Source organism: Gloeocapsopsis crepidinum LEGE 06123 (assembly GCF_015207655.1).
Lineage (GTDB): Bacteria > Cyanobacteriota > Cyanobacteriia > Cyanobacteriales > Chroococcidiopsidaceae > Gloeocapsopsis > Gloeocapsopsis crepidinum.
On the sequence record NZ_JADEWN010000001.1, the window covers coordinates 173,014 to 223,302 of the forward strand.

The 50,289-nt window shown below is 42.7% G+C and carries 39 protein-coding genes, 1 other RNA gene and 2 pseudogenes (1 of these 42 only partly in view); 32 read left to right on the forward strand and 10 right to left on the reverse strand.

Annotated elements, in window-relative coordinates; all coding sequences use genetic code 11:
* Positions 1–678, forward strand: the 3' portion of a protein-coding gene (locus IQ230_RS00720; protein ID WP_193929863.1) for a DUF5995 family protein. 153 nt of this gene lie to the left of the window's left edge; the window shows 678 of its 831 coding nt (coding positions 154–831); the start codon falls outside the window, past its left edge; the stop codon is at positions 676–678.
* Positions 679–681: 3 nt separating this feature from the next.
* Here the strand turns inward: IQ230_RS00720 and IQ230_RS00725 are convergent, their stop codons facing one another.
* Positions 682–1,419 (reverse strand): ABC transporter ATP-binding protein, encoded by a 738-nt coding sequence (locus IQ230_RS00725; protein WP_193929865.1) that lies wholly within the window; start codon positions 1,417–1,419, stop codon positions 682–684.
* A 448-nt stretch (positions 1,420–1,867) separates the two neighbouring features.
* On the opposite strand from IQ230_RS00725, the gene IQ230_RS00730 reads away from it, so the two are divergent.
* The gene (locus tag IQ230_RS00730) at positions 1,868–4,336 is read left to right on the forward strand and encodes an ATP-dependent Clp protease ATP-binding subunit (RefSeq protein WP_193929867.1); all 2,469 of its coding nucleotides are present in this window, start codon (positions 1,868–1,870) and stop codon (positions 4,334–4,336) included.
* 285 nt (positions 4,337–4,621) lie between these two features.
* Positions 4,622–4,804 (forward strand): hypothetical protein, encoded by a 183-nt coding sequence (locus IQ230_RS00735; protein WP_015190843.1) that lies wholly within the window; start codon positions 4,622–4,624, stop codon positions 4,802–4,804.
* A 105-nt stretch (positions 4,805–4,909) separates the two neighbouring features.
* Here the strand turns inward: IQ230_RS00735 and psbA are convergent, their stop codons facing one another.
* The gene (psbA, locus tag IQ230_RS00740; RefSeq protein WP_193929869.1) at positions 4,910–5,986 is read right to left on the reverse strand and encodes a photosystem II q(b) protein; all 1,077 of its coding nucleotides are present in this window, start codon (positions 5,984–5,986) and stop codon (positions 4,910–4,912) included.
* Positions 5,987–6,191: 205 nt separating this feature from the next.
* On the opposite strand from psbA, the gene IQ230_RS00745 reads away from it, so the two are divergent.
* The 3 genes from IQ230_RS00745 (at position 6,192) to IQ230_RS00755 (ending at position 9,007) form a co-directional block, all read left to right on the forward strand.
* Entirely contained in the window at positions 6,192–6,851 is a 660-nt protein-coding gene (locus IQ230_RS00745; protein ID WP_193929871.1) for a TetR/AcrR family transcriptional regulator, read from the forward strand.
* Between the two features lie 341 nt (positions 6,852–7,192).
* Entirely contained in the window at positions 7,193–7,720 is a 528-nt protein-coding gene (locus IQ230_RS00750) for an Hsp20/alpha crystallin family protein (RefSeq protein WP_193929873.1), read from the forward strand.
* 405 nt (positions 7,721–8,125) lie between these two features.
* Positions 8,126–9,007, forward strand: a complete 882-nt coding sequence (locus tag IQ230_RS00755; RefSeq protein ID WP_228054460.1) for a LysR family transcriptional regulator — start codon at positions 8,126–8,128, stop codon at positions 9,005–9,007.
* A 10-nt stretch (positions 9,008–9,017) separates the two neighbouring features.
* Here IQ230_RS00755 and IQ230_RS26315 read toward each other — a convergent pair.
* A pseudogene (locus IQ230_RS26315) lies at positions 9,018–9,173 on the reverse strand (amino acid ABC transporter ATP-binding protein); the annotation flags it as partial.
* A gap of 203 nt (positions 9,174–9,376) precedes the next feature.
* Here IQ230_RS26315 and IQ230_RS00760 point away from each other — a divergent pair.
* The 8 genes from IQ230_RS00760 (at position 9,377) to IQ230_RS00795 (ending at position 17,824) form a co-directional block, all read left to right on the forward strand.
* Complete coding sequence (locus IQ230_RS00760) at positions 9,377–10,483, forward strand: glycosyltransferase family 9 protein (protein ID WP_193929877.1); 1,107 nt, start codon at positions 9,377–9,379, stop codon at positions 10,481–10,483.
* Complete coding sequence (locus IQ230_RS00765) at positions 10,476–10,919, forward strand: glycosyltransferase family 9 protein (protein ID WP_193929879.1); 444 nt, start codon at positions 10,476–10,478, stop codon at positions 10,917–10,919. Before IQ230_RS00760 ends, IQ230_RS00765 begins: the two co-directional genes overlap by 8 nt.
* A gap of 30 nt (positions 10,920–10,949) precedes the next feature.
* Positions 10,950–11,918 (forward strand): glycosyltransferase, encoded by a 969-nt coding sequence (locus IQ230_RS00770; RefSeq protein ID WP_193929881.1) that lies wholly within the window; start codon positions 10,950–10,952, stop codon positions 11,916–11,918.
* 5 nt (positions 11,919–11,923) lie between these two features.
* On the forward strand, positions 11,924–13,792 hold the full coding sequence (locus IQ230_RS00775) for a glycosyltransferase (protein WP_193929884.1): 1,869 nt from the start codon (positions 11,924–11,926) through the stop codon (positions 13,790–13,792).
* Positions 13,793–13,809: 17 nt separating this feature from the next.
* Complete coding sequence (locus tag IQ230_RS00780) at positions 13,810–14,382, forward strand: D-glycero-alpha-D-manno-heptose-1,7-bisphosphate 7-phosphatase (protein WP_193929886.1); 573 nt, start codon at positions 13,810–13,812, stop codon at positions 14,380–14,382.
* Positions 14,372–15,850, forward strand: coding sequence for a D-glycero-beta-D-manno-heptose 1-phosphate adenylyltransferase (rfaE2, locus tag IQ230_RS00785; RefSeq protein ID WP_193929888.1), 1,479 nt, complete (start codon positions 14,372–14,374; stop codon positions 15,848–15,850). Before IQ230_RS00780 ends, rfaE2 begins: the two co-directional genes overlap by 11 nt.
* Entirely contained in the window at positions 15,847–16,938 is a 1,092-nt protein-coding gene (gene waaF, locus IQ230_RS00790) for a lipopolysaccharide heptosyltransferase II (RefSeq protein WP_228054461.1), read from the forward strand. Before rfaE2 ends, waaF begins: the two co-directional genes overlap by 4 nt.
* A 64-nt stretch (positions 16,939–17,002) precedes the next feature.
* A complete protein-coding gene (locus IQ230_RS00795; protein WP_193929890.1) occupies positions 17,003–17,824 on the forward strand; it encodes a glycosyltransferase family 2 protein in 822 nt (273 codons plus the stop codon).
* Positions 17,825–17,897: 73 nt separating this feature from the next.
* On the opposite strand, the gene IQ230_RS00800 is transcribed toward IQ230_RS00795, so the two are convergent.
* Positions 17,898–18,170 carry a WGxxGxxG family protein gene (locus tag IQ230_RS00800; RefSeq protein WP_193929892.1) on the reverse strand — a complete coding sequence of 91 codons (273 nt, stop codon included), beginning with the start codon at positions 18,168–18,170 and terminating at the stop codon, positions 17,898–17,900.
* A 205-nt stretch (positions 18,171–18,375) separates the two neighbouring features.
* On the opposite strand from IQ230_RS00800, the gene IQ230_RS00805 reads away from it, so the two are divergent.
* The gene (locus IQ230_RS00805; protein ID WP_193929894.1) at positions 18,376–19,389 is read left to right on the forward strand and encodes a glycosyltransferase family 9 protein; all 1,014 of its coding nucleotides are present in this window, start codon (positions 18,376–18,378) and stop codon (positions 19,387–19,389) included.
* Entirely contained in the window at positions 19,325–20,470 is a 1,146-nt protein-coding gene (locus IQ230_RS00810; protein WP_228054462.1) for a glycosyltransferase family 9 protein, read from the forward strand. The genes IQ230_RS00805 and IQ230_RS00810 overlap by 65 nt, the downstream gene beginning before the upstream one ends.
* 157 nt (positions 20,471–20,627) lie before the next feature.
* Here the strand turns inward: IQ230_RS00810 and topA are convergent, their stop codons facing one another.
* On the reverse strand, positions 20,628–23,333 hold the full coding sequence (gene topA, locus IQ230_RS00815) for a type I DNA topoisomerase (protein ID WP_193929896.1): 2,706 nt from the start codon (positions 23,331–23,333) through the stop codon (positions 20,628–20,630).
* 555 nt (positions 23,334–23,888) lie between these two features.
* Between topA and IQ230_RS00820 the strand changes: the two genes are divergently transcribed.
* From IQ230_RS00820 to IQ230_RS00835, 4 genes are all read left to right on the forward strand, one after another.
* A complete protein-coding gene (locus IQ230_RS00820; RefSeq protein WP_193929898.1) occupies positions 23,889–24,659 on the forward strand; it encodes a Uma2 family endonuclease in 771 nt (256 codons plus the stop codon).
* A 134-nt stretch (positions 24,660–24,793) separates the two neighbouring features.
* The gene (locus tag IQ230_RS00825; protein WP_193929900.1) at positions 24,794–25,816 is read left to right on the forward strand and encodes a helix-turn-helix domain-containing protein; all 1,023 of its coding nucleotides are present in this window, start codon (positions 24,794–24,796) and stop codon (positions 25,814–25,816) included.
* A 119-nt stretch (positions 25,817–25,935) separates the two neighbouring features.
* Positions 25,936–28,437: a TonB-dependent siderophore receptor gene (locus tag IQ230_RS00830; protein ID WP_228054463.1), complete on the forward strand. Its 2,502-nt coding sequence runs from the start codon at positions 25,936–25,938 to the stop codon at positions 28,435–28,437.
* Between the two features lie 22 nt (positions 28,438–28,459).
* Positions 28,460–29,503 (forward strand): iron-siderophore ABC transporter substrate-binding protein, encoded by a 1,044-nt coding sequence (locus IQ230_RS00835; protein ID WP_193929904.1) that lies wholly within the window; start codon positions 28,460–28,462, stop codon positions 29,501–29,503.
* Positions 29,504–29,562: 59 nt separating this feature from the next.
* Here the strand turns inward: IQ230_RS00835 and IQ230_RS00840 are convergent, their stop codons facing one another.
* On the reverse strand, positions 29,563–30,120 hold the full coding sequence (locus tag IQ230_RS00840; RefSeq protein WP_193929905.1) for a Uma2 family endonuclease: 558 nt from the start codon (positions 30,118–30,120) through the stop codon (positions 29,563–29,565).
* A 259-nt stretch (positions 30,121–30,379) separates the two neighbouring features.
* On the opposite strand from IQ230_RS00840, the gene IQ230_RS00845 reads away from it, so the two are divergent.
* The 4 genes from IQ230_RS00845 (at position 30,380) to IQ230_RS00860 (ending at position 34,793) form a co-directional block, all read left to right on the forward strand.
* Positions 30,380–31,951 (forward strand): NAD(P)H-quinone oxidoreductase subunit N, encoded by a 1,572-nt coding sequence (locus IQ230_RS00845; protein ID WP_193929907.1) that lies wholly within the window; start codon positions 30,380–30,382, stop codon positions 31,949–31,951.
* Positions 31,952–32,021: 70 nt separating this feature from the next.
* Positions 32,022–33,848: a precorrin-3B C(17)-methyltransferase gene (gene cobJ / locus IQ230_RS00850; RefSeq protein WP_193929909.1), complete on the forward strand. Its 1,827-nt coding sequence runs from the start codon at positions 32,022–32,024 to the stop codon at positions 33,846–33,848.
* A 445-nt stretch (positions 33,849–34,293) separates the two neighbouring features.
* Entirely contained in the window at positions 34,294–34,509 is a 216-nt protein-coding gene (locus IQ230_RS00855; RefSeq protein WP_193929911.1) for a hypothetical protein, read from the forward strand.
* Between the two features lie 131 nt (positions 34,510–34,640).
* Positions 34,641–34,793: a hypothetical protein gene (locus tag IQ230_RS00860; RefSeq protein ID WP_193929913.1), complete on the forward strand. Its 153-nt coding sequence runs from the start codon at positions 34,641–34,643 to the stop codon at positions 34,791–34,793.
* Between the two features lie 208 nt (positions 34,794–35,001).
* Here IQ230_RS00860 and IQ230_RS00865 read toward each other — a convergent pair whose 3' ends face one another.
* Positions 35,002–35,352: a phage holin family protein gene (locus IQ230_RS00865; protein WP_193929915.1), complete on the reverse strand. Its 351-nt coding sequence runs from the start codon at positions 35,350–35,352 to the stop codon at positions 35,002–35,004.
* Between the two features lie 120 nt (positions 35,353–35,472).
* On the opposite strand from IQ230_RS00865, the gene IQ230_RS00870 reads away from it, so the two are divergent.
* The 5 genes from IQ230_RS00870 (at position 35,473) to IQ230_RS00890 (ending at position 40,495) form a co-directional block, all read left to right on the forward strand.
* On the forward strand, positions 35,473–35,964 hold the full coding sequence (locus IQ230_RS00870) for a pentapeptide repeat-containing protein (RefSeq protein WP_193929962.1): 492 nt from the start codon (positions 35,473–35,475) through the stop codon (positions 35,962–35,964).
* Positions 35,955–37,073 carry a 5-(carboxyamino)imidazole ribonucleotide synthase gene (locus tag IQ230_RS00875; RefSeq protein ID WP_228054464.1) on the forward strand — a complete coding sequence of 373 codons (1,119 nt, stop codon included), beginning with the start codon at positions 35,955–35,957 and terminating at the stop codon, positions 37,071–37,073. The genes IQ230_RS00870 and IQ230_RS00875 overlap by 10 nt, the downstream gene beginning before the upstream one ends.
* Before the next feature lie 133 nt (positions 37,074–37,206).
* A non-coding RNA gene (gene ssrS / locus IQ230_RS00880) (6S RNA) lies at positions 37,207–37,393 on the forward strand.
* A 308-nt stretch (positions 37,394–37,701) separates the two neighbouring features.
* Positions 37,702–38,961 (forward strand): M16 family metallopeptidase, encoded by a 1,260-nt coding sequence (locus tag IQ230_RS00885; RefSeq protein ID WP_193929964.1) that lies wholly within the window; start codon positions 37,702–37,704, stop codon positions 38,959–38,961.
* Between the two features lie 271 nt (positions 38,962–39,232).
* Positions 39,233–40,495 (forward strand): M16 family metallopeptidase, encoded by a 1,263-nt coding sequence (locus IQ230_RS00890; protein ID WP_322742243.1) that lies wholly within the window; start codon positions 39,233–39,235, stop codon positions 40,493–40,495.
* A gap of 161 nt (positions 40,496–40,656) precedes the next feature.
* Here the strand turns inward: IQ230_RS00890 and IQ230_RS00895 are convergent, their stop codons facing one another.
* A complete protein-coding gene (locus IQ230_RS00895) occupies positions 40,657–41,709 on the reverse strand; it encodes an oxidoreductase (protein ID WP_193929918.1) in 1,053 nt (350 codons plus the stop codon).
* A 74-nt stretch (positions 41,710–41,783) separates the two neighbouring features.
* On the reverse strand, positions 41,784–43,388 hold the full coding sequence (locus IQ230_RS00900) for a sodium:solute symporter (protein ID WP_193929920.1): 1,605 nt from the start codon (positions 43,386–43,388) through the stop codon (positions 41,784–41,786).
* Positions 43,389–43,982: 594 nt separating this feature from the next.
* Here IQ230_RS00900 and IQ230_RS00905 point away from each other — a divergent pair.
* The 3 genes from IQ230_RS00905 (at position 43,983) to IQ230_RS00915 (ending at position 49,677) form a co-directional block, all read left to right on the forward strand.
* Positions 43,983–45,794 (forward strand): iron uptake porin, encoded by a 1,812-nt coding sequence (locus tag IQ230_RS00905; RefSeq protein ID WP_193929921.1) that lies wholly within the window; start codon positions 43,983–43,985, stop codon positions 45,792–45,794.
* Positions 45,795–45,903: 109 nt separating this feature from the next.
* Entirely contained in the window at positions 45,904–46,050 is a 147-nt protein-coding gene (locus IQ230_RS00910) for a ribbon-helix-helix protein, CopG family (RefSeq protein WP_099700631.1), read from the forward strand.
* A gap of 438 nt (positions 46,051–46,488) precedes the next feature.
* Positions 46,489–49,677 (forward strand): FG-GAP repeat protein, encoded by a 3,189-nt coding sequence (locus IQ230_RS00915; RefSeq protein WP_193929922.1) that lies wholly within the window; start codon positions 46,489–46,491, stop codon positions 49,675–49,677.
* Positions 49,678–50,131: 454 nt separating this feature from the next.
* Here the strand turns inward: IQ230_RS00915 and IQ230_RS00920 are convergent.
* Positions 50,132–50,289, reverse strand: a pseudogene (locus tag IQ230_RS00920) (photosystem II protein D2); the annotation flags it as partial.

Genomic DNA, 50,289 nt, shown 5'->3' on the forward strand with positions numbered 1-50,289 from the left:
CCACTTGCAAAGCAATGCGATCGTGATGGTTTATTTGCACTAGCCTACTTGCGAACGACACAAACTTTTCTCAAAACAATTGATGAGATTAACTACAACAATCCTGCATCTGTTATTCGAGAAGATGCCTTATTTGCCGATTATTATTTTCGAGCTTATGACGCTTACCATACAGGTAAAGGTTATGTTCCCCCAGTTTGGCAAATCGCGTTTGATGCAGCACAGCATCGCTCAGTGTCAGGATCGGGCAATCTCATTTTAGGCTTTAATGCACACATTCAGCGCGATTTGCCGTTTGTACTTTATGAGCTTTATTTAAAAGGTCATCCAGTAACCTATGAAGACCACACTCGTGTCAATGAATTTCTTCAACAGGTAAATATATTATCGGAAATAGCGCACAAGTTTGATCCGACAGTTGATGATGAAGATATACCAGGTAATGCAGATGATTTGCAACGGTTTCAACTCATTGCTCAGTGGCGTGAGGGTGCATACCGTAATTTTGAGCGCCTCCGCGATGCAAATACAAATACTCAACGCATCCAAATAGCAGCAGAAATTGAAGCACAGACTGCAGCTACTGCTTTTCTACTACAACAAAATTTTAGCTATCCGCCTGGGATAGATAGTTCTGAACGGGATACTTATTGCCAAGCGCAGCGGAAACAAAGATAAAGTCTACTCTTGCCGCAACATTCCATCTTCCATGTACGCTACACGGTCAGCTACATCAATAATACGTGAGTCATGAGTTACCATTAACACTGTACAGCCTTCTTCTTTGGCTAATAACCGTAGTAACTCAATAACATTGTGTCCGCTACGCGAGTCTAAAGCAGCAGTAGGTTCGTCTGCCATGATTAACCGAGGATTACCTGCTAACGCCCGTGCGATCGCAACCCGTTGTTTCTGTCCGCCAGATAAATCTCCTGGTTTATAGTTCGTATGACTTGCTAAACCTACTTGTTCGAGTAGATATTTCGCTTGGTTTCTTGCTAATCGTCCTTTAATGCCTTTAATATTCAGCACTAGTTCTACATTTTCGGCTGCTGTCAGCGCTGGAAATAAGTTAAACCCTTGAAAAATAAACCCAATATTTTGCAGACGAAAGTTTGCTAACTTATCGCGAGACATTTTTGTAATCTCTTCGCCGAGTAAGTATACGCTTCCTGCAGTTGGCGTCAGCAAGCCTGCCAAAATTGACAGTAAAGTTGTCTTTCCTGATCCGGATGGTCCCATTAATAGTTGAATATCGCCAGGAGAGACTTCTAAATCAATTCCTTTAAGGACTTGAAAGCAATCGCGTCCCGATTTGAAAGCCATCTCAACACCTTTTGTCAAGATTGCTTTTGTATTACGTTGGTTAGTTCGTTTTATTGATGTGGGATCAATCAGGGTACGGCTTGTTATAGACACAATAGGCTTACTTCAAGAATTGTTCAGAACTGAGACTACTTCAATGTATTCAGTTTTAAGGATCTTAATAGTATTAGACGCTGCTCGCCACAAAAAAGATTCTACTAATAGGAACAAATTTAGGAGCGAGGGTGAGGAGTGAGTGTTGAGTGTTGAGTTTTGTTCGCGAAGAAAAGTGCCGGAGGCATTTATTAAAAGAATTTTGAATTTTGAATTGAAGAATTTTCGTAACTCAGCACTCAAAATTCAAAACCAATCACTCACCCCTCACCCCTCACCCCTCTCAACACTAACGTTTACGTCAAAGATAGACGGGTAATACTCCTTCATGATTACGGCTGTTCCCACTGTGGGAGTTGTTTGTCCAAAGTTACATTAAACATAACTACATAAAAGTTTATGTAAGGGTAAATGACCCTACTTAAACAGCTCGGTAAAGGAAACCACGATGTTTGAATACTTTACAGATAAAGCCATCAAGGTAATCATGCTATCCCAGGAAGAGACACGTCGCCTGGGACACAACTTGGTAGGAACCGAGCAGATTCTTTTAGGCTTGATTGGAGAAGGTACGGGAGTAGCAGCAAAAGTGCTGACCGAGCTGGGAGTATCCCTCCAAGATGCACGCACAGAAGTAGAAAAAATTATCGGTAGGGGAGATCGATTTGTCCCCACTGAGCTTCCTTTCACTCCCAAAGTTAAGCGTGTTTTTGAGCAAGCTCTAGCTGAAGCTCGGCAACTCGGAAACAACTATATTGATACAGAGCACATTTTATTAGGATTACTCCGCGAAGGCGACGGAGTAGCAGCGAAAGTCCTCAGTAATTTGGGTATTCACCCAGAGCAAATTCGCACCGCAGTTATCAAAAAACATGGAGAGGTAGCGGCAGTTTCTGTAGGTAGTACTGAACGCCGCAGTGGTCGCACTGCAAGTAAAACAGCAACTTTAGACGAATTTAGTACAAATTTAACGAAGTTAGCTGCTGAAGGTAAACTTGATCCTGTTGTTGGACGCGAGAAAGAAATCGAACGCGCCATTCAGATTTTAGGACGTCGAACAAAGAATAACCCTGTATTAATCGGTGAACCTGGTGTTGGTAAAACCGCGATCGCCGAAGGACTCGCCCAACGGATTGTTGCCCAAAACGTTCCTGACATCCTTGAAGATCGCCAAGTCGTCAGCCTAGACATGGGTTTACTGATTGCTGGAACGCGCTTTAGAGGTGACTTTGAAGAACGCATCAAAGCAATCATGGCGGAAATTCGCGCTGCGGGTAATATCATCTTAGTCATTGACGAAATTCACACTTTGATCGGTACTGGTGGTGTTGAAGGTGGTATGGATGCAGCAAATATCCTCAAGCCAGCACTAGCCCGTGGTGAATTGCAGTGTCTTGGTGCAACAACCCTAGATGAATACCGCAAGCACATCGAACGCGATGCAGCACTTGAGCGTCGTTTCCAGCCAATCATGGTTGGCGAACCTTCAGTTGATGAAACGATTGAAATTCTGCACGGTTTACGTGCGACTTACGAACAGCATCACCGCGTTAAGATTACTGATGTTGCACTAGAAGCCGCTGCAAAACTATCAGATCGTTATATTAGCGATCGCTTCTTACCTGATAAAGCCATCGACTTGATTGATGAAGCTGGTTCGCGTGTCCGTTTAAGAAACTCGCAAGCATCTGCGACAAGCCAAGTCAAGCGGGAATTAGTCCAAGTATCGCGCGATAAAGAAGCCGCCGTTAGAGCACAAGACTTTGACAAAGCAGGACAGCTACGCGATCGCGAGTTAGAACTTGAAGCACAAATTAAAGCGATTTCTGAAAATCACAACAACGATGTCAACACTCCTATTGTTGATGAAGAAGACATTGCACAGATCGTTGCTTCGTGGACTGGTGTTCCCGTTAATAAGCTGACTGAAACCGAATCTGAATTACTGTTGCACTTAGAAGATACCTTGCATCAGCGGATTATCGGTCAACAAGAAGCTGTGACAGCAGTTTCTAGAGCAATTCGCCGCGCCAGAGTCGGCTTAAAGAACCCCGATCGCCCAATTGCTAGCTTTATCTTCTCAGGTCCTACCGGAGTTGGTAAAACTGAACTAACAAAGGCGCTTGCTTCCTATTTCTTCGGTTCAGAAGAAGCGATGATTCGCCTCGATATGTCCGAGTTTATGGAACGCCACACGGTTTCCAAACTGATTGGATCGCCTCCTGGATACGTTGGCTACGACGAAGGCGGACAACTCACAGAAGCAATACGTCGCAGACCTTACACCGTAGTGCTATTCGACGAAATCGAAAAAGCACACCCTGATGTCTTCAACATGATGTTGCAGATCATGGATGATGGTCGCTTGACTGATGCCAAAGGTCGTACAGTAGACTTCAAGAATACGCTCCTGATTATGACTTCCAATATTGGTTCGCGAGTGATCGAAAAAGGTGGCGGTGGTATCGGTTTCGAGATTGCTAACAGTCAAAGTGAGTCTAGCTACAATCGCATTCGCAATCTTGTGAATGAAGATCTCAAGCAACACTTCCGTCCTGAGTTTCTCAACCGCGTAGACGACATTATTGTCTTCCGTCAGTTGACTAAACCAGAAATTACGCAAATCGCCGATATCCTGTTAGGTGAAGTTTCCACCCGCTTGGTAGAACAAGGAATCGAACTCGATGTAACCGCCAAGTTCAAAGATCGCGTAGTTCAAGAAGGTTACAACCCTAGCTATGGAGCAAGACCATTACGTCGAGCGATCGTGCGACTGCTTGAAGACAGCTTAGCCGAAGCAATGCTAGCAGGTTTAATCAAAATCGGAGACACAGCCATTGTTGATGTTGACGATCGCGGCGAAGTGAAGATAGAAAAAGCAGCCAATAAAGAGTTACTACTATCTTCCGTTAGCTAATCACCTAGCTTAACCCAAACCCCTAGCAATCAAGCTGGGGGATTTTTTATATTATTGGGTTGCTAACCATATCAAATCCGGTTAATTACTTACAATTAAAGTAATGAGTGATTAGCAACTAGTTACTAGCCACTAGCAACTCAATCATAGCCTGGTTATTCAACTGGAGATGAGCTTACCCACTCTTTGCGATCTTTGTGCCTACCCTGCAGGAAGGCTACTGCCAATGTGCTTCGTTAAAGTAAGTAATATTATTCTAGTTGCATTAACCATGACCCTGATGCTATGAGCAAACGAGATCTCAAGTCTGGGAAATTTGTGACTGATTCTGAACCAGTGATCAGCAAGCCAATCAGTATTCGTCTTCCACCAAGTTTAGAAGCCGAACTACGAGCAGTTGCTGGAGATGCAGTTGCGCCGTGGATTCGAGAAGCGATCGCGGAAAAATTGGCAAGAGACAAACAATAGAAACACCCAACACTAGAGTGTCATCTCAATTTACAAGACAAGAAAAAGCGCCCCCGTGAAAGAGCGCTCATTAAGCAATCATAGAAGACAAACTTTTAAGACAATTTAGCTGTTTGCAACTGGTAGTGCTTCTCCGGTAGCTAAATCAAGTGGGAAATTATGTGCATTGCGTTCGTGCATCACTTCCATACCCAAGTTGGCGCGATTCAACACATCAGCCCAAGTACTAATCACACGTCCTTGCGAGTCCAGAACCGACTGATTGAAGTTGAAACCGTTCAGGTTAAACGCCATAGTACTGATACCTAAAGCAGTAAACCAAATACCAACTACGGGCCAAGCTGCAAGGAAAAAGTGCAGTGTACGACTGTTTGCTGTGGTTCCTAAGATAACCTCGTTTGTGCGTCCAACTAGGCGACCAAAATAGCCATGAGCAGCAACGATATTGTAAGTCTCTTCTTCTTGCCCAAACTTGTAGCCGTAACTTTGAGACTCAATTTCAGTTGTTTCGCGCACGAGAGTTGAGGTAACTAGTGAGCCATGCATGGCACTAAACAGCGCACCACCGAAGACACCTGCGACTCCTAGTTGATGGAATGGATGCATCAAGATGTTGTGTTCAGCTTGAAACACTAACATAAAGTTGAAAGTACCACTAATACCTAACGGCATTCCATCAGAAAAGCTGCCTTGACCGATAGGGTAAATCAAGAATACTGCGGTAGCAGCGGCGACAGGTGCAGAGTAAGCAACAGCAATCCACGGACGCATCCCTAGACGGTAGCTGAGTTCCCACTCGCGTCCCATGTAACAGAACACGCCAATGAGAAAGTGGAAAATCACCAGTTGGTAAGGACCACCGTTATACAGCCACTCATCTAAACTTGCAGCTTCCCAAATTGGATAAAAATGCAAGCCGATCGCATTCGAGGACGGTACAACTGCACCTGAAATGATGTTGTTGCCATACAACAGCGAACCTGCAACAGGCTCCCGAATTCCGTCAATATCAACGGGAGGTGCAGCAATGAAAGCAATGATGAAACAGGTGGTTGCAGCAAGCAAAGTCGGAATCATCAACACGCCAAACCAGCCTACATAAAGGCGGTTATCAGTGCTAGTGACCCAATTGCAAAACTGCTCCCACAGATTCGCGTCGCGTCTCTGTAGAGTCGTTGTCATGATGTTGGATGATGACGTTAAGGTTTACAGTCAGTTCTCTATTTAAATTAATTAACTGACCTGTTAGTTAATATGCCCTAATAAACTTTTTTTGTCAACACCCAAGTGTGTTTTAGCGATCAAAAAGTCTCAAAGCTTTGACGGAAAAGCATTTCAGCACCTATGATCGAACAGGATGATACGTTAATGGTGTTAAAAAGTCGTAGTGGCAACTAAAGCAGGAAAAGCAGCAAAACAGGTTCGGGATGCAGAGGCGACGAGAACAGCAATACTTGATGCAGCCGAAGCAGAATTTGCACAGTATGGTTTAAATGCGGCGAAGACGGAAGAGATTGCTGCGAAGACAGGCGTCACTAAGGCGATGATTTACTACTACTTCAAGAGTAAAGAAGATCTCTACGTAGCTGTGTTGGAACGGATATTTTTTGGTAGGTACATGGATTCGATTCAGCCAGAGGAACTCGAACAGTTATCGCCTGAAGAAGCACTAGAAAAGCTCATCCGGCGACAAATCGCTACTGACTTTCATCATCCGCATCTTAACCCGATTCAAATTCATGAAGCGCTGCAAAATCAAGGTAAGTATTACAAACACGTTCTCAGTAGCGATCGCGCGCAACAGGCTTTTGGTATTGTCACAAGGATTTTAGAGCGAGGAGTTGCAGAAGGATGCTTCCGCAAACTTCATCCACAACACACTGTAATGAATATTATGGGAGCTTGTAATTTCTACTTCACTGCCTACGAGAATATGAAGTACCTTTGGCAAGGTGCGCCATTACTCAGTCCGGAAACAGTTGAACAACATACTCAAGAAGTCGTTGATTTAATTCTAGCTGGTGTCAGAAACCAAAACAATAGATAGCTGTGAGTGTGACATTGTTCAGTTGCTTTTTGTCAATTGTATAAATAAACTTAATTTCATTTTTTATCCGTAGTATTTTGCTTTCTATAAAAGCGCGATCGCTTCCTGTAAAGATTCTTAATTCTTGAAATAATTCATAAACTCTAAAAACGGAAATTATTACTTACAAGTGCTGTTTTGAATGTGCGATCGCCCTCAGCAAACCGAAAACAAAAAATTCGGGTATCTCTCCTGAAACTTCTCCGGTTTACCCTACCTGCAAAAGCAGGATGCCTAGGCATTATAGAGATGTGCAGCAAATATGATTAAACAAAGCTAAGAGTAAAAGAGAGAGAATAAATATGACACTGATTCGTTGGCAACCTTTCCAAGAAATAGAAACATTACGTCGTCAAATGGATCAAGTTTTTGAAGAATTAGCAAGCAATAATCAACAGCCAGAAACATTTTGGAAACCTGCAGTAGAGTTAAAAGATACTGAAGATAGCTTAATACTTCGGGCTGAGATTCCTGGAGTAGAAGGTAAAGATTTAGATGTTCAGGTAACAAGAGAAGCCGTAGCAATTCGCGGTGAATATCGTCGCGAACAGCAAGCACAAGAACGCGGACTTTTCCGCAGTGAATTCCGTTATGGTAAGTTCCAGCGTGTTGTTGGTTTACCTGTTGCTGTTCAAAATGATCAAGTACAAGCTGAGTTCAAGAACGGCATTTTGACCTTAACACTACCCAAAGTGACGGAAGCTCGTCGTAAAGTTGTTAAAGTCAATATTGCAGATACTTCCACTGCTACTCCTGCAATTGCTAGCGAGCAATCTGATAATAACAATCAAGCAGACAAACCTGAGGCTGAACCTGCATCAGTTTGGTAATAAGTGATGCTCTGATTTTGAATAGATAGTTTCATAACTTAATCGCTGAGTAGTCATAATACTCAGCGTTTTTTTGTAGCTTGGCGAATGAATTCGCTGCTAGACAAACAAAGTCCACCTTCGTGGACTTCCCAACAAAATTTTTATTATTTTAGGGTACGAAGGTACACTTTATCTGGGTAGCCCCCGACTTTAGTCGGAGAACTAAAATATCCCGTGTTCATATCATGATTCTTTGCTAGTGATTGATCTTTACGCTAAATCATTGGTTATTGGGGGTTTAACTCAAGAAGAGTTGATTTCAGACTAATCTGTATGCTAGAGAGCGATAATTTGCTACAGCGTGCTTTTACAATAGAGCTTTGACATCTACCTCATGGTATGAAAATAAATCATCATAACCAAATGAAGTTGTCGCAGTTGCGGATCTTAGTCGCTGTCGCGGAGTGCGAGAATTTTAGTGAAGCAGCTTTGCAGTTAGAGATGTCACAATCAGCAGTCAGCCATGCGATCGCGACTTTAGAAGATCATTTAGGTGTCATCTTATTTTCGCGAGGTCGTCATGGTGCGCGTTTAACTCCAGTAGGTAAAAGAATTGTTGAACACGCCCGCGTTATTGTCAATCGTACTGAGGAAATTACTAAAGAAGCCGAGTCAGCAAAGGGATTAAAAGGCGGACAAGTACGCATTGCTTCATTTCGCAGCGTTGCTACGCATATTTTGCCACAGGCGATCGCCGAGTTTCATCGTCGTTTCCCATCGATTGCAGTTCATCTTACTGAACACGACAGTTGTGATGATGTAGAACACGCACTCCGTGGAGGACAAGATGATATAGGGTTTACGCTATTACCTGCGGGCGAGAACTTGGAAGTATGGGAGCTATTGAATGATGAATATGTAGCTTTATTGCCACCAAATTTCAAGTCTCAACCAAAATTAACTTGGGAAGAGTTAATTAATTATCCCTTGATCGTGCATCCGCTGGAAGACACTATGATGCAGCCAGTTGATGCTCATGTTCGAGCTTGCGGTTATAAATTGCAAGCAGCTTACGAAGTCGAGACTGATGCTGCTATTGTGAGCTTAGTTGCGCAAGGTCTAGGTGCGACGATATTACCGCGTTTAGCTGCGCAACCCATTCCAGCAAATGTGCAAATATTTAGTTTGCCAGTTCCCCTCAAACGAATTATTGGAGTTGCCGTTTTAGCTGACGCACTGCAAACACCTGCGGTTTATGCTTTTTTGGATACGATTAAACATAAATCCTTAATGGAGAATTTGTGACAAGAACTTTAACTTCACGCGCAAAGCCTACTTCATGTGTTACGCATACCATAGTCATTTCATGAGCAGGCGATCACGTCACTTATAGAACTTCCTGAACCACTTCGAGATTGTGTACTGATGTTGGTTCTTCAATGAGCATAACGTTGAGTTGCATTGCCAAAGCAAGAAAGAATGGGCAACGTATAAGTAGATACTTTTTTTAAATCTAGAATGATAAGCAGCAACAAACACTAAACGAATTAAAAACTCGATTGTGCAATTGCCCAAGGGAGTTATTGCTATCAAGAAGCTTGTTTAGTCAAATGCCCAATGAAGTAAAGAAACGAGATCGTTAGAGTTAAACGAGTCGTTGCAAAAACATGATGAGTGGTTAAGCAAAACCGCTGGGAATTACAAACTCAAATTGTGATTGTACGCGCTTTACCAGGATTGGGCGATCTTTTGTGTGCCATTCCAGCATGGCGATCGCTCCGTGCAGCACTACCGCAAGCAAAAATTACTTTAATTGGTCTACCGTGGGCAAAAACCTTTGTTTCGCGTTTTAGGCAATATATTGATGAATTGTGGGAGTTTCCTGGTTATCCTGGAATTCCTGAAGTGTCACCGCAAATTACAGATTTACCAAAGTTCTTTACTCGCATACAGCAACAACACTTTGATCTGGCGTTGCAGATGCACGGAAACGGTAACATTATTAACTCGTTCACTGTTTTATTAGGTGCGCAGGCGAATGCTGGCTTTTACCTACCAGGACAATATTGCCCCGATCCAGAACGCTTTTTACCCTATCCTGCTAGTGAACCGGAAGTGTGGCGACACCTACGCCTGATGGAGTTTTTAGGAATTCCCTTGCAAGGAACTGATTTGGAGTTTCCTTTAACTGAAGAGGATTTTGTTGCACTCAATGCAATTCCTGCAGTTAAACATCTGACACGCAAAGAATATGTATGCATTCATCCTGGTGCGAGTGTAGCAGAACGACGCTGGTCAACAAAGAAGTTTGCTATCGTTGCTGATTTTCTTGTTAAACGCGGCTTGCAAGTTGTGTTGACAGGGACTACAGCCGAAATTGAAGTCACCCAAGCAGTGCGATCGCAGATGCAACATGGCGATTGTGTGATTGATTTAGCAGGACATACTAGTTTAGGTGCGATCGCCGCACTATTAAATCAAGCAAAATTATTAGTGTGTAACGATACAGGGGTATCGCATCTCGCCGCCGCACTCAAAGTAAAAAGTGTGGTGATTTTTAGTGCTTCTGATCCTCATCGTTGGGCACCTTTAGATCGCGATCGCCACCGGATTCTGAGTACTTACTCGCCAGTTTCCTGTGAAGAAGCCAGTCATCAAAGATGTTTGCGAGAAGATTGCACAATTGCGACTATCACTAAAAATGCAAATCAACGTTTGATTCCTCCAGAAGCAGTCATTGCTGAAGTAGAAAACTTGTTGTCAGAGGTAACTTATGTCTGATAACTGGCAAGTACAACGAGTTTTGGCAATTCAACTAGACTCAGTATCGATTGAGTCAGCATTACAAAAATTGCGTCAGTTACTTCCTGCTGGATCAATCACTTTAATGACGAGTGCAAGTCAACCACCAGAATTATTTTGGATTGATGATGTTCTGATTTACAAGGAGCCAGTATTTGATAATCCTGAGCAAGAATTTAAGTTAATTGAACAACTAACGCAACGTCACTTTGACGCAGCAATTATTTTTACCACTACTCAATCACCTTATTCAATAGCTTATATGTGCTATTTGGCAGGCATTCCAATCCGTGTAGGGCGATCGCCAGAATTTGGTGGTAGCGTGCTTTCACATTGGGTGAAGTCACATTCAGATACGGATTTAGAAGACCAACAATCTTTACTGCAATTTCTAATATCAAGTCCGGCTAATTAATTCTAAATTAGTTTTTTTAATCTTATACCTATGCAACCGTTACGTATTTTAACTTGGCACGTCCACGGTAACTATCTCTATTATTTGACACAAAAAAGTTGCCATCAGTTTTATCTACCAATTAAACCCGATCGACCTGAAGGATACGGCGGGCGTCTCCCTGGATTTGCTTGGTCTGATAATGTCTGTGATGTTCCTGCACAAGAAGTCAGAAATCTCCCATTTGACTGTATTTTGTTTCAGTCACAAAAGAACTATTTAGAAGACCAATACGAGATTTTATCGCCAGCGCAACGCCAACTTCCTCGACTTTATCTTGAACACGATCCACCTCAAGGACACCCAACAGATACCCGCCATATCGTAGACGATCCTGAAGTACTACTAATTCATGTAACTGCGTTCAATCAGTTGATGTGGGATAACGGACGTACTCCGACTCGTGTTATTGAACACGGCGTTATTGTACCAGACGAAGTGCAATATAGTGGCGAACTCGAACGCGGGTTAGTGATTGTTAATAATCTGGCATCGCGAGGACGTCGTTTAGGGGCAGATGTCTTTGAGTGTGTTCGTGCTGCGGTTCCTTTAGATTTAATCGGGATGAATTCTGAGGAAATGGGCGGTTTAGGTGAAATAGGACACGAAGAATTGCCTCAGTTTGCTGCGCGTTATCGTTTTTTATTTAATCCAATTCGCTATACCAGCTTAGGGCTTGCGGTGTGTGAAGCGATGAGTATTGGTTTACCCATTATTGGATTAGCAACAACAGAAATGGTCACAGTTGTAGAAAACGGATCTGGCTATGTCAACACTGATGTCACCAAGTTAATAGAAACCATGCACGAACTATTGCAACATCCGAGTAAGGCGCGATCGCTCAGTCACGGTGCAAGAATAGCAGCGCGATCGCGATTTAATATCACCCGCTTTACCCAAGATTGGAACGCAGCTTTTGAACTAGCCTTTAGCAAACTCGATTTAGCCCCTCATCCCTAGCCCCTATGAAACGTATTGCCCTTATTAGCGAACATGCCTCACCACTGGGTACGTTTGGTGGTGCAGATAGTGGCGGTCAAAATGTCTACGTCGGTCAAGTCGCGAAGCATTTAGCTGTCTTAGGGTACGAAGTTGATATCTTTACCCGCAGAGATTGTCCAAAGCTACCCGAAATTATTTCTTGGAATGGCGTACGTATTATCCACGTTCCTGCAGGTGCGTCAAAATACATTTGCAAAGAAGAACTTCTTCCTTGTATGGAAGAATTTACGGCGTATGTACTGAATTTTTGTCAGTCCACGCACTATGACTTGATTCATGCTAATTTCTGGATGTCAGCAATGGTTGCCGCTGAGGTGAAGCGATCACTTGGTATTCCGTTTGTTGTCACGTTTCACGCGCTTGGGCGTGTTCGCCGCTTTTACCAAGGCAAAGCTGACGGTTTTCCTGATGCGCGGTTTGCAATTGAAGACCGCATTGTTGCTGAGGCGGACTTTATTATTGCAGAATGTCCCCAAGATCAAGAAGACTTATTGTGTCTTTATCATGCCAATCCTGAAAAAATTGCTATTATTCCTTGCGGCTTTGACCCATCCGAATTTTACCCAATTGAGAAAACTCACGCACGGGCATTTTTAGGGCTTAATTCTACTGAACCACTGATTTTACAATTAGGAAGACTTGTACCGCGAAAAGGTGTTGATACGGCAATTTGTGGTTTTGCTAAATGGTTGCAGCAAAATCGCGTTTCAGCGCAACTTTTGATTGTAGGGGGCGAATCAGAAACACCTGATGCTAGCCTGACGCCTGAAATTGGTAGATTGAGAGCGATCGCTCGAAGACATAGCATCGAGGATCAAGTGAGATTTGTTGGTCGCAAGTGCCGCGATCTACTTAAGTATTATTACAGTGCAGCAGATGTCTTTATTACTACTCCTATTTACGAACCTTTTGGTATTACTCCCATAGAAGCAATGGCGTGTGGTACACCTGTGATCGGTTCGCGGGTTGGAGGTGTCAAGTTTACAGTTAAAGACGAGGAAACAGGGTATTTAGTACCTGCAAAAAATCCACAAGCGATCGCCGATAAGCTAACAACTCTCTACGCAAATCCACATCGCGATCTCATGAGTCAGCAAGCTATACACCGCGCTCAAGAATACTTTACTTGGCAACAAGTCACGCATGATATTGCCGCACTTTATACAAAGATTATTCAGAATCACAAGCCAGTAACAAATAGCACACTTGTTGAGATTGACAGCAGCTTCGCAGCAGCAATTGATGCATTTACGCGATCGCGTCAGCAATTAATTCCGGCGATTAGCCAAGCAGCACAGGCAATTTTTGAGTGTGTCAATGCAGGGGGTAAAGTTCTTGTTTGCGGTAATGGTGGCAGTGCAGCGGATGCGCAACATTTTGCTGCTGAATTAGTCGGGCGGTTTCGCGTTCCTCACCGTGCCGGAGTACCGATATTAGCACTGACTGCGGATACAGCGTTTTTAACGGCATGGGCGAATGATGTTGGTTTTGAGTATGTGTTTTCACGACAGGTGGAAACTTTTGCTAAACCTGGAGATTTGTTGCTGGGAATTAGTACGAGTGGGCGATCGCCAAATATGATCGCTGCTTTTAAAACTGCGCGATCGCAACAACTTCGGCGTGTTGCTTTGTTGGGTAATGATGGTGGTGAGTTACTCAATTTGGCTGATATTGCAGTTGTTGTTCCGGCGTTTGATACGCAACGCATTCAAGAAGTGCAGATTTTTGTTTTGCATCTTTTGTGTGAGTTGGTGGAACAATTTTTACTCCAGAGTACGCAGGATTTGAGATTGTGTGGTGGGAAGGAAATGAGTTTTAACGAACCTTACTAGACGCAGAGAGAAGAAAGATGCGAGCAGTGTTTCTTGATAAGGACGGTACGCTGATTGAGGATGTCCCTTACAACGTCGATCCAAAGCGGATTAAGTTGAGTGAGGGAGCAATTACTGGTTTGCAGCAACTCTCTGAGGCTGGGTATGTGCTGATTGCGATTACGAATCAATCGGGTGTTGCACGGGGGTACTTTCAGGAGTCAGCTTTACAAGCAGTTAAGGAGCGATTACAGCAGTTGCTCTCACCAGCAGGTGTTTCTTTGTCGGGATTTTACTACTGTCCTCATCATCCTGAAGGCATGGTTAAAAAGTATACAATGCAATGCAATTGTCGCAAACCTGAACCTGGCTTATTGTTGCAAGCGGCAGTGGAGCATCATCTTAATTTATCGCAATCTTGGTTTGTTGGTGACATCCTGAATGATGTTGAAGCAGGACGTCGTGCTGGCTGCAAAACAGTTTTAATTGATAACGGTAATGAAACTGAGTGGCAGTTATCTCCTTTACGAATACCACACTATACTGTTGCTGACTTAGCTGCAGCAGCCCAGGTGATTATTGAGGTGTCGGGGTTGGTGTATGGTAAATGATTTGCTAGATGCGATCGCTGGTTTGAAAGTGCTTGTGATTGGCGAGGCAATGCTTGATTGTTATCTTCATGGCGCGAGCGATCGCTTGTGCCCAGAAGCACCTGTTCCGGTTGTGAATGTTACGAATATTGATCGCGTTCCTGGGGGCGCAGCAAATACTGCGGTTAATGTTTATTGTCTTGGTGCTGATGTCACGCTGCTTTCGGTTGTTGGTGACGACTGGGAAGGGACATTGCTACAACAAGCACTTGTAGAACGTGGTGTGTCTTCAGATAATATTTATACGCAACTCGATAGGCGATCGCTTAGTAAGCAAAGAGTTGTTGCCTCTTCGCAAATTTTAGTTCGCTTCGATCAAGGTAGTACCGTACCCATTTCAGTAGAAATTGAGCAAAAGCTAATCGCTCAACTCAATCAATTATTTCCTCAATGCGATGCTGTGATTGTCTCTGACTACGGTTATGGAATTTTGACGCCAAGAGTGATTGAGGCGATCGCTAAACTTCAGCAGGTCACACCGCGAATTTTGGTTGTTGATTCAAAGCATCTAGCGACATACAAACATGTTGGCGTTACTGCGGTAAAACCTAATTACACTGAAGCAGTGAAACTACTCGATTTGGAGGCAACAGTTAACGACACTAAAGCTAATCAAATTAGCCCTCACGGACAAAGTCTTTTGAATATCACAGGTGCGGAAATTGTAGCTGTTACTTTGGATGCTGAAGGAGCGATTGTGTTTGAGAGATCTACTTCAAACGGCTTTGAATTACACCGTACCTGGACTAAAAAAGCAACAAATCATGCGACAGGTGCTGGTGACACTTTCGTTAGCGCGCTTGCCCTTGCCCTTGCAGCAAATGTTCCAACAAAAGTTGCGGCAGAATTTGCTACGGCTGCGGCTGCAGTTGTTGTACAAAAAGACGGTACAACAGCTTGTACAGCACAAGAATTAAGGGAAGCGCAGAGAACACCAACGGAAAAATACGTAGGCGATCGCATTCAACTTATAAAAATATTAGCTACACACCGTTCTGCTGGGCGTCGTATTGTCTTTACTAATGGCTGTTTTGATATTCTTCATGCCGGACACGTTTCTTATCTTAATCAAGCGCGTACCTTAGGAGACATTCTTGTTATCGGCGTCAATTCAGATGCAAGTGTCAGCCGCATTAAAGGATCGACACGTCCAATTAATTCACTCTTTGATCGCATTCAGGTACTTGCTGGGCTTGGTTGTGTTGATTATCTTGTTTCCTTTGATGAAGATACTCCACTTCATCTTTTACAATCAGTGCGCCCTAATATCTATGTCAAAGGTGGCGACTATACCAAAGCTACACTACCAGAAGCACCTTTAGTCGAACAATTGGGAGGTGAGGTACACCTTTTGCCATTTGTAGAAAATTGCTCGACAACAAGTATCATTGAGCGCTGTCAATCATTACACAAGGAAGCACAGACATGAGCGCGATCGCATCTTGGGATTGTGCTGAAAATGTCTTGTGCATCCGCCTCGATACAATTGGCGATGTATTAATGACAACACCCGCAATCCGCGCGTTAAAAGCATCACATCCTCAGCGGCAAATTACACTTCTAACATCTTCAGCAGGAGCAACAACAGCATCACTTGTACCTGAAATTGATAACGTTATGGTTTACGATGCTCCGTGGCTAAAAGCAACTGCCCCTCGCAACAACAGCCGTCTTGAGTACGAAATGGCAGAACACTTGCGGAATTTACAATTTGATGCTGCAGTAATTTTTACAGTGTATAGTCAAAATCCCTTACCATCAGCATTTCTTTGTTATTTAGCAGATATTCCACTACGACTAGCACACTGTCATGAAAATCCTTATCAGCTACTAACTAATTGGGTTAAAGACCCCGAACCAGAACAATTTGTGCGTCATGAAGTGCGTCGTCAGTTAGATTTAGTGGCAGATGTTGGGTGTCAGATAGATAACGAAAAGATGTCTTTGCGTGTCTCAGAACAAGCACTGGATCGCGTGCAAATGATGTTGGAACAACTGGGAATTGAACACCAACCTTGGGTTGTTATTCACCCTGGTGCAACTGCACCATCGCGGCGTTATCCACCAGCAGGCTTTGCTGAAGTTGCCCGTCGTTTAGTGACAATGGGGATTTCAGTTGTTTTTACTGGTACTGAACCCGAAAGGCAGTTAGTTGAAGAAATTCAAACTTGCGCTGATGTGACGACGCGATCGCTTGTTGGGTGTCTTGACTTGGAGGAAATGGCAGCATTAATTGCGATCGCTCCATTATTAATTGCTAATAATACAGGTCCAGTTCATATTGCGGCTGCGGTTGGGACTCCTGTCGTTGATTTATATGCACTCACAAATCCTCAGCACACCCCTTGGGGCGTTCCTCACCGCGTTCTGTTTCACGATGTCCCCTGCAAGTACTGTTACAAAAGTGTTTGTCCTGAAGGTCATCACCACTGTCTAGAATTAGTTACACCCAGTTCTGTAGTGATGGCTGTTTGCGAACTTTTGCAAGAAACCCAAGCTCATCCTATTTTGCTTTAATGCTACGGGGATAACCTCCGCACGGCGCGGCTTCCAGCTCTTTCTGACCTCTGCCCCCTACTATATGAGTACGATTGATATCCTTATTCCTACTTATCGTCGTCCAGCTGCCTTGGCTGTTACGCTTACAAGTTTGATTGCTCAGAGTTATCGCGATTTTCGGATTATTATTTCTGACCAAACTGAGGAAAGCGATGCTACAGCAACAGGTGAAGTGCAAGCTGTATTAAGAGTACTTCGCGTGCATGGTCATGATATCCAAATCCACAAACACTTGCCGCGTCGCGGAATTGCAGAACAACGGCAGTTTCTATTAGAGCAAGCTAACGCACCTTATTCATTATTTATTGATGATGACTTGATTCTTGAACCTGATGTTGTTGAAAGAATGCTAGTTGCAATTCAAGAGGAACAATGCGGCTTTGTTGGATGTGCGTTTATTGGCTTAAGCCATGTCGATCAAATTCATTTTGATGAACACAATATTGATTTTTGGGATTCTTCCGTCCAACCAGAAATCGTGAGGCATCATACTCCTCAATGGGAGCGCTGGCGGTTGCATAATGGTGCAAATATCTACCACATTCAACAGAAATTAGGCATTACATCAGCAAAGCCCCGTAAATATCGCGTTACTTGGGTTCCGGCTTGTGTTATGTATGATACTGCTAAGCTTCGCGAGCTTGGTGGATTCAATTTTTGGCACGAACTTCCTCCAGAACATTGTGGCGAAGATGTTTTAGTTCAGTTACGTGTCATGGCAATGTATGGAGGCTGTGGTGTTCTTCCTTCCGGTGTTTATCACCAAGAATTGCCAACAACAATTAGCGATCGCCACATTGCAGCAGATAATGTGCTGGAGTGGGGTAATATTGCGATTAGTTAAAGGCTTTCTGTGAAGGGAGCAGGGAGGCAGAGGAGTAAACTTTTATACTTAAGTTTGACTCCTCTTTATTGGCTTAATATCTAGGTGTAGTGGTAGTTCCTGTCTCGGCTGGATCTCTGTAAGCAACAGTACGTTTCTGCTGACGAAATAGACCAGCTAAGCCGATGAGTCCGAGGAGTCCTAGCCATCCCCAATTATCGTTATCTTCTGATTCTTGAACCGTTGTTGTGGTTATATCTGGAGTAGTAGTAGTTGTTGCAGCAGCAGGTAGCGATAGCGGTAGAACAGCTACACTCATAGCGATTAGGCTTGCCCCGATTGTTTTAGACAAAGAAGAACGTTTCATATTCGAGTCAACTTTTGGGTGGAGGTACTTTTGGCTGTTTGAGATAATAATTTTGGTTGGTATAGCTAAGTGAAATTAGCTATAAATTGAAGTTATCAATTTTTACAAAAGCCTAAATCAATCTTCAGTAATAATTCTAGGTTTTTCTTGGATCTAACTGTAGAAGTAAAACAATATTTATAACTGTGGTAGCGAAGATTTTGTGATGACAAGCAGTACATTTTGTAACATTCTCTTTATTGAGTTGCTAGGAGGAATCGGTGATATTTTCATTGCACTGAGTGCAATTCAGGCATTAGCGCGATCGCACTCTCAAGCTCAAATGACGGTTCTAACGTTACCTCCTGGAGGAAAACTATTAGAAAGCGATCCTCTGATTACTCACGTTGTCTATGCAGATCGCAGTAATCCGCGAAAATCTGTAGAAACACTACTAGAAAGTCAAAATTTTGACTTGATTGTATCAGATACAAAATACGATGGAATTGAGCAAGTTATTCAACAAAGTGGTGCATTGCATTGTGTCACTAACTTGTGGCGAGATCCACCCACAAATCAACTTGTCAGCGATCGCTTTATTGAGATTTTGTTAGCAGAAAAAGTTATTCACAAGCAGGCGATCGCTACCGTACGTCTCCAGCTACCTTCATTAAATCAACAACGCGCTCAAGCAGCTTTACGTCACTATCCTCGTCCACTGGTGTTTTTGATCCCTGATGCCGGAATGTCTATCAAGCGCTGGAGTTCCTTTAACTTTATCACTTTAGGCAAAGCATTAAGACAAGCTTACGGTGCAACTTTGCTGATCCCTGTTGGTGCCGATGTAGAACAAGCTACAGAAATTGCCGATGGAATTGGTAGTAACGCTCGTATTTTTCCTCATGGTGAACTTGTTGATTTAGCTATAGCGTTGTCTTGTGCTTCTTTGATTATCGCTGCTGATACGGGTCTTGCACGCATCGCGGCTGCTTTGAACATACCAACAATTACGCTTTTTGGTCCTTCTTGGCACGGACGTTATGGACAACCACAGCCACACATTGACTTACAGGGTTATCCTCAGTGTCCTGAACGAAATATGAGCAACTTTACTGAGCAATCTTGCTGGTACAGTGGCGTTTGTTCACTACAGCAACCTTGGAGGAATTGCGTCGATGACATTTCTCCGCTTGATGTTTTTGCTGCTGCTGAGTCTTTGTTGGGGGTGTGGGGTGAGTGATTCTCTAAAATTACTGAGCGAGTGGAGTAATGTGCGCAATGTTCTTGTGATGCGGCTGGATAATATTGGCGATGTGATTATGACAAGTCCAGCATTACGAGCAATTAAGGAAAATTTACCTGCGTGTCGTCTAACACTGATGGCAAGTCCAAGTGGAGCGCACGCTGCATTGTTATTACCTTGGATAGATGAAGTGTTTTCGTGGCAAGCACTATGGCAAGATTTAGGAAGTCTTGATTTTAATCCTCAACGTGAGTGGCAGTTGATTCAAACACTCCGCGATCGCCATTTTGATGCTGCAATCATTTTCACAAGTTTTAGTCAAAGTCCTCATCCTCCTGCTTTTTTGTGTTATCTAGCAGGTATTTCCTTACGTTTAGGTGAATCAAAACAATATGGAAACGGCGTGTTAACAACTGAAGCCCCAGCCGCACCAGATCAAGTTCATCAAGTAGAACGTAATTTACGCTTAATTGAAGCAGTTGGGTTTCAAGTACGCGATCGCAGTTTGTCAATTCAATTTGATCCGGACGTAGAACAAACTGCATTACAATTGCTAGCTCGACACAGTATAGTTGATCGTCCGTACATCCTGCTTAATCCTTGGACAAGTTGTCAATCTCGTAACTACGATTCTTTACGCTTCGCTATTGCTGCAAAACAACTTGCGCAACAAACAGGTATGCCAATTGTTGTGACAGGCATCCTCAAAGATCGCGATCGCGCTCAATCATTGCTAACGACACTTGAGCCTCATGCCATTGACTTGATTGGTAGCACTACCTTACCTCAGCTGGCAGCTTTGATTGCTAGTGCTCAACTAGTTTTAACCAACAATACTTCAACAATGCATATTGCTGATGCTACGCGCACTCCCAGTGTGATTATGTTTGCTGGAACAGAGTACGAATCGCAATGGCGACCTCGCCATAACTTATCACATCTGCTGCGCCATCCTACTGCTTGTAGTCCTTGTTATGCCTTTAGCTGTCCCTACCAACTAGAATGCCTTGATATTCCTCCAGAGGATGTCGTTGCCGCAGGATTAGATTTGTTAGCGTCAGTTCAACAAAGAGCTTAAGTTAAACTGCAGATGCCCTGCGAATAAAGTCGGGGCTACTCAAACAAAGTTCTGAGTTTTGAGTTTTAAGTTTTGAATTAAAAGAATTTTCTTAACTCAACACTCATAACTCAACATCGGTGGACTTTGTGTATCTAGGAGCGAATTCATTTGCCTCCTATTTAACCTTTGAACTAGATGCTGTCCTCGTCCTGCTACCAGATTGACTGCGAGTTGTCTTTTTCTTAGCAGTAGTTGATGACTTTGATGCCGATTTACCATTACTGCTTGTTGAACTACGACGAGTTGATTTTTTACTAGTCGCTTTTGTTGCTAGCAGTTCGAGTGCGATCGCTAGCGTAATATCTTCTACTGATTTACCTTCGGGTAAGCCGACATTTGTTTTACCATGCTTGACATAAGGACCGTAAGGACCATCGTAGATATTCACTGCTTCTCCATCATCGGGATGCGAACCTAGCTCTTTTAAAGGTGGCTTAGTCTTACTCCGACCGCCACCGCGTCCTTTTTTAGGTTCTGATAGCAATTCTAAAGCTCTTTCCAAAGTCACCGTAAAAACATCATCCCCAGCTTTGAGCGATCGGTAGTCTTTTCCTTCTTTTCCTTGGTCATGTGCTACATACGGACCAAAAGGACCAATAGATGCTTGGATTTTGCCACCTGTTGCGGGGTGAGTTCCCAATAACCGAGGTAAAGACAAAAGCCCAACAGCTTTATCGAGTGTCAGGTTTTCAATCGTCATTCCTTTAGGAAATGATGCTGTTTTAGGTTTAGGATTCTCTTCAGTAGCGTCTCCCAGTTGAATATAAGGACCGCGACTACCAATGAGCACGTAAATTGGTTCTCCTGTTTCAGGATGACGACCTAATTGATCGGGACCTTCAGTTTTTTGCCGCAGCAATACCTCGACTTGCGCGGGATCTAAATCTGCAGGATTGACATCTTTGGGAATGGAAGCTGTAACAACACCATCACCATTTTCCACTTCAATGTAAGGACCAAATTTTCCAATACGGACTTTTGCAGCTAAGTCTTCAAGTTCTACAGTGCGGGCTGTATTTGGATCAATTTGATTTTCGCGTTCTTTTACGAGAGTTTCTAACCCAGAATCGCCCAAATAAAATTCTTGCAAGTAAGGTAGCCAGTTCACTTCACCTGTAGCAATATCGTCTAGCGTTTGCTCCATTTTGGAAGTAAAGCTAGTATTGACCAAATCAGGAAAATGTTTTTCTAGTAATCCTGTGACGGCAAAAGCAGTAAACGTGGGAACTAGTGCATTACTAACAAGTTGAGCATAACCACGGTCAATAATGGTACCGATAATACTTGCATAAGTACTCGGACGACCAATTCCTTCACTTTCTAGAGTTTTGACCAATGAGGCTTCAGTATAACGGGCTGGCGGCTGTGTTTCGTGTTTAATGGCTTCGAGTTTCTTACAATTTGGGCGATCGCCTACTTTGAGATCTGGCAAAATCACTTCTTGATCTTCTAACGCTGCTTCAGGATCGTCAGACCCTTCGACATAGGCGCGTAAATATCCTGGAAAATCAATGCGCTTACCACTCGAACGAAATCCGGCATCTTCTACCTGTAAATGCATCACAATTTGAGTTTGCTTCGCATCTGCCATTTGGCTAGCAACAGTACGCTTCCAAATCAAGTCATACACTGCCAGTTCACGACCGCTTAACCCTGTTTCTTGTGGTGTTCTGAATGTACTTCCTGCCGGACGAATAGCTTCGTGGGCTTCTTGCGCGCCTTTACTTTTAGTTGTGTATTGTCGGGGAGAAGGGCTAAGGTATTGCTTTCCGTAGAGTTGTTCAACACACGTTCGGGCGGCGGCGATCGCTTGATCTGATAAATGCACCGAATCAGTCCGCATATAGGTAATATACCCTTGCTCGTACAAACTCTGTGCTGTCCGCATTGTATCCCGTGCTGATAGTCGCAGTTTGCGGTTAGCCTCCTGTTGCAGCGTTGAAGTTGTAAACGGTGGTGCAGGCTTGCGCGTGACTGGACGTTCTTCTAAGTCTGTAACCTGCCAAGGCTTTCCCTTGAGGCGGTCTTTTAAAGCTTTTGCTTCCGCTTCATTAAGTAAAACAACTTTCCGCCCAGCAATTAACTTTCCGGTTGCTTCATCAAAATCACTACCATTAGCGACTTTTGTTCCGCCTAGAGTTACCAAACGAGATTCAAAAGCGTTTTTTGATGCAATTCCAGCAATTTCAGCCTCTAATTCTGCCTTCAAATCCCAATAAGTCGCTTGACGAAAAGCACGACGCTGGCGTTCTTTTTCTACCAACAGCCGCACCGCTACTGACTGTACTCGTCCTGCTGATAAACCCCAAGCGATCTTCTTCCACAACAGGGGCGACAGAGTATAACCAACAAGTCGATCTAAAATTCTTCTTGTTTCTTGAGCGCGTACAAGTTGCTCATCAACATCACGGCAATTTTTCAATGCCTTACGGATTGCATCTTGCGTAATCTCGTGAAATACCATTCGCTTGATTGGCACTTTGGGCTTGAGTAGCTGCAATAAATGCCAACTAATACTTTCACCCTCGCGGTCTTCGTCTGTCGCGAGTACCAATTCATCCGCACTTTTGAGCGCTTCTTTGAGTTGAGACACAACTTTCTTTTTGTCCTTAGGGACGATGTACAACGGTTCAAAGTCAGCGTCCACATTGACACCCAGCTGCGCCCATTTTTCTCCCTTCACTGCCGCAGGAATATCGCTAGCCGACTGCGGAAGGTCGCGGATATGACCCATAGACGCTTCCACGCGATAACCATTTGGCAAGTAGTTACGAATGGTACGGGCTTTGGTAGGAGATTCGACAATGACCAGAGTTGACATGGGTTCTTGCAAATAAAAATAGCAGCTAGGCTAAACAGACAACTTTAAAGAAATTGCCTCAATTGTCAAGAGGCAGTGTTAGAGGAAAAGGGTAAGAGGGAAGCAACTCCCAATTCAGATTTAAATCTAAATTGTTCTCTTTTAATAGTGGTACCCCTAGATCTCTACGTTATAACTAACAAATCTACCTTCGACAAAAGTTTCTCAAGCTACATTTCAGCTTAGTGAGAATTTGTCAGCTCCACAAGTACCCTCACAAATGTAAAAAATATTACCTAAAAGCTAGGGAAAATTCGTAAAAGTTAAATTGTGGCTTTGCTAGAAGTGATGCTATGGAATTGAGTGTATTGTTCTAATTTTAAAACGTCATCATCAAAGAGCTATGCCATGATTAGAACCTCTTGACAAAGATGTTGGGTAGTTTTATGTAGTCTAATACATTACCTTCTAAGGATTTTTGCGATCGCATACAACAAACCACACAAATAGCAGCACAATTCCTCAGAGGTGTCTATCTTATCTAAAATAAAAACAAATCCATAAAAGGTAGTCTTTATGGCAACCCAACTAGAACAAACCAAAGCGCTACAACCAGTGGTATCTTGGGAAGCATTGCCCGACGACTTTCAATTAGAGGATGAACCTGTGGAAAATACAGGTCAACCAATTATCGCAGGCGCGTTACGTGAAAGCTTAGAAATTAGTGGTTTTATTCAACCACAAATGTTAATCGCATCGAATTTTGGTTTGTGTGCGACTATCAATGGACAATTTGTTGTCAAAGCACCAGATTGGGTATATGTTGGACGCGTTAATCAAGCGCTGGGCGATCGCAAAAGCTATACGCCAAATTTAGAAGGCGATGTTCCCCAAGTCGTGATGGAATTTTTATCGGATACCGATGGACAAGAATATTCAGTAAAGCGAACTCATCCCCCAGGAAAATGGTTTTTTTACGAACAAATTTTGCAGGTTCCTGTTTATGTAATTTTTGACCCCAGTGATGGGCTATTAGAATTTTATCAACTGGAAAATGGGCGCTATGAATTAAAGCAACCAGATGAAAATGGTCGTCATTGGATTGAGTCAATGAAGATGTTTTTAGGAACTTGGCAAGGAACGAAAGAAGCACGAACTGGCTATTGGTTACGGTGGTGGGATCAATCAGGTCATTTGTTACCGTGGGCGGTAGAATTGATTGACGGTGAACGTCAACGGGCTGAACAAGAACGTCAACGGGCTGAACAAGAACGCCAGCACAAAGAACGACTAATTGCTTTTTTGCGATCGCAGGGCATTGATCCGAACGATTTGCCGACAGAATAGATATTACAGAAGAAATGTGTGGTGCGATCGCCTTCTGTAACCGTGTCATGCATAGATGTCTTTTCATATCTTCAACTAGAGAATGTATGAGATAATTTCTCAATAAAAATTTGTGAATAAACTTAGTACCTATAATGACAATAGTTTATACAGATGCCCAGTGGGATGAAATTAGGGAAGAAGGCTTACAAACAGGAAAGATTATCGACCAAGCTGATGATGTTGAAAGCATTTCAATCTGGCAACATCCACTCCGAAAAGGTCTAGTGAGTGAAACTTTACTTTGCCTGGGACTGCAAACGGAAATCTACCAGTTTGAATATCCAGAGATTTATGGACATGAATATTTAGATAGCTGCGATCCCCCAGTGATAACTCTGGTTTTTCGGAGTGCGGGGGTATGGACAGAGCAAATCTTTGGTGTAAATGAAGATGCTTGCGAACAACCTGGAGAAAGCTATTTATTCTACTATTCAGCAGGAACGCGAGAGATTGAAAAAAAAATGGCGGGACGAGATGTTAATGTCAGAATCCGTATAGAACCACAGATGCTGAGATTATTAAGTAGGGGTCAAGAAGAATCTTTACCTTGCCTGCTTAAACCATTTTTGGCAACTGACACACCGCCTTCATTTTATCAATCATTAGGCAATATAACTCCGGCAACCCAAGTAGCATTACAGCAACTGCTTCAGTGTCCATTTCAAGGAATCATGCGACGTACTTATTTAGAAGCAAAAACACTCGAACTGATTACTTTGCAATTGGCTCAACTGTTTAACGATGGTACACATTCATATCAAAAGGCTAATTTAAAAAGCAGTGATATTGAGCGCATCTATCAAGCAAGAGATATTCTGATTCAAAATTCTAGTAATCCACCCTCATTAGTTGAATTAGCACAACGAGTGCAGTTAAATGATCGCAAACTCAAGCAGGGATTTCGCCAAATTTTCGGTACAACAGTATTTGGATATCTGCACGATTATCGTTTAGAGAAAGCTTGTCAACTCCTCATCGAAGACCGCATGAATGTATCAGAAGTGTCTTATGCGGTTGGATTTGCCAATAGAGGTTACTTTGCTGCTGCATTTCGCAAAAAGTTTGGCATAAATCCCAGCGACTATCAAGCACAGTGGCGCAAAAAGTCCGCCTAGCGATCGCATTTGACCCTGTAAAGATCACCTAAAATCACAAAATGCCCTATTGTAACTACGAGTTATTGAAATTTAGTTGCAATTATTACGGAAACTCCGTGATCATGGTGTGTGGAGTTATGGGTCAAAAATATCCAATTCTTTTTGCTATAAGTGCGATTTCAATTCTGACGATGCAACCTGCTCAAGCAGATTCAACGCGGATTCAGAATATTATTCATCATCAAAGGGCGGCACTACTAGCGCAAGATAGTGTAACAGTAGTGCCAGTAACGGGAGTGCAAGCCAATCCCACAGCGAAGGGCGTAGAGGTGATTTTACAAACTCCTCAAGGAGAACAGTTACAAGTCACAAATCGCAATATTGATAATAACTTTATTGCTGATATTCCCAATGCTCAATTGCGTCTGCCTAGCGGTGAGGCTTTTACATTTCGCTCAGAAAAACCAGTTACGGGAATTACTGAGATAACGGTTAATAACTTTGATGCTAATACTATCCGCGTGACAGTGACGGGTGCAGCAGGAATACCAGTTGTAGAATTGTTTGACAGCGACGAGGGTTTAATTTTTGGCTTCACACCAGTTGTCTCCTCCGCCCAAACTCCACCAAGCGATCAGCCATCAGATCAAAGCGATGAACTAATTGAATTAATCGTCACAGGACAGCAAGATGGTTATCGCGTACCTGAAGCGTCAACTGCAACGAGAACCGATACGCCTTTACGAGATATCCCTGGTTCAATTCAAGTGATTCCTCGACAGCTATTAGAAGACCAAAATACGATACGAATACAGGATGCACTACAAAACGTCAGCGGCGTAAACAGGCAAGGAAATTACGGAGGGACAGATGCGGGTGGGTATACCATTCGTGGTTTTGCACAGGAGGGAAACTTTCGCAATGGACTTGCTGATAATGATTTCTACTCCTCGGTAGATACCGCCAATATTGAACGCATTGAGGTTCTTAAAGGACCTGCTTCTGTTTTATTTGGTCAGGTTGAACCAGGAGGGATTATTAATGTTGTTACGAAACAACCCCTCAGCACTCCTTATTATTCGGTTGACTTTAGTGTCGGCAATTACGCATTTTATCGTCCCAGTATTGATTTATCAGGACCCCTCACCGATGATGGTTCGCTGCTATACCGACTCAACTTTGCTTATCAAAATGCTGGGAGTTTTCGCGATTTTAACTTTACAGAACGGGTGTTTGTTGCGCCTGTCGTTACTTGGAATATTAGCGATCGCACTTCATTAACTTTTGACTTAGAATACCAGAACAATAATTATCTGTTTGATCGCGGACTTCCTGCTATCGGAGATAGACCCGCGCCCGTCCCTATTAGTCGCTTGGTTGGTCTTCCTGAAAGTATTTATGATGATAGTACTTTTCGGGCTGGCTACAGGTTCCAGCATCAATTTAGCAACGATTGGGAGTTACGCAATGCCTTTTCTTTTGTGTCTGGCAGGTCGGCAGGCACGTATGCTATTGGTGGTAGTGAGCTTATTGATGAGCAATTCAGCCCAATAAGTGTGGGTCGCGATGACTTCTTGCGAGAAATCTATACACTGCAAACAGAATTAGTCGGACGGTTCAATACGGGATCAGTTCTCCACCAACCTTTATTGGGGGTGGAGTTAAGACGTAATGTGTGGAGTTATACCTCCTTCGATGTGGCAGATCCCCTACTACTCGACATTTTTAATCCTAATTATGATGTTGCGTTTCCTGAGATACCTGATGAAGAAACTTTCTCGTATACAACTCGTCGAGATACGTTAGGAATTTACCTCCAAGATCAAATTACTTTTGCTGATAATTTAAAGCTGTTGATTGGCGGGCGGTTTGATGCTTTTCACCGCAGAGATGACTTCGGAACACCAGAAGAAGAATCGCTGACTAGCTTTAGTCCCCGTGTTGGTATTGTCTATCAGCCCATTGAGCCGATTTCGCTCTACGCCAGCTACACGCGATCGTTTCAACCCGATCGATTTCTCGGTCGTTCTATAACAAATACCCCCTTTGAACCAACTATCGGTAGGCAGTATGAAATTGGTATCAAGGCAGATATTAGCGAACAACTTTCAGCAACACTAGCAGCCTTTGAGATTACAAAAACCAATGTTCTGACAGCCGATCCCATTGATCCAGATTTTTCTATTCAAGTGGGCGAACAAAGAAGCCGAGGTATCGAATTAGACATTAGTGGAGAAATTCTTCCAGGTTGGAATATCATCACATCTTACGCCTACATCGACGCGATTACCTCAGAAGACAACACCATTCCCGTTGGCAATCGGCTGATTAACGTTCCCGAACACGCGGCTAGTCTCTGGACAACTTACGAAATTCAAAGCGGCGATCTGCAAGGTTTGGGTTTTGGTTTAGGACTCTACTACGTAGGAGATAGAAACGCCGATCTTGAAAACACAGCCATTTTGCCCAGCTATTTTAGAACCGATTCAGCAATCTATTACAAACGGGATAACTGGAAATTAGCATTTAATTTTCAGAATATTTTCAATGAAACCTACTACGAGACTTCTCAAACCAGAAATATTATCTATCCTGGCGCACCTTTCACTGTCATTGGCTCATTTTCGATCGAGTTCTAACTCTGTTTTTGTTTAGCTCAAAATGTTCCTAGATTACCGCAACCTGAATCGATATGTTAGTCTTGTCTTTCTTACCGTCATTTTGATCGCAGCTTGCCAAGGTGATATTACTAACAGTCCTAGTTTAGATGAGCGATCGCTATCCACAGATTGTCGAATTATTAACCATGCTGGAGGTAAAACCACGATTTGTGGCAAACCCCAAAAAGTAGCGGCTTTGGAACCAAAAGTACTGAGTATGATGCTAGCGCTCGATGTGCAACCTGCTGCTTACGCTGATGCTTATTTGGTACAATCGCCCCAATTTGATGACCCTAGCAAACAGATTCCTTACCTGGGCAATTTTATCACGAGTCAGCCGGTGAATTTAGGCGAGCGATCGCAGCCCTCTTTGGAAACTTTGACTCTAGTCAAACCAGATTTAATTTTGGGCTTAAGCTCTCAACAGAACAAGCTATTGTCTTCAATTGCTCCTACAGTGCTAATAAACATTGATACCGAGGGAAACTGGCAAGATAATATTCAAATTGTCGCCAAAGCACTTAATCAAGAAGATAATGTACAACAGGTCATTAATTCGTATCAGCAACAGCTTGCTGAAGTTCGCACCCAATTAGCCCCTCTGGTAAACACCCATCCGCGAGTGTTGAATGTCATTTGCAGTCAGTCGATGGACTATATTGAGATTGCATACGATGGGGACGCAGTTCGTCTTTTGGAAGCCGTTGGATTTCAACCTGTATTACTTAACAATGTAGAGCAAAAACCAGGAGTCCGGCCCATAGTCACCATTGAAACATTATCTCAACTCGATGCAGATATTATTATTGTTCATACTTGGCTTGAGCAATGGCAAGGCAATTCTACTTATAACGTCCCGCTAGAAGAACTCAAACAAAAATGGGTTAAAAATCCCCTGCTGCATAATTCACGAGCATGGAAAGAAGGTCGAGTTTACTTCGTTGACTATCAAATGTGGGGCAGTGTTATTGGCGGACCAATTGCTGATTCTCTCATATTAACGCAGCTTCCCACACTTCTACTTTCACCTTCTCAAGGTAAATGAAACAGGTAGAGGTGCAACATTTTTCTCTGCGATCTCTGTGTATCTGTGGTTCGTAAATCTTACAACAAAGACTTGACTGCCAAACTAAATCCAGGAACAACATCCTCCCCACTCAAAACTGCTGTTGCTGGATACTGTGTAATCGATTGATCTGCCCTATATACCCAAGCCTGTTGATTTTGACGGTCAAACAACCATGCCAACCGCACGCCATTTTCAATATACTCGCGCATTTTTGCTTGTAGTGTTTCCAAACTATCAGTTTTTGAGCGAATTTCTATCACAAAATCAGGAGCTAAATTTAAAAAAAAATCTTCCTGCTCGTCCCAATTTTCTGGTAATCTGCCTTTAGCTACAAAAGCTGCATCAGGAGACCTTACCGCAGTATTTGCCAAACGAAAACCACAACTAGGGCTAAATACTTCACCAAGATCGTTACTTTCCACCCAAGCCAAAAGATAAGCTACAGCTTTGGCTTCCCGATTGCCAGAAATTCCCCCAGTTGGTGGCATGATTACTAATGTTCCGTCAGCATTCCGCTCAAATTGTAAATCTGGATTTTTAGAACTGATTTGCATTAACTCTTCATCAGTTACAGTAGCCCAAGATGAAATCATCACTTTTTACCTTGAATTCAAAATGTAGTGATAATTTGGCGTTTAACTATAAGTTGATTGTAACCATAGCTATATGGAATAGTTCTTCTATATCAGTAACTTATTATACCCGTAATAGCTACTAGCAATCTCTCATCAGCGCTGATAATGAGTTGTGTCGCAGTCATTACCGAAAAGATGAAACACACATAAAAGGAACCATATGATAGACAATAAAATTAACACAGCGATTGTCTCATAGCCAAAACCTATATCACTCATGGATTTTGCTAATCTTGTAGACCAGTTAAATGCTGGAACAATTTTGCCAGAAGGAATAGTGCTAACTACCCTGATGGTAATTGTCGTGGGCGATTTGATTGTCGGACGTAGTGCTTCGCGCTGGATTCCTTATACAGCGATCGCAGGTTTACTCGCCGCCGTCGTCGCGTTATATCTTCAATGGAATAACCCGAATCCGATTTCATTTCTTGGTGCTTTTAATAGTGATGACCTCAGTATCGTATTTCGCGGCATCATCGCGCTATCAACTGCGGTAACGATCTTGATGTCGATTCGCTATATTGAGCAATCTGGTACAGCTTTAGCAGAATTCATTGGAATTATGCTGACAGCGACGCTGGGAGGAATGTTCTTGTCTGGGGCTTCCGAGTTGGTGACAATTTTTATCTCACTAGAAACCCTAAGTATCTCTTCATACTTGATGACAGGATACACCAAACGCGATCCCCGCTCGAACGAAGCTGCACTGAAATACTTGCTAATTGGTGCTTCGAGTACAGGTGTTTTCCTTTACGGTGTTTCTCTGCTGTATGGTTTATCCGGAGGTGAAACTCAACTCAGTGCGATCGCTTCAGCAATTGCGGATGCTAACTTGAGTCAATCACTTGGTTTGGTGATTTCTCTAGTATTTGTGATTGCAGGTGTTGCTTTTAAAATTTCTGCTGCACCTTTCCATCAGTGGACACCCGACGTTTACGAAGGTTCACCAACGCCAGTTGTTGCGTTTTTATCCGTTGGTTCCAAAGCTGCAGGGTTTGCTTTAGCAATTCGCCTCATGAATAGCGCCTTCCCATTACTTATTGATGAATGGCAATTTGTCTTTACCGCGCTTGCTGTCCTCAGTATGGTGCTAGGTAACGTCGTCGCCCTTGCCCAAACCAGCATGAAACGGATGCTAGCTTATTCCTCAATTGGACAAGCTGGATTTGTGATGATTGGTTTAATTGCCGGAACCGAAGCAGGATATGCCAGTATGATTTTCTATCTATTGGTCTACCTATTCATGAACTTGGGAGCGTTTACCTGTTTGATTCTATTTACGCTGCGGACAGGAACTGACCAAATTAGTGAGTACTCTGGTTTGTATCAAAAAGATCCTTTGCTAACACTATGCTTGAGTATCTGCTTGCTATCTTTAGGCGGGATACCGCCTCTGGCAGGATTCTTCGGTAAGATTTACTTATTCTGGGCAGGTTGGCAAGCTGGACAGTATGGATTAGTTTTACTTGGTTTAGTTACCACGGTAGTTTCAATTTACTACTACATCCGCGTCGTGCGCATGATGGTTGTTAAAGAACCGCAAGAAATGTCTGACGCGGTGAAGAACTATCCGGAAGTACAATGGAATTTACCTGGAATGCGACCGTTACAAGTGGGCTTGGTACTGACTTTGGTAGCTACCTCTTTGGCAGGAATTTTGTCGAATCCACTATTCACCTTGGCTAACAGTTCGATTGCGCGGACAACGACCCTACAACCAATTGTCATCAGTTCTCACTTTAGTGCTACTGTGCCAGCAGAAAATTCTGCACTTCAAACTCAGCAATAGTCAGCAATTAACTAAAAGCTGCTTTCCTTTAGTAGCCTGACATATCAGTCAGGCTTTTTCATTGAGATTAATGATTTTACTCGAAGTTCAACCAATCGCGGCGATCGCCACAACTCCAACAGCAGCTAAAACGTTACAGCCACTATGTCAAAATGGCGTCATACTCTGGATTCCAGAATCAGTTGTAGGTATTGCAGGAGCAAAGATCTACACAGGTTCACTCAAAAGTCATGTTACTGAACTTTGGCAAACACACCAAGGTTTGATATTTGGTTTAGCAACAGGGGCTGTAGTCCGGCTAATAGCGCCTCTTCTGCACCATAAATCCTGCGATCCAGCAATTGTCGTTGTTGATGAAACTGGTAAATTTGCGGTCAGTTTGTGTAGTGGACATCAGGGTGGGGCTGATAAACTGACACAAGCGATCGCACAGCTACTCAATGCGACACCTGTCTTAACTGGTGCTGCGTCTACATTAGGATTACCCGCAGTCGATATTTTAGGAATTCCGTTTGGTTGGCAACGCGGTGCAGGAAACTGGACAGAAGTCAGTGCAGCGATCGCGCGTGGCGAATCAGTACAAGTCATTCAAGAAGCTGGTTCTACTTTATGGCAATCCACCGCTAGCTTTCAACACTCCAGTTTAACCCTCGAACCCACTCCAGATACAACACCCAAAGTTTATATTACCCCTCACTCCTCACCCCTCACCCCTCACCCCTTCATACGTTGGCATCCTCGTGTTCTCTGGTTAGGAATTGGCTGCGAACGCGGGACATCGCGTGAATTGATTGAGAATGCTATTACGCAAGTTTGTCAAGAACATCGATTAGCCGAACAAGCGATCGCTGGTATTGCCACAATTGATATTAAAGCAGATGAAGTAGGCTTAATTGAATTATGCCGCGATCGTAACTTGCCTTTACGTACTTTCCCTGCTGATACTTTACGTTCTGTTACTGTACCCAATCCCTCAAAAATTGTTGATGCTGAGGTGGGAACCCCCAGTGTAGCTGAGGCTGCGGCGTTGTGTGCTGCCAATGCTCAAAATTTACTTGTTGCTAAGCAAATTTTTCGTGCTGCTGAATTTCAAGGTGCGGTTACAGTTGCGATCGCCCAAGCCGAACAAGAATATACTGGACGTACTGGTTGTTTGTTACTGATAGGCATCGGACCAGGACAATTAGACCAAATGACTCCTGCTGCACAAGCTGCGGTAACATCTGCGGATGTTGTCATCGGTTACTCCTTGTATATTGATTTAATTGCTTCACTACTCCAACCAAATCAAATCATCGAAGCTTTACCAATTACTCAAGAACGCCAACGGGCGCAACGCGCGATCTCACTTGCGCAATGGGGTTTAACTGTAGCCGTGGTTTCTTCGGGTGATATTGGAATTTACGGTATGGCGGGTTTAGTTTTAGAAGAACTCCAAGCCCAAGGCTGGGATGGTAAAACGCCATCTGTAGAAGTGTTCCCAGGAATTACCGCAATGCAAGCCGCCGCAGCGCGTTTAGGTGCGCCATTAATGCATGATTTTTGTGCAATTAGTTTAAGTGATTTGCTGACACCGTGGGAAGTCATTGAAAAACGCTTACACGCTGCAGCCCAAGCAGATTTTGTTACAGCGCTGTATAATCCGCGATCGCAAACACGCATTCAACAACTAACAAGCGCAATTAAAATATTCTTACAATATCGCAATCCGCAAACTCCAGTTGCTGTGATACGCTCTGCTTACCGTCAAGATGAACAAATCACCTTAACAACACTCAAAAAACTGCAAGATGTTCCTGTTGATATGCTGACAACAATTTTAATTGGCAACCAAAGTACGCGGACTCAAGGTAACTGGATGATTACACCACGAGGCTATAATACTGGTTTGCCTTAGAGTTACTACGTCTGGGGAAGCAGAGGGGCTTCAGGAGAATAACTACTAGTTTGTACAACATCAATGGGTTTTAGATAATCGTGCGATTGTTATTGGCGGTAGCATTGCAGGGCAACTTGCAGCAAGAATATTAGCAGATTATTTCCAAAAGTTATTATTGAATCTGACAATCTACCTCTACAACCTCATGCTCGTAAAGGTGTTCCTTAATCAGTTCAACCTCATGTTTATATTCGTTAAAGGATACCGAATTTTAGAAGAACTGTCTCCTGATATTGGTGATGAACTAATACAAGCAGGTGCATTACCAATAGATTGAGCACGAAAATTTTATCACTTTAGTCATGGCGGTTGGAATGCGATCGCAACAACTCCTTCTAATGTTGTTTCAGTGACTTGTAGCCGTCCCTTACTTGAATAGTCAATCCATTGTCGATTATCACAGTTGTCTAATATAGAGCTTATTGACGGGAAACGCGTGACAGGATTATTGTGCGATCGCAAGCAAGTTAATGGTGTTTATTTGCACTCATCACTCAGTGATGTTAAAGAATTGCCAGCGGCTTTTGTTGTGGATGTAGAGTGGAAGGCGATCGCAAACAAGTGGTTACAAAATCAAGAATTTACTCCACCACTGGAAACAGTTGTTAATCCATTGTGAGGATACGCAACTCGTCGCTATCGTCCTTTAAATAACCAACCTGAGTGGAAAGTCATGCTAGTCTCACAATTGCTTCCACATAACACGCGGCTAGGATATTTAGCAAAGATTGAAAACAGTGAGTGGATTGCATGCTTAGTGGATATGGGCGTGATTGTCCACCTCTCAACGATCGCGGTTTCTTAGATCTTACCCGCAGTTTGGCTAGCCCTAAGTTTTATGAAGCTATTAAAGATGCTGAACTTGTCTGTCCAATTTATGCTCACCGAGCAACTGCGAATTAGTTACGTCATTATGACAAAATGGAACTACTGTATAATTTTGTTGTTTTGGGAGATGCAGTTTGTGCATTATCTGCAATTGTGTTATGCAATTGGCTACAAAAACAGCACAGCAATTCTTTTGGTACTCTTGAAACTTAAGCAGCTTTATTACCCAGTAGTCATTTTCCGCGTTGTCAGTGCCAATCCGGTTGAAACATGACAACTATCATCAACGGCGAACGCTACCAACTAAAAAAGTAAGTAGTCCTGTTACCAGTGTTAAAACAATTGAACCTAATAGGGCTGGGAAAAATCCTGTAACGACAAAGCCAGGAGTAATTGCACCAGCTAACCAAATAACTAAGGCATTAATAATAAATAAAAATAAGCCTAAGGTGACAACAGTGAGTGGTAGTGTTAATAAAACTAATATTGGCTTCGCAATTGCATTCAGTAATCCTAAAATCACCGCAGCAAGTAACGCAGATGCAAAACTGGTGACAGCAAACCCAGGAACAATGTAAGCAGTGATTACTAATGCGATCGCACTTAAAATCCAAATCAGAACAAACTGGATCATAACGTTCACTCCTCAATATGTAATAAGTCCAAGCACCAAAATACTTAAATTAGAGATGCGCTAAGCTGAAAAAGCACTTTAGTCGCAAAATAGATCTTGGCACTTCACTTGCTACCTAGTATGTTTTGGCGGAAACTAACTTTTCTTTTGTTGATTTTCATATTATCTCTTTGGGCGTTACCTGCGAAAGCTTTAGACTATCCTCCCCCTTTATCTTTTAGTAATGCTGAGTTGAAAGGGCGGGATTTTTCAGGGCAAATGTTACGTGCATCCGAGTTTTCTAACGCGAATATGGAACAAACTAATTTTACCGATGCTGACTTAAGAGGAGCAATCTTTAGTGCTTCAGTAATGACTAAAGCAAATTTACACGGTGCAAACCTGACAAATGCAATGGCGGATCAAGTTAACTTTACTGACGCCAATTTAAGTGAAGCAGTTCTTGCAGAAACAATTTTGCTGCGCTCTGTGTTTGATAATACAGATATTACCGCTGCTGATTTTAGTGATGCAATTCTAGATGCTGTACAAGTGAAAGAATTGTGCCAACTTGCTAGTGGTGTGAATCCTACAACTGGTATTGATACGCGAGAATCATTAGGATGCAGATAAAACGAGTTGGTGTCATTGGTGGCGGACAACTTGCTTGGATGATGGCAATTCCAGCCCAAGCAATGGGTATAGAATTAGTTATTCAAACACCTAATTCTGACGATCCGGCAGTGGTGATCGCCTCGGATACAATTTTCGCTGCTATTGATGATGCTGATGCTACCAAGGAATTAGCGCGTCGCAGCGATGTCATCACTTTTGAGAATGAATTTGTTGATTTAGCTGCGTTATTTCCTCTAGCTGAAAGTGGTGTTTGCTTTCGCCCTCGCTTAGAGGCATTATCTCCTTTACTTGACAAGTATCATCAACGCTGCTACTTAGAAAAATTGGGCATACCACAACCTAAGTTTACTCTCCCGCCTGACACTTGTTTAAAGTTTCCCATTGTTTTAAAAACTCGTCGTCATGGTTATGACGGTCAGGGTACATTTATTATTAAAGACCTAGCGACTTTGGAACAGAAGTTAGATACTTCGCACAAGTCTTCAGAAGTGCTCTTAGAAGAGTTTATCCCTTTTGAGCGCGAACTTGCTGTTATTGTGGTGCGTTCAGTTAATGGTGATGTTGTGACGTTCCCCATTGTAGAAACTCAGCAAGAAGATCAAGTGTGTCGGCGTGTTATTGCACCAGCAGATATTAGTGCTTCTGTCGCTCAAGAAGTCGAAGCGATCGCATCTAAGCTGATGACTAGTTTACAGGCGGTTGGTGTATTTGGTATTGAGCTATTTCTCACAAGAGATCAACACGTATTAGTCAATGAAATCGCTCCGCGTACGCACAACTCTGGACATTTTACAATTGATGCGTGTGCAACTTCGCAGTTTGAGCAACATTTACGCGCTGTATGTGACTTGCCACTAGGTCATGCTGGCTTAACGTGTAGCAGTGCAGTGATGGTTAATCTTTTAGGTTACGAACATGCACAAGACGATTATATTGAGAAGCGATCGCAAATTAGCGAAGTTCCCCACGCACGCGTTCATTGGTATGGCAAGCAAGAATCGCGTCCAGGGCGTAAACTTGGTCATGTTACAGTGTTGTTAGATGAACGTAATCCGCAAGCGATCGCTCATCAGATCGAATCACTTTGGTATCCTCAGCCTCATTAGGTAAATATTCTTGTTTCAACCCTCATGAGTGCAAATTGCAGGGTTTTCAGTGTTTTGTACCTTACAGATGAAGCTAAATTAAAGTTATCGACAACTAACGACACCACACAAATTAATCGCTATAATAAATAAAGTTCCACTGCAGTGTTGGTGACTGCCAATAATGTTTTTGGATCTATGCTTTGTCGAATTAGGGAACCACTGAGTTCTAGCGGCAGTAGACCGAGCTTAGCTACTCGGAAACTTTAAGTTAGAGAAGAGGTACCCACCTGGATTTATCCAGGTCTAAAACTGAGGTAAAACGGCACTGCGGTGAACTCAAGCATCATAAAGCTCTCTTAATTTCAACTAAGAGAGTTTTAATTTTTGTCAGCAATTAGCCATTAGCGCTTAGCTTTTTTTCGTCTAACTACAAATAAATTATCCCCTGCCCACGCCAATCGCCTCAACGGAGGACGACGAGGTCAGCAACGCCACCCCTGCACGGCACAAGAGCCTTTGTGCTCCCTTAACAATAAGTCTCTAACCGAACGCGATCAAACTCTGCTGTATCAATTGCTGCGAAATTGTTATCCAGGATACGTTAGGATAATTAAATTCTGATTCAAGTTGCGCTACTTTGTCTCCATTGCTGACTACTCCAGTATTTCCAGCGGCTGTTTTTCGGCTAGACAATGGTTTAACAATTATTCATCAGTATGTCCCTGCTACCCCTGTTGTTGTTGTAGACGTTTGGGTACGTGCTGGTGCAGTTTGCGAGCCAGAACCGTGGTATGGTATGGCACACTTTCTCGAACATATGATTTTTAAGGGCACTTCAGTCATACCTCCAGGAGTCTTTGATTACGCGGTTGAAAACTTAGGAGGAACGACAAATGCAGCCACAAGTCATGATTACGCTCATTTCTTCCTAACAACCGCTGCACCATACCTCGAAGACACACTACCATACTTAGCAGAATTACTTCTCAATGCGGCAATTCCTGAAGAAGAATTTATCACAGAACGCGATGTTGTTCTTGAAGAAATTCGTTGCGCGTATGACGACCCCGATTGGATAGGCTTTCAGGCTTTGGGCGAAAGTATTTATCAGCAACATCCTTATGGGCGTTCAGTATTGGGTAGCGAGACAGACTTGATGCAGCAATCACCTGAAGCGATGCGTTGTTTTCATCACGCCCACTATCAGCCAGAAAATATGACTGTAGTCATTGTCGGTGGTATTGCTCAAGAGTCTGCAATTGACATTGTAAGTCAAGCTTTTCAGGAATTTGCGCCGCGTAGTGAGTGTCCGCAAACCGACATTACAGTCACTGAACCGTTACTTGCAGGAGTTCGCCGTCAAGAAATCTATTTACCCAGATTAGAGCAAGCACGATTATTAATGGCTTGGACAGGACCAGGTGTAGATCAGTTACGCAATGCATATGGCTTAGACCTACTTTCTGTCCTACTCTCCGAAGGTCGTTCATCGCGATTAGTGCGCGAGTTACGCGAAGAACAGCACTTAGTTCAAGGAATCACAAGTAATTTTTCGCTGCAGCGCGACTCTAGTTTATTTACAATCACTGCTTGGTTAGAACCAGAAAACTTAGAACGAGTGGAATCATTAATTCGCGCGCACTTAGAAGATTTACAAACAACTGTTGTGACTTCAGGAGAATTAGCGCGGTGTAAGCGTTTACTCTGTAACGATTATGCGTTTTCAACCGAAACTCCTAACCAAATGGCAGGGCTTTATGGTTACTACAATACAATTGCGCAAGCAGAATTAGCGGTTATCTATCCTGAACAAATTCGATCTTTTCAAGCAGATGAGATACAGCAGTTAACACAACAATATCTCTCACCATATTCTTATGCAGTTACAACCCTCAAACCCTGCTAGCCTGGAATAAGGAGTTAGAGATCTAGGGTCAGGGTATGAAAAGCAGGGGAGCAGAAGAGCAAGGAAGTAGAGGAGACAAGAATTTATGAGTGTTAAGTGTTGAGTTAAGCAAAATACTCTAATTCAAAACGTGCTAACGCACCGCTACGCTAACAAAATTCAAAACTCTTCAGGACTCAAAATAACCACTAACCACTAATCACTTTCTCTCGCCCCTCACATCGCACGAATAGACAGATAGATGAAAACGGATAACGGACAATATATCGCGATCGCATCATCACCAAACAAACAGATTACCCGCACGGTTTTAAGTAATGGCATTGTTGTACTTGTAACCGAAAATCCAGCTGCAGATATTGTGGCTGCGAGAATATTTGTAAAAGCAGGAAGTTGTCGCGAAGCAGCACAGCAATCAGGGTTAGTTCATCTACTTAGTTCGGTACTTACCAAAGGAACACAGCATCTCTCTTCGTTGGAAATTGCACAGCAAGTAGAATCGGTGGGTGCAAGTTTAGGTACGGATGCAGCTGCTGATTATTTTTTACTGAGTTTGAAAACTGTTAGCTCAGATTTTCTAGAGATTTTAGCATTAGCTGCAGAAATATTGCGATCGCCTTCGTTTCCTGAACTAGAAGTCGAGTTAGAACGACGGTGGTTGATGCAAAACATTCGCTCGCAGCAAGAACAGCCATTTACTATTGCGTTCGATCAATTACGTCAAGCAATGTATCAAAATCACCCCTATGCACCATCAGCATTGGGAACTGAAGTGACAGTAGCAAATCTCCGTCGTGATGATTTAATTGGCTATCATCAAACGTATTTTCGTCCCGATAATTTAGTTGTTAGTATTACAGGTCGCATTTCTGCAACAGCAGCCGTAGCTGCTATTGAGAAGGTTTTTGGCGATTGGCAAAATCCTACAACTCCAATACCTGAATTGCAATTACCTCATATTGAGCCACAGCCGTATCAAATTAACAAACCTCAACCCACCCAGCAATCAATTGTGATGTTAGGGTATCTTGCGCCGTCAGTACAGCAAAGTGATTATGTTGCTTTGAAGTTACTGTCTACGTATTTAGGGAATGGACTTTCGAGTCGTTTATTTGTAGAATTGCGTGAAAAGCGGGGACTCGCTTATGATGTTTCCGCCTTCTATCCTACGCGTCAAGGAATCGCGCCTTTTGTCGTTTATATCGGGACAGCACCCGAAAATACCGCGATCGCCCTCGAAGGGCTGAGAACAGAAGTTGAGTTACTCTGCACGCAACCACTAGAAGAATACGCACTGCAAGCGGCTAAAAACAAAATACTTGGGCAATATGCTTTGAGCAAACAAACCAATGCTCAGATTGCTCAAGCCTACGGCTGGTATGAAGCGTTGGGATTAGGAATTGCATTTGATACACAGTTTCAGCAACAAATTGCGGCGGTAACTGCACAGCAGTTGCAACAAGCGGCTTGTCGTTATTTTCTAGATCCTTATATATCGATAGTTGGTCCAGAAGAAGCGATTTCAGTGATTTAAATCTCTTCGATTAAAGTCAGGTCTACTCAAACAAAGTTCTGAGTTTTGAGTTTTAAGTTTTGAATTAAAAGAATTTTCTTAACTCAACACTCATAACTCAACATCGGTGGACTTTGTTTAACTAGTAGCGAATTTATTTGCTTATGATTTATGCAGGAGGTCTAGTGTTCGTAAAAATTTAGGGTACGTCTTTGCGCGTGACTTTCCATTGCTCGCTCAATAATCTGAATTGTATTTCTTGCTTGTTCTGGTTTGACAATGAGTTCTGATTGCTGAGTAATAGCATTATACACATTTTGGTAATATGCCGGATAACAACCAGGGAGCGTTTCAATTTTTCCGTAAAAATGTAATTCGTTAATATCAGTATTCAGCGTACCCCAGCTTTTTTGTGATTCTTTACCCCAGTCAATACCTTCAGGAAGTCGCCCTTGTTTCAGTGCATCTTCTTGGGGGTCCATACCATATTTAATAAAAGAACCTGCTGTACCATGCAAGACAAAATGTGGTCCCAATTCTCTAACTAATTGACCAGCTTTTGCTGTAACTTTTAGATTGCCGAAATTTAAAATTAACTCAAATGCATCTGCTGTTTTTACCCCTGGGCGCTGCATTCTAATGTCAGCAGTTACTGTATCTGGTAAACCAAAAAGATCTACTGCTTGATCGATTAAATGCGAACCAAGATCGTACAAAATTCCTGATCCTGGTTCGTCGTATTCGCGCCAGTTTGTTTTAATTTGGTTGCGAAAGCGGTCAAAATGCACTTCGTATTCAACTAAATTCCCTAGTAAACCATTTTTAATAATCTGCTTAACAGTAAGAAAATCACCATCCCATCTACGGTTGTGGTGTATGCTGAGTAATCTGTCGCGCTGTTGTGCTAGTTCAATTAACTCAGTCGCTTGCTGTGACGTTGGGGTAAAAGGTTTTTCGACAACGACATGTTTATTTGCGAGTAGTGCTTTTTGAACTAACTCAAAGTGCGAAGTATTTGGTGTAGCGACAACGACAAGATCGATATTCGGATCTTGTAGTAGTTCCTCAGTATCATTGACTGTTTCTACCCAAGGATAACGGTTTTGACATTTAGTACTGCGTCGTTCTACGACTTTGGTTAGTTTGAGTTCGGGTATAACTGCGATCGCAGGCGCGTGAAAAACTTCTCCAGCCATTCCATATCCAATTAATCCAACCCGCACGACTTGATTCATATTGATACTACATTTCCATGAGGATATGGCGTAGGAAAGAGATATTTCTCTTTCCCTTAATCATTTGCGATCGCTTAAAACACCGCAGGGCTAAAAATGACCCAGAATACAACAACAATTACTGCTAAACTCGCACTATATATGGCATTTTGACGGTGTACATTTCGCGAACCAAGTGCTTTTTGTACTCTTTGCTCTGATGTCAAGAACATACTTAGATGCTTTTGACTCGGTGCTGCGCTTGTCAAACTCACGAGTACTAAAATAAACACCGAAACCACAAACAATAAAATCGCAAAATGCAAGAAGTTAATGGTAGCGTAGGCAACTAACGGTCTCCAAGTAATCCAACCGGCATTTGTTCCAAGTTCAGCAATAAATCGAATTGCACCCAGAATAAATCCAGCAATCAGAGTATTAATTGCACCTCTACCATTAGCGCGTTTCCACAAAAGTCCCACTAAGAATACAGCTGCGATCGGGGGTGAAATATATGCTTGTACTGATTGAAGATACACATACAATTGATCGCTCATCAAGCCAATAAATGGCAGCCAAAGTAAACCAGAAATGACAAGAACAATTGTTGATAGCTGCCCAGCACGAACTAGTTCTCTTTCACTCGCATCAGGACGCCAGCGCTTGTAAAAGTCCATTACCACTAAGGTAGAACTGCTATTGAATACGCTTGATAGCGAACTCATCAAGGCTGCAAGTAAGCCAGCAACAACCAAACCTTTAATTCCCGTTGGTAGCAGTTCATTAACCATTGTGGCGTACATCTGGTTAGGAGCAACATCGGGAAAGAGTTCTCTACCAGCAATCCCAGGAAGTACAAGAATAAAAACTGGTAATAACTTCAAAAATCCGGCAAAAATTGTTGATCGCCTTGCGTTTTCAATATCTGGAGCTGCCAGCGTTCTTTGCACAATCATTTGATCAGTACACCAATACCATAAACCGAGAATTGGCGCTCCAAATAAAATCCCTGTCCAAGGAAATTCGGGGTGATTGACACTCTTCCACAAATTAAAGAATTCTGGTTCAGCCCGTTGCATAAAAGGACCAAAACCACCAACATCGGTAATGGCGATCGCTGTTAGAAAAATTCCACCCCCAATTAGGATAAATGCTTGCAGAAAATCTGTATAAATGACTGCACGCAAACCCCCAAAAACTGTGTACACTCCTGTTGCCACAATTAAGACAATCGCACCTAGCCAAATATTCCATCCCAAAATTGTTTGCAGAACCAGTGCCCCTGCATAAACTGCTACGCTAATCTTGGTGAAAATGTATGCAATTAAAGAAACAATAGATAAGTACGTGCGGCATTGCGTATTAAAACGCTTCTCCAAAAACTCTGGCATTGTAAATACGCCAGTACGTATATAAAACGGTACAAACAGCCACCCTAGTAGTAGCAGCATAAAGCAAGCAATCCATTCAAATTGCCCTACTGCTAAACCTGAACTCGCGCCTGTACCAGCTAACCCAATAAAGTGTTCTGCAGATATATTGCTAGCAAACAAACTAGCACCAATCGCCATCCAACCAATTCCACCACCACCTAGAAAGTATGATTTACTACTTTCTAAACTTGATCTACTTGACCAGTATCCAATCGCACCAACAGCAACAAAGTAAGCAATGAGAACAAAGATATCTAACCCACTCACAATAACCCTCCTCAAACTCCAGTGATTCTACTGAAGACAAAGCATCAACGTTAACCTGTATCAACAATTCAAGACAACCTTCACAAATTTTTATGCATATTTCCCTTTCTTTCTGCTACTAACTTGGCAGAGAAAATATGCTTGTTTGAACTAAGTAAAATTGAAAAATAAGGAGTCAGGAACTTATCTAGTTCCCTATTTCAACTACTAAGATGATCGGGCAGCTTGATTGCTATCCTCACTATATGATTAATCTCACTGCAACGACTTAGTTGCTATCACTCTTAAGATAGATGTTGATAGTTCTTATTTCCATTATCTAGGTAAATCCTGGTTGTTGAGATTATTTTACCTTAATAAATACAAAATTGTTGCTCTTCTATTAGTCGGCTAAATGTTTTATTTTTGTAAAGTGTTGATAATATAAACAGACTAATTTTTATAAAATTATGTGAGTGATTGAACAATCTAGTATGCCTGCAAGCAAGGAAAAATAGAACTTGTAAGGCTAATTTATGCGTGCAATGTCTACTAAAGGTGTTGCTCTGTTTTTGCTAACACGCAGCTCAATCGAACAGAGCAAATTGAGGAGAAATGAAAAAAAAACCACACTGCGTTTTAGTTCCACTTGCAACTGTTATAACTGCAAATTTAATTGGAACAATACCTACATCTGCACAAGTTATTCAAGAAAATATTGAAGGTTCTGCTGAACCAAGTATTGTTGAAAAACAACCTGAAGTTTTGAGCAAATCTCAACAAAATTTAGCAATTGAGTTAAATGCTGAACGAGAAAAATCAACATTTGTAGCAGATAATTCTATATTGCAAAATAATAGTATATCTACTGTAAACTCATCACAAACAAATATTTTATCAATTAATGTATTGGCTGCAAATAATCAACAGCCAATGGCGCAAGTGACTTCTGTATCACAACTATCAGATGTTCAACCTACTGATTGGGCATTTCAAGCATTACAGTCATTAGTTGAACGTTACGGTTGTATAGCTGGTTATCCTGATGGTACTTACCGAGGTAATCGCGCATTAACCCGATATGAATTTGCTGCTGGTTTAAATACTTGTTTAGATCGTGTCAATGAGTTGATCGCTACAGCAACCTCTAATCAAGTTACGAGAGCAGATTTAGACATTTTGCGTCGATTGCAAGAGGAATTTACTGGAGAACTGGCGACCATACGCGGTCGTGTTGATACTTTAGAAGCCCAAGTTGCTGAACTTGAAGCAAACCAATTTTCGACTACAACGCGGCTAAACGGAGAAATTGTTGTAGGTGCTACTAGCGTCTTAGCTGGAGACAATGCAGCAGGAGAACCGATTGATCGCATTCCTACGTTAGGTCAACGAACGCGTCTTAACTTGGAGACAAGTTTTACTGGTGCAGATCTGTTAACCACACGTCTACAAGGAAACAATATTGTACCTCTTGGCGGTACAAACAGTGGTCCTACACTCACAAACGAAGGTCGGGTAGAATTTGACGGTGACAGTGGTAATGACATCGGACTAGCATTGTTGCGATATCGCTTCCCAATCACTCCTAGAACAAATGTCTACCTTGCAGGTGTAGGTAATGGCTTTGTTGACTTAGATGCTTCTTCTCAACTTAACCCTTACTTTGATGGTGGTGCTGTTTCGCTGTTCGCGCTGCGTAACCCAATTTATAACTACAGTGGTGGGACTGGATTAGGTGTAAGACATCTGTTTAGTGACAACTTGGAATTAAATTTGGGTTATCTTGTTCCTAGCCTCAATGCAGGAAGACCTGCAGAAAAAAACGGTTTATTCGATGGTAACTATGGCGCTTTGGCACAGGTTATTTTTAGCCCTAGCGACAATACTCGAATTGGATTAACTTATATCAATAGTTACAGTCGTTCGTTCTTTGTTGGCGAAGGTTTAGAGCCCGAACTTAATCCAGACTTTATCCCCTTTGGAACAAGTACTGGTAGTAACTTGTCGAATGTTACTTTTGGCAGACCTGTTTCAGTTAATGCTTATGGCGTATCAGGAACATTAGGGCTTGGTGCTAACTTGGCAGTTAGTGGTTGGGTAGGATATGCTAACCAACGCTATATTGGTAGAGGAGATGCAACTGTTTGGAACTGGGGAGTAGGGCTTGCCTTCCCTAATCTAGGTAGAGAAGGTAACTTAGGCGGTATTTTTGTAGGAATGGAACCTAAAGTCACGGAAATCTCAAGTACTCTGAACGGTGGACAAGCCGATCCCGATACTTCACTCCACCTGGAAGCGTTCTATAGATATCAGCTAACAGACAATATCCAAATTACACCTGGAGTAATTTGGTTGACTGCACCAAACCACAACGCAAATAATGATGACATCGTTATTGGTGTATTGAGAACAGTATTCCGCTACTAATACTGTTAGCTATTTACTTAAGCTAGCTGCCAAAATTCTTGAAAAGCCAAGCTTGTGGCTTTCTTAGCTGTGTCATAATGATACCATATTGGTACAGTGGAGCATAGCTATGAAGGAGAAAAAGCACAGTTTGACCCTCAGGCTTGATGATGTGGAAAAAGAGAAACTAGAAAAGTTGGCAGAAGCTTCAGGGTTAAGTTTAGCAGCAACGATGAGGCAACTCATTAGAAACGCTAAAGTTAAGAGCAATACTTAGCTTAATTTTACTAACTGTGCTGTTGTAGTCACTAAGTAGTGATGAAAGAGTCCCATATTAGAGGGACTCTTTATTTATTGGCGTGAAGTAAGCGCGATCGCATTTCTTTAATGTTCTCAAGTGATTGCGATCGCACTTATTACCCAACTCAAGTCACAAATAATTGTATTAGCTTTTACAAAACTCAATACTCCTCCAAAGCCTTGACATAGTGGACTATCCTTGATTTAACTTTACCAAAAATTTATATTTTATTTTATTTTTTCACCTATTCTAAATAGTAGAAGAAGGGTTTCAGATCTCTGGACAAATTGTTAATAAACAGACATTTAGATTGCATACTTCATAACACAAAAATAATTCAAGAACGCAAGTATTTATCTAAATGAAAGTAAGTTACTTGTTTCGATCTACACAAAAGTAGCACAAGGAATTTTTATGGCATTTATCCGAGGCACCGCTAATAATGAGACTTTAATAGGCACGCGATTTGCTGATACGATTTATGGTTTGGCAGGCAACGATCTGCTGCTGGGGTTGCCTGGCAATGACACGCTCTACGGTGGAAGAGGTAACGATACTCTCAATGGTGGGGCGGGAATTGATTCTCTAATTGGTGGTGTAGGAAATGATGTTTATATCATCAATAATGTTGTAGGCGATATAGTTGTTGAAGCTGCCAATGCAGGAGTAGATACTGTACGGTCTTCGGTAGGATACACTCTTTCAAGTAACGTCGAAAATCTCACACTTGTTGGAAATCGAAATATCAGTGGTTCAGGCAATGGACGTGACAACCGAATCATTGGTAATAGTGGTAACAACGCTCTCTTTGGCGGTGAGGGATCCTTTGGCGGTGAGGGCAACGATACTGTCTTTGGCAGAGCAGGCGACGACACTCTTAGCGGCGAAGGTGGTAGCGACATCCTTTATGGTGGTGACGGTGACGATACTCTGATTGCTAGTAATGTTTACATTCGTCAGAGTTTCTTTTTATACGACTTTCTCTTTTTTTATGGAGACGGAGATCCAGATATCTTAATTGGTGGCGATGGCAATGATACATACATCGTAGTTGAATCAGGCGATCGCATCATAGAAGCACCCAATGCAGGTATAGATACAGTCATTGCTTATAACAGCTATTCTTTAAGAGATAACATAGAAAATCTCACGCTTGCTGAACAACGAATTGACGAACAAACAGTTTTCAGTTCTGGAATTAATGGTACAGGCAACCGCTTAGACAACATCATTATTGGCAATTCATCGAGTAACACCATACGAGGACAAGCTGGTAATGACTTGCTTAATGGTGGTGCTGGTGACGACATTCTTGCAGGTACAGATCGTGGCATAGGCGAACGAGACACGCTCACTGGGGGTACTGGTAGCGATCGCTTTATTTTAGGCAGTGCCACAACTATCTTTTACAATGATGGCAACCTGACAACTCCTGGTTTTGGCGATTATGCCTTAATTACAGACTTCAACTCTGATGAAGATACCATTCGACTCAACGGCAGACGTTCAGATTACTACTTAGCCACATCCCCCGAAGGCTTATCAACAGGCACAGCACTCTACTATAGGCAACAAGATGCAACTGATGAACTAATTGCCATTATCCAAAGCACTACAGCACTTAATATTAACGAAGCTTACTTTAGCTTCAACAACAATGGCGCTAACTTGTCTTTGTTTGAACTCGACGGGAATAATGGCTTTACTCTGCAAGGTGACTTCCTTTTTCCTTCTGGTCACTCGGTCAGCAATGCAGGAGATGTCAATGGTGACGGGTTTGATGACCTCATCATTGGTGGAGGTAGTAGTATATTTACCGGATTGTCGCGTAGCTATGTAGTCTTTGGTCAAGCTTCTGAGTTTGATACCAGTGTACAACTAGCAAATCTTGATGGTAGCAACGGCTTCGTCATTGAGGGGATTGATAACTATGACTTTTCCAATATTTCAGTCAGCAGTGCTGGCGATATCAATGGTGATGGTTTTGCTGATGTTCTGATTGGTACGAGTGGTTCCTCTCGTAGCGACTTCGATAATTATGGTAATCGCACATATAACTCAGGAACACAAATATATGTAGTATTTGGTCAAGCGACAGGATTCAATGCTCGTGTTGATTTAGCAACTCTCGATGGTAGTAATGGTTTTGCGATCGAGGGGAAGAATGTTGATACCATAGGCTCTATTTCGTTCCCGCTTTCAATAAGTAATGCCGGAGATGTCAACGGTGATGGCTTTGATGACATCATTATCGGTACTTCTGATGCTAATCTTTATGGTCAAGCATCTGCAGCAGAAAGCTATGTGATATTTGGCAAAGAGACAGGATTTGATGCTCGTCTTGACTTGGAAACACTTGATGGTAGTAATGGTTTTGTTCTGCAGGGAATTGATTTGAGTGGTTACTCTGCTGCTATTTCAGTAAGCAATGCCGGAGATGTCAGCGGTGACGGGCTTGATGACATCATTATCGGTGCTTCTGGTAGGCAAGAAAGCTATATAGTGTTTGGCAAAACCACAGGCTTTGATGCCCGCGTTGATGTCACAACTCTCGATGGCAGCAATGGCTTTGTCATTGATGGAATTAATATTAGTAACGACTCTACTAACATTTCAGTAAGCAATGCCGGAGATGTCAACGGTGACGGGCTTGATGACATCATTGTTAATGCGCCTGATGCGCAAGAAAGCTACGTAGTATTTGGTAAAACCACAGGATTCGATGCCCGCGTTGATGTCGCAACTCTCGATGGCAGCAATGGCTTTGTCATTGAAGGCAACAACTTTGCCGTAAATAATGCCGGAGATGTCAACAGTGATGGCTTTGATGACTTGATTGTCAGTGGTGCTTTTCCTAGCCGAGAAACCTATGTAGTGTTTGGCACTTCAAACTTCGATGCTCGTGTTGATCTGACAACAATTGATGGCAGCAATGGCTTTATCATTAATAGCAACAATCTTGCCGTAAGTAATGCAGGAGATGTCAATGGTGATGGCTATGATGACATGATTTTAGGCGCTCGTGGTGCTGATCCTAATGGTCGTGGTGGTGGAGAAAGCTACGTCATCTATGGTAGAGACTTCACACAAGGCGTGACTCGTCAAGGCACACCTGGTAATGACTTACTCATTGGCACTGCGGCTGATGACATTCTCATTGGTGGACTTGGCAATGATACTCTGCGTGGCGGCGGTGGTAGTAACGTTCTCTATGGCGGTACCGGCGATGATGTCCTCATCTATAGTTCTCAAAACCGCCGCCTGGATGGCGGTAGTGGTACAGATACCTTAGCTATTGGTGGTAGTAGCGTCACGCTTGATTTAACCGCAATTCCCCACAACCAAATTCGCGGCATTGAGATTATTGACTTGACGGGTACAGGCGACAATACTTTGCAACTAACGCGCTTAGATTTACTCAATTTATCTGATTCAACCAATCAATTGATTGTCAATGGTAACTCTGGCGACTCAATTATCTCGACTGGGCAAGGTTGGCTGTTTGATACGACAACAACTCTCGATGACAACCAATACAATCGTTACACTTCTGGTGTTGCCACTTTGTTAGTTGATACAGATATCACCCGTACTCTTACTTGAATTTAAAACACCCACACTACCAATTACCTATTACCCATTACCAAATACCCTAAAAAAACTATCCGCTCTCACAGGAGATCAAGGAGATCTAAGTGAGAGCGGTCTAGTTGGGTCTTCAGATTGGAACCAGACTGCCGGAAGGAACTCCGAAAATCAGCCTAGCTAATTGAGTCGTCTTAGTCTCTCAAATAAGACTAAAGCTAACTTTTAGAGAACAGCCCCGGCGCACAGCCGGCTTGCTCCAACCTGATGACCCACGCGTTTACTACTTTCTATCATGGGCATCACCTCCTTGTTGCCTAAGCGGACTAAATCTCTAAAGGGCAGAGTTTTTAGCTCTGGGCTTGTTCAACCTTATTCAAGATAACACATGATTTCTCAATTTTGACTACAAATAGAAAAATCCCTACCTTTTCTGGTAGGGACTTCTATGCTACTGTTTCAAGCAACCTGATTACAAAGCATTACCGCGAGGCAACACTTCTTCAGGGAATTGGAAATGCTCGTGAGGCTGGTCTTGGGGAGCCATCCAAGCCCGAATACCTTCATTGAGCAGAATGTTTTTGGTGTAGAAAGTCTCGAACTCAGGGTCTTCCGCAGCACGCAACTCCT

Coding starts and splice junctions, on each gene's coding strand:
- IQ230_RS00730 (WP_193929867.1), top strand. CDS start 1,868: ATGTTTGAATACTTTACAGATAAAGCCATCAAGGTAATCATGCTATCC.
- IQ230_RS00735 (WP_015190843.1), top strand. CDS start 4,622: ATGAGCAAACGAGATCTCAAGTCTGGGAAATTTGTGACTGATTCTGAA.
- psbA (WP_193929869.1), bottom strand. CDS start 5,986: ATGACAACGACTCTACAGAGACGCGACGCGAATCTGTGGGAGCAGTTT.
- IQ230_RS00750 (WP_193929873.1), top strand. CDS start 7,193: ATGACACTGATTCGTTGGCAACCTTTCCAAGAAATAGAAACATTACGT.
- IQ230_RS00755 (WP_228054460.1), top strand. CDS start 8,126: ATGAAGTTGTCGCAGTTGCGGATCTTAGTCGCTGTCGCGGAGTGCGAG.
- IQ230_RS00765 (WP_193929879.1), top strand. CDS start 10,476: ATGTCTGATAACTGGCAAGTACAACGAGTTTTGGCAATTCAACTAGAC.
- IQ230_RS00770 (WP_193929881.1), top strand. CDS start 10,950: ATGCAACCGTTACGTATTTTAACTTGGCACGTCCACGGTAACTATCTC.
- IQ230_RS00775 (WP_193929884.1), top strand. CDS start 11,924: ATGAAACGTATTGCCCTTATTAGCGAACATGCCTCACCACTGGGTACG.
- IQ230_RS00780 (WP_193929886.1), top strand. CDS start 13,810: ATGCGAGCAGTGTTTCTTGATAAGGACGGTACGCTGATTGAGGATGTC.
- rfaE2 (WP_193929888.1), top strand. CDS start 14,372: ATGGTAAATGATTTGCTAGATGCGATCGCTGGTTTGAAAGTGCTTGTG.
- waaF (WP_228054461.1), top strand. CDS start 15,847: ATGAGCGCGATCGCATCTTGGGATTGTGCTGAAAATGTCTTGTGCATC.
- IQ230_RS00795 (WP_193929890.1), top strand. CDS start 17,003: ATGAGTACGATTGATATCCTTATTCCTACTTATCGTCGTCCAGCTGCC.
- IQ230_RS00800 (WP_193929892.1), bottom strand. CDS start 18,170: ATGAAACGTTCTTCTTTGTCTAAAACAATCGGGGCAAGCCTAATCGCT.
- IQ230_RS00805 (WP_193929894.1), top strand. CDS start 18,376: ATGACAAGCAGTACATTTTGTAACATTCTCTTTATTGAGTTGCTAGGA.
- IQ230_RS00810 (WP_228054462.1), top strand. CDS start 19,325: ATGACATTTCTCCGCTTGATGTTTTTGCTGCTGCTGAGTCTTTGTTGG.
- topA (WP_193929896.1), bottom strand. CDS start 23,333: ATGTCAACTCTGGTCATTGTCGAATCTCCTACCAAAGCCCGTACCATT.
- IQ230_RS00820 (WP_193929898.1), top strand. CDS start 23,889: ATGGCAACCCAACTAGAACAAACCAAAGCGCTACAACCAGTGGTATCT.
- IQ230_RS00825 (WP_193929900.1), top strand. CDS start 24,794: ATGACAATAGTTTATACAGATGCCCAGTGGGATGAAATTAGGGAAGAA.
- IQ230_RS00830 (WP_228054463.1), top strand. CDS start 25,936: ATGGGTCAAAAATATCCAATTCTTTTTGCTATAAGTGCGATTTCAATT.
- IQ230_RS00835 (WP_193929904.1), top strand. CDS start 28,460: ATGTTCCTAGATTACCGCAACCTGAATCGATATGTTAGTCTTGTCTTT.
- IQ230_RS00840 (WP_193929905.1), bottom strand. CDS start 30,120: ATGATTTCATCTTGGGCTACTGTAACTGATGAAGAGTTAATGCAAATC.
- IQ230_RS00845 (WP_193929907.1), top strand. CDS start 30,380: ATGGATTTTGCTAATCTTGTAGACCAGTTAAATGCTGGAACAATTTTG.
- cobJ (WP_193929909.1), top strand. CDS start 32,022: ATGATTTTACTCGAAGTTCAACCAATCGCGGCGATCGCCACAACTCCA.
- IQ230_RS00860 (WP_193929913.1), top strand. CDS start 34,641: ATGCTTAGTGGATATGGGCGTGATTGTCCACCTCTCAACGATCGCGGT.
- IQ230_RS00865 (WP_193929915.1), bottom strand. CDS start 35,352: ATGATCCAGTTTGTTCTGATTTGGATTTTAAGTGCGATCGCATTAGTA.
- IQ230_RS00870 (WP_193929962.1), top strand. CDS start 35,473: ATGTTTTGGCGGAAACTAACTTTTCTTTTGTTGATTTTCATATTATCT.
- IQ230_RS00875 (WP_228054464.1), top strand. CDS start 35,955: ATGCAGATAAAACGAGTTGGTGTCATTGGTGGCGGACAACTTGCTTGG.
- IQ230_RS00895 (WP_193929918.1), bottom strand. CDS start 41,709: ATGAATCAAGTCGTGCGGGTTGGATTAATTGGATATGGAATGGCTGGA.
- IQ230_RS00905 (WP_193929921.1), top strand. CDS start 43,983: ATGAAAAAAAAACCACACTGCGTTTTAGTTCCACTTGCAACTGTTATA.
- IQ230_RS00910 (WP_099700631.1), top strand. CDS start 45,904: ATGAAGGAGAAAAAGCACAGTTTGACCCTCAGGCTTGATGATGTGGAA.
- IQ230_RS00915 (WP_193929922.1), top strand. CDS start 46,489: ATGGCATTTATCCGAGGCACCGCTAATAATGAGACTTTAATAGGCACG.